Genomic DNA, 57,671 nt, shown 5'->3' with positions numbered 1-57,671 from the left:
CTTCATGGCCGGCGGCGAGATCGTCGAAGAGGCCGCGCCCGACGAGTTCTTCGACAGTCCCCGCACCGACCGGGCCAGAGACTTCCTTTCCAAGATCCTCACGCACTGATCACGGGATCCTCCCCCGAGCCGCGACCCGGCTCAGCGCACGGAAGAAGAGGTGGCAGTTATGCGAGCACGTCGAGTCTGGGCGGCTCTCGCCGTCGCCGCCACAGCCGCGAGCCTGACGGCCTGCGGCGGGGGCGACGAGAGCTACTCCAGCGTCGCCGAGAAGCTGGAGAAAGCACACAAGGTGGTCGTCGGCACCAAGTGGGACCAGCCCGGTCTGGGCCTGAAGAAGGGCTCCGAGCCCGAGGGCTTCGACGTCGACGTCGCCAAGTACGTCGTCAAGGAGCTCGCCGGCGGCAAGGACGTGGACATCACGTGGAAGGAGTCCGCGTCGTCCAACCGCGAGGCGTTCCTCGCCAACGGCACCGTGGACATCATCTTCGCCTCCTACTCCATCACCGAGAGCCGCAAGGAGAAGGTGACCTTCGGCGGGCCGTACGTCCTGGCCCACCAGGACGTCATGGTCCGCAGCGACGACAGCGCGATCTCCAAGCCGACCGACCTGGCCGGAAAGCGCATCTGCCAGGCGGCGGGCTCCAACTCCTACAAGCGGATCACCGACCCGCCGCCGGACGGCGAGCTCAACCTCGACGCCCAGCTCGTCGGCGCGGCGACCTACTCCGAGTGCGTGAGCAAGCTCGGCGGCAACAACCTCGACGCCGTCACGACCGACGACCTGATCCTCGCCGGGTTCGCCGGCCAGGCCCCGGGCAAGTTCAAGATCCTCGGCCAGCCGTTCACCGACGAGAAGTACGGCGTCGGCCTGAAGAAGGGCGACACCAAGACCTGCGAGGCCGTCAACGCCGCCATCGGGAAGATGTACCAGGACGGCACCATGCAGCAGATTTTCACCAAGTGGTTCGGCCAGGCGCAGGGGCTCAAGGCCCCCACCGGTGTGCCGACGTTCGAGGGTTGCTCCTGACCTGCCCTGAGAACACCTGACACGGCCGCCGCCGCGCCGGTCACCCGTCCGGCGGCGGCCTTCCCCACCGGTGGAGCACGATGGACGATCTGATCAAATACGCGCCGGCCCTGCTGGCCGGCTTCCTGGAGAACGTCAAGCTCTCCCTGATCTGCGGGGCCCTGGCCCTGGTGCTGGGCACGATCCTGGTGTCGGCCCGGGTCGCCCCGACGCCGGTGCTGCGCGCCGCCGGAACGCTGTACGTCAACATCGTGCGCAACACGCCGCTGACGCTGGTGCTGGCCTTCTCCTCGCTCGGCCTCAGCGACACCATCGGACTGATCTTCTCCGACACCCCGAGCACCAACAGCTTCTGGCTGGTCGTGCTCGGCCTGTCCGCGTACACCGGGGCGTTCGTCTGCGAGACGCTGCGCGCGGGCATCAACACCGTCCCGCTCGGGCAGGCGGAGGCGGCGCGCGCCATCGGGCTCACGTTCCTGCAGTCGCTGCGGCTGATCATCCTGCCGCAGGCGTTCCGGACGGTCATCGCGCCGCTGGGCAGCGTGATGATCGCGATGATCAAGAACAGCACCGTGGCGATCGCCGGAGGCTACCTGATGGAATCGGCCTTCGTCATGAAGGACACGTTCGACGACACGGGCGTGTCGATCCCCATCTTCATCGGGCTGGTCATCGCGTTCATGGTGGTGACGATGCCGGTCGGCTTCCTCACCAACCGCCTGGCGTCGCGGCTGGCGGTGGTCCGATGAGCACGAACGTCCTCTTCGACGCCCCGGGCCCGCGCGGGAAGCTCCGCAACGCCGTACTCACCGTGCTGTCGGTGGTCGTCCTGGCCGCCGCCGTGTACTATGTCTACGCCAGGTTCGACGCCAAGGGGCAGTGGGACGGGGAGATCTGGAAGCCCTTCCTCGACGCCTCGACCTGGACCGAATACATCATCCCGGGGCTCCTCGGCACGCTGAAGGCGGCGGGTCTCGGCGCGATCTGCGCGCTGATCTTCGGCGCGGTCTTCGGCCTGGCCCGGCTCTCCGACCACCGCTGGCTCCGCGTCGTCGCGGGCGCGATCGTCGAGACGTTCCGCGCCATCCCGCTGCTGCTGCTGATCTTCTTCCTGTTCTACCTCGCGCCGAGTGTGTTCGGCGGCGGCGACTACTCTCTGGTCGCGCTGGTGGCCGGGCTCACGCTGTACAACGGGTCCGTGCTGGCCGAGGTCGTCCGGGCCGGGATCCGCGCGGTGCCCCCCGGCCAGGCCGAGGCCGCGCAGGCGATCGGGCTGCGCAAGAGCCAGGTGATGCGGCTGGTCCTGCTCCCCCAGGGGGTCACCGCGATGATGCCGGCCATCGTGAGCCAGCTCGTCGTGCTGCTCAAGGACACGGCGCTCGGCTACATCATCGCCTACGTGGACCTGCTCAACATGGGGTTCAAGCTCATCCCGGCGGTGTACTTCGGGTCGCTCATCCCGGCCGCGATCGTCATCGGCGTCATCTACGTCGGGCTCAACATGTCGCTCAGCGCGCTCGCGAACTGGCTGGAGCGGCGTACGAGGCGCAGCCACCGGACGGCGGTGCAGCCGATCATCCCGCCCGGAGGCGTCGGCGAGCCCGAGGCGACCGGAGCCGGCGTCGTCTGATCGGTCGGGCACGCCGGAAAGCTCGGCGGCCGCGATCGAACGGGAGTGGAACCGCGCTTCATCTCGCAGGCGCATGCCGAATGAAACGCGTTGGAACAGCGAGCCGGCTTCTTTCCGGTTCCTTGTCGTGTCGCTGCTTGGCCTTGAGCCGGACCCGCCCGGATCCTTGGGCTCGTGCGGCACGTCGCGGCCCTGTTCCTGGGCCTTTCGCTGACGGTCGCCTCCCTCACCTCGTGCGGCAGGGGCGGCGTCCTCGTCGTCGGCGTGCGCGTCGGATACCCCGGGCTGGTCGTCCGGCTCCCTGACGGGGGCTACACCGGCTTCGACATCGCGATCGCCCAGTACGTGGCGCGCGAACTCGGCTACAGCGACGGGCGGATCGTGTACACCGGCGACCCGGACGAGGCCGACATCGTCGTCGGCGCGACCGACGCGGCCGACTCCGCCGGGCCGTACCTCGTGACCGGCTCCGACCTCCTCGTACGCGCGCGGGACCTGACCATCGCGGGCCCGAAGGACCTGCGGGACCGGCGTGTGTGCGGCACCCGCGCGGACGCGGCTCCGCTGGTCCGCAAGCTGGGGGCCGCGTGGACGGCCGCGTTCCTCGCCGTGGCGAACGTGCCCGCCGCGTGCGCTCCGCTGCTGGCGAAGGGGACGGTCGACGCCATCGTGGCCGACGCGCCGGTCCTGGTGGGGCTCGACGCGCAGTACCCCGGGAGGTTCCGGCTCTGCGGCCGTTCGCTCGCCGTCCACCGGTACGGCATCCGCGCGAACACAGAGGGGACGCGGGAGGAGATCGACGCCGCGCTGCGGCGGATGTTCGACGACGGCGCCTGGAAGCGGGCGGTGATCAGTCATCTCGGCGTGCTCGCCACCCGCTACACCACCCCTCCCGCTCTCGATCCGAGATAGCGCCCCCGTTGCGGGACGCGGCGGACGTCTCGTCTGCTCCCGTCTCCGGAGGGGGTGAGCGGACACGGCGACCTTCCGTCCGTCAGGATGGGAGGCATGTCCCCCGAGCCCATGCCGCACGGAGCCTGGCCATCGCCGATCTCGACCACCGACGTCGCCCGGTCGGGGCTGTCACTCGGCTTCCCCACCGTTATGGGCGACCACCTGTGGTGGGAGGAGGACCGGCCGGCGGAGGGCGGGCGACGCACGGTCGTCCACCGCCACGCCGACGGGATGCTGCACGAGTTACTCCCCGCCCCCTGGGACGCGCGCACCCGCGTCCACGAGTACGGCGGGCGTTCCTACGCCGTCGTGCCGGGGCGGGGCATCGTCTTCGCGAACCACGCCGACCAGCGGCTCTATCTCGCCGCCGCAGGGGCCGACCCGTGGCCGCTCACGCCCGAGCCGGACCGTCCCGGCGGGCTGCGCTACGCCGACCTGCTCGTCCACGAGAGCCCCGACGGCCCCGAGCTGTGGTGCGTACGCGAACGCCACCACGACGACGGGGTGGTCAGCCGCTCCATCGTCTCCCTGTCCCTCCCGACGGCGTCGCTCGCGGCGGCGCAGGAGGGCCGCACGGACGGGATCGTGGAGCGGGTGAGCGGAAGCGACTTCTACGCCTTCCCCACGCTCTCCCCCGACGGGCGGCACCTCGCCTACGTCTGCTGGGACCACCCGGCCATGCCGTGGACCGGCACCGAGCTGCGGGTGACCCGGATCTCCGACGGGCACACCGTGGCGATCGCGGGCGGCGCCGACGAGTCCGTGCTCGCCCCGTGCTGGCGCGACGACCGCACCCTCTACTTCGTCTCGGACCGTTCGGGCTGGTGGAACCTCTACCAGTCCGACCTCCTCGGCGGCGCCCGCCGGGCGCTCCACCCGGCCGAGGAGGAGTTCGCCGGGCCGCTCTGGCAGCTCGGCGGCCGGCCGTACCAGCCGTTGGGGGACGGCCGGCTCGCGGTGCTGCACGGGCGCGGCGACCTGCGGCTCGGCATCCTCGACCCCGCCACGGGGACGCTTTCCGACGTCGAGGTCCCCTACACCGGTTGGGTCCCCGCGCTGGCCTGCGACGGGCGCAGCGTCGCCGGCATCGCGTACGGCCCGCGCCTGCCCAGGGCGATCGTCCGGATCGCCGCCAGCGGCCGGGTCGAATTGCTGTGCGGCGACCTCGCCGAACTGCCCGAAGCCGCCTATCTCCCGACCCCGCGCGCCGTCGAGATCGAGAGCGGCGACGGCCGCTCCGTCCACGCGTTCCTGTACCCGCCCTCCGGTCCCGACGCGACCGCGGCGACCGCCGCGCCGTACGTCGTGTTCGTGCACGGCGGACCGACCGGGCACGCGACGACCGAGCTCAGCCTGGAGAAGGCGTTCTTCACCAGCCGCGGCATCGGCGTGCTCGACCTCAACTACGGCGGCTCAACCGGGTACGGCCGCGCCTACCGGGAGCGGCTGCGCGGGCAGTGGGGGATCATCGACGTCGAGGACGCCGTCGCGGCGGCGCGGTGGCTCGCGGCGGCGAACCTGGCCGACCCGGCGCGCATCGCGATCAGGGGCGGCAGCGCGGGCGGCTGGACCGTGATGGCCGCCTGCTGCGCCTCCGACGTCTTCGCCGGAGGCGTGTCGATCGCCGGGGTCAGCGCCCTCGCCCCGCTCGTCGCCGCCACGCACGACTTCGAGTCCCGCTACATCGACTGGCTGGTCGGCCCCGAGGCGCTGTACGGCTCCCGCGAGCCGCTGGCCAGGGCGGGCGAGATCGGCTGCCCGATGCTGCTCATGCAGGGACTGGCCGACCCGGTGGTGCCACCGGCCCAGTCGGAGGCGTTCGCCGACACGATGACGGCGCACGGCGTACCCTGCACCTATCTCGCTTTCGAAGGCGAGTCGCACGGCTTCCGCCGCCAGGAGACCAAGGCCACCGCGCTGGCCGCGGAGCTCTCCTTCTATCTACAGATCTTCATCGCGATGGACTGATGAGGTTCACGACCCCGTGGGGGACGGTCGGCCGCCGCCCCCGCCTCGACCGTACGGCGACCGCGCTGACCGTGATCACGGCGGCGGCCGCGGCGCTCTACTCGGCGGCGGGCCTGATCCGCCTGCACGCGTTCCGCCTGGGCACGTACGACCTGGTCATCTTCGACCAGGCGGTCAGGTCCTACTCGCGTTTCGGGCTGCCGGTGTCGATCGCGAAGGGCGTCCACAACGACTTCGGCCCGGACTTCTCGGTCCTCGGTGACCACTGGTCGCCCATCCTGGCCTCGCTCGCGCCGTTCTACTGGCTGCACGACGGGCCGGAAACCCTGCTCGTCCTCCAAGGGGTGCTGCTGGCCGCGGCGATCCCGCCGCTGTGGCTGTTCGCACGGCGACGGCTCGGCGCGGCGGCCGCCCATCTGATCGCGGGCGCGTACGCACTGTCCTGGCCGATCGCCGAGGCGGTCGTCTTCGACTTCCACGAGGTGGCCTTCGCGCCGGCGCTGACCGCGTGGATGATCGAACGCCACGACGCGGGCCGGCCGCGACAGGCGGTGCTGGCCGGGGCGCTCCTCCTGTGCGTCAAGGAGGACATGGGACTGGTCATCGCCGGATACGGCCTGTTCCTGATCGCCGTCCGCCGCTTCCGCGTGGGGCTGCCGCTGGTGGTGGCCGGCCTCGCCGCGGTCATGATCACCACCCACGTGCTCATCCCGGCCTTCGGCGGCCGGGCCGACTACTACTGGGCCTACGGAACGCTCGGCCCCGACCTGCCTTCCGCCGCCGTGCGGGCTCTCACCCATCCGCTGGACGCGCTGGCGCTGCTGGTCACCCCGTCCGAGAAGGCCGCCACGGTCGCCCTGCTGGGCGCGATGGTGCTCTTCCTGTGTCTGCTCTCGCCGCTGACACTTATCGCGGTTCCGCCGCTCGCCGCCCGGATGCTGGCCGGCTCGTTCCCGAACTGGTGGGGGACGGAGTACCACTACAACGCCTTCATCGTCGTGGTGCTCTTCTGCGCGGCGGCGGACGGCATCGCCCGGACCCGGCTCGTCGTGCGTAAGACGCCGTTGGCCGCGTCGCTCCTGTCGGTCGCCGTCGCCCTCGTCCCGTTCTTCGCGTACGGACGGCTGCTCACCCCCGCGCCCCGCGTCCAGGCCGCCTCCGGGGCGGCGGCCGCCGTACCGGACGGGGTGCTGGTGGAGGCGGCCAACTACGTCGGCCCGGCGCTCACCTCGCGTACGCGCGTGCTGCTGTGGGACCGGCGTCCGCGCTGGGCGCCCTGGGTGGTGGCCGACACGGGCAGGATGACGTTCCCGTTCACGGGTGTCGACGAGCAGCGCGCACGCGTTGCCCTGCTGCGTCGCAACGGCTACCAGGTCGTGTACGAGCGCGACGGCTACGTGGTGCTGCGCGCGGCGCCGGGCACGCGGCCACCGGACCTCGGCCACCCGTGACGCCTCCCCGCGGCCGGGCTGAGCGAGAACGGACCCCGGGCCGCTGAGAACACGACCCGCTCCAGGGCGCGGTCACGCATTCCAATGCCGACAACCGCGAGTTCGACCCGCGGAGTCGATGAACCGGATGATCGGTGGTCCGGCCGCCGCGGCGCGGCGCTGTCCGCGAACGTTCACCGGGATCGAGGGAGCGGAGCGGAAGGGAGCGAAGGCCCGGCGAAGCGGGCTTCGCGAGGACCGCAGCTTCCTTCCGGCGAAGTGACCGACCCAGCCAAGACTCGCGGACACACCACTAGCGGGCGAACTCGGTGGCGCGGGACTCGCGGACGACGGTGATGCGGATCTGGCCGGGGTAGATCAGCTCCTCCTCCACCTGCTTGGCGACGTCGCGGGCGATGACCTGGGCCTGGATGTCGTCCACGGCGTCGGGGCGGACCATGACCCGGATCTCCCGTCCGGCCTGCATCGCGAACACCTTCTCCACGCCGTCGTACGACTGGGCGATCTCCTCCAGCCGCTCCAACCGCTTCACGTACGCCTCGAGGGACTCGCGCCGGGCCCCGGGACGGCTGCCGCTGATCGCGTCGGCCGCCTGGGTGAGCACCGCCTCGACGGTGCGCACCTCCACCTCGTTGTGGTGCGCCTCGATGGCGTGGACGACGTCCTCGTGCTCGCCGTACCGGCGGGCGATCTCCGCGCCGATCAGGGCGTGGCTGCCCTCGACCTCGTGGGTCAGCGCCTTGCCGATGTCGTGCAGCAGGGCGCAGCGCTTCACCAGGTCGCGGTCGAGCCGCAGCTCGGAGGCCATGATCCCGGCGATGTGCGCGGACTCGATCAGGTGCTTGAGCACGTTCTGCCCGTAGGACGTCCGGTAGCGCAGCTGGCCGAGCAGCGTGATCAGCTCGGGATGCATGTCGGTGATGCCGAGCTCCACCAGGGCGTCCTCACCCGCTCGCACGCACAGGTCACGCACCTCGGCCTTGCTGCGCTCGTACGCCTCCTCGATGCGCTGCGGGTGGATGCGGCCGTCGAGGACGAGCCGCTCCAGCGTCAGCCGGGCGGTTTCCCGCCGGACCGGGTCGAAACAGGAGAGAAGCACCGCCTCGGGCGTATCGTCTATGATCAGATTGACCCCGGTCGTGGACTCGAACGCCCTGATGTTGCGGCCCTCGCGCCCGATGATGCGGCCCTTCATGTCGTCGCCGGGCAGGTGCAGCACGCTGACCACGGACTCCGCGGTCTGCTCGGTGGCGACCCGCTGAACCGCCAGTGTCACGATCTTGCAGGCGCGCTTCTCCCCCTCTTTGCGCGCCTCGCTCTCGATCTCGCGGACGATCAGGGCGGCCTCGCGCTTGGCCTGGTTCTCGATCTCTTTGACCAGCTCGTTCTTGGCCTGGTCGGCGGTGAGCCCCGCGACCCGCTCCAGGATCTTTCGCCGGTTGTCGGCGACCTGGTCGAGCTCGACCCGTCGATCGGCCAGCTCGGTCTCGGTCTCGGCCAGCTTGCGCGCCCGCTCGGCCTGCCTGCGCGCCTCCTCGTCGAGCCGCTGCTCCCGTTCGACCAGGCGGCTCTCCCTGCGCTCGAGATCGGTGCGCAGCTCTTTGATCTCGCCTTTGAGGAGCCGCGCCTCCTCTTCGACTTCCTTGCGCATCAGCGCGGCGCTCTCGGCGGCAGACTCGGACTTCTTGACGATCTCGCCCGCGTCTCTCTCCGCCTGTCCCCGGATCTCCGCCGCCTGACGCCTCGCCTGCTCAAGCTCCTCGTTCACCTCGGCCTCGGCCGCGGCGACTTGCTCAGGGGAAGGGCCTTTACGCCGGGAGCCTCCGGTGTGGCGCACCACCATGACGAGCGCGGCGATCGCTACGAGCGTCAGCAGCACCACCGCCAGCGCCAGAACGATCACGATCGTATTCATGCGCGCTCACCCCTCCTCGCGTCGCAACTTCGAGCTAGCGAGGGGGTAACGCACGCAGCACGGCAGAACCCGGCGACGTCAACGGAACGTCGTGAAATCCGGCAGCCCGGAGGGCTGCCGTCATGCCCGGCAAGCCGGTCGATATCTCTCGTTCTGTTATCCACCGATATGGCAATCCGCACTGCGGAGTAACTCCTCACTGCGGTCGAGATTAAGCGTCAGCGAGGTAACGGGCAAGCAAAGGAGTGGCGTCAAATCGCTTCCCCGGTCAGATCCGGCGCCAGAAACGGTCCGAGCTCCTGTCCGGCGCGCGGCGAGGGCCCGGTCAGCCCTCTCGACACGCCCTCTCCGCGAGTCGCCACTCATCGCCGAACCCGCGCGGCGCGGGAGGCACCCCATGGCACCGGGCGCACCCCACATGGTGCCGAGACGACGAGATCACGGTGCCGATGCACTCGCCCTCCACCTCGGTCAGCCCACCCGACAGACCCTCGGCGTAGGGCACCCTCATCACCGGGACGACGAGATCGCGGCGCCGACACAGGCGCCCCCCATCTCGGCCAGCCCGCCCGGCACACCCTCGGCGCAGGTCACCCTCATCGCCGGAAAGGTCGCCACCCGGGACAGCCGTCCACAGCCGACCGCATTTGACCAGGTTCGCCGGGGAGCACCCGAACACGCCTACCGCACCGTCACCGCAGGTCGCCATCGAAGAAGTCGTCGACCTCGCCGCCCTCGCCTTCGAGCGCCTCGCGGACGACACGGAAGGCGAGCCCGGGACCGTACCCCTTGCGGGCGAGCATCCCGACAAGCCGCCGCGTACGGGTCTGGGGGTCGAGGCCGCGCGTGCCCGAAAGCTTGCGGGCGACCAGTCTGCGCGCCGTCTCCACCTCCTGCTCGGGGTCGAGCTGATCGACGGCCTCGTTGACGGTGTCCTCGTCCACCCCTCGGTGCCGCAACTCCTGTGCGAGCGCCCGCCGTGCGAGACCGCGCCCGGCATGCCGGGAACTGACCCACGCCGCGGCGAACGCCTGGTCGTCGATGAGCCCCACCTCGGAGAAGCGCTCCAGCACGGCCTGCGCGGCCTCCTCGGGCACTTCCCGCTTCCGCAGGGCTTCGGCGAGCTGGGCCCTGGTCTTCGGCGCCATGGTGAGCAGCCGAAGGCAGATCGCCCTGGCCACGGCCTCCGGGTCGGCGGACGGCCCGTGCTCCGCGGAGAACTCCTCATCACGGGCAGAACCACGCCCACGCCGAGAGCGACGCTCACGCTCGGGCTCATGCTCCGTGGAGAAGTCCTCACCGTCGAAAGCACCGCGCCTGCGGCGAGAACGACGCGAACCCTCCTGCCCGGACTCCCCGAAGAGGTCCCCACCACCGAAAGCACCACCCCCACGGCGGGAGCGACGCTTCCGCTCGGGGCCTCGTGACTCCGGGAAGTCGCCGTCGGCGGAAACGCTCCCGCTGTGAGGAGCTCCGGCCTGGTCGTCCGGGTTCCGGCGGTCGCGGGCTCCCGCGCCGTCGAAGGCGTCCGAATCCCCGAAGGCGCCGGCGCGACCGGCACCACTCGAGGAACGACGAGGTCGCTCCCCGGGGGCCGCCCGCTCCGAGCGGAACCCGCGCTCGCGCGCCCGGATCTCCTCCCGAAGCGCCTCCAGCGAGGGGACACCCGACGCCGGAAGCCCGAACTCGGCGTCTCCCGGCCACGGCTCGTCAGCGGGGCCGGGAGAATCGTCACGCCTCACGGCCGCGCTCAGACATCACCCGGCTTGGGCGTGGCCGCCGCCTTGGATCCGCGTCCGCCGGAGGGAGCCGCTGCCGCCGGAGCGGGGGCGGGAGGCTCGGCGGCAGCGTCCAGACGCGGCCCGACCCCGAGCTTTTCCTTGATCTTCTTTTCGATCTCGTCCGCGATGTCCGGGTTGTTCTTCAGGAAGTTGCGGGCGTTCTCCTTGCCCTGGCCGAGCTGATCGCCCTCGTAGGTGTACCAGGCACCGGCCTTGCGCACGAACCCGTGCTCGACGCCCATGTCGATGAGGCCGCCCTCGCGGGAGATGCCGATGCCGTACAGGATGTCGAAGTCGGCCTGGCGGAAGGGCGGAGCCATCTTGTTCTTGACGATCTTCACGCGGGTGCGGTTGCCGACCGGCTCGGTGCCGTCCTTGAGCGTCTCGATGCGCCGGACGTCCAGCCGGACCGAGGCGTAGAACTTCAGCGCCTTACCACCCGTGGTGGTCTCGGGCGAGCCGAACATGACGCCGATCTTCTCGCGGAGCTGGTTGATGAAGATGGCGGTGGTGCGGGTCTGGTTGAGCGCGCCGGCGACCTTGCGGAGAGCCTGGGACATCAGACGCGCCTGCAGACCCACGTGGCTGTCGCCCATCTCGCCCTCGATCTCGGCCTTGGGCACCAGAGCGGCCACCGAGTCGATGACGATGATGTCGACCGCGCCGGAGCGGATCAGCATGTCGGCGATCTCAAGGGCCTGCTCACCGGTGTCGGGCTGGGAGACGAGCAACGCGTCGACGTCGACGCCGAGCTTCTTCGCGTACTCCGGGTCGAGGGCGTGCTCGGCGTCGATGAACGCCGCGATGCCGCCGGCCCGCTGGGCGTTGGCCACGGCGTGCAGCGCGACGGTGGTCTTACCGCTGGACTCCGGCCCGTAGACCTCGACGATGCGACCGCGCGGGAAGCCGCCGATGCCGAGAGCCACGTCGAGGGCGATCGCACCGGTGGGGATCACCTCGACCGGGGCGCGTGCGTCGTCGCCGAGACGCATCACGGAGCCCTTGCCGAACTGCCGCTCGATCTGCGCGAGGGCGGTCTCAAGGGCCTTCTCGCGGTCGTTGATTGCCATTGGGTGCCCCCTGGGGGTCGTGGTCTGTTGGTCACCGGAAAGCTACGGGGTGCCACCGACATTTTCCGGAGATCCGGAGGCCGGCACCCGGAAACCGATGCCGAACGCCCCGGGAAGCACCGAGGAGTCCCGGAAAGCGGCTGCGGCTGCCGGGCGGACGCGGCACACCCTGCGGCGGCGGGTTCAAATATAGCCGAACGACTGTTCGATCACATCGGGAGCGTACGGCGAGTCGGCGTGCCGTCCGCCGATGCCGTACTGCACGGCCCCGCCCGGCCGCGGCGCGGCCGCTGATGTGCGGGATCAGGGCACGGAGACGGCCCGGTCCCCAGGGCTACACATCGGTCCGCCCGACACCTGGCAAGCCGCGCCGCCCCCCCACCCCAACCACAAAGTCACATTCACGGGCATTCCATCACCGCTGTTGCCTGGCCGGTGACCTGCGGCGATCCTGAGGGAAAGCCGGTTCTCCCCTCAAGGCGGCCATGTGACGAGCACCAGCACCTACGGACCGCAGCGACGTACGCATCTGGAGGCACTCGCCGGACGGCTCCCTGAGCGTGGGCTCGTCGGCCGCATGTTGGGCGGAGACGACCCCGTCCTCTGGGTGTGGCACCCCGAGACCGGGAACCAGACGATCATCTTCGCCGCGCCGACGATCGACGGCTGGATGTTCCTGTGGTCTCCCGACGGTCAGGAGAACGCCGAGGACCCGGGAAAGACGGCCGACGCGGTGACGAAGCTGCTCTCCCACACCGGCTGAGGCGGACCGGGGTCGGATGGTTCAGATGGTGATGACGACCTTGCCGAACGCCTCCCCTGAGGCGTAGTACCGGTAGGCGGCGAGGGCGTCGTCGAAGGCGAACGCCCGGTCGATGACCGGACGCAGCCCGTTGACCTCGATGACGCGGTTCATCTCGAGGAACTGCGCACGGCTGCCGACCGCGACGGGGCGCAGGGTCGCGCCGGAGGCGAACAGCACCCGAGGGTCGATCGGCGGCGCCGTGTCGGAGACGAAGCCCACGCAGGCGACATGGCCCGCCATCGCGACCGCTTTCAGCGACTGTTCCAGCAGACCGGCGACCTCGACGACGCGGTCGGCGCCGCGTCCTCCGGTCAGCTCACGGATCTCGCGGGGCCAGTCGGGCGTGGCCCGGTAGTCGACGACCTCGTCGGCGCCGAGCTCGGCCAGGCGCGACGCCTTCGCCGGGCCGCTCGTCGTGGCGATCACGCGGGCTCCGAGAGCCTTGGCGAAACGCAGCGCGAACAGCGACACCCCGCCGGATCCCTGCAGCACGACGGTCTGGCCGGCGCGCAGCCCGGCACCGTCGCCGGTCAGGGCGTTCCAGGCTGTGACCGCGGCGCAGGGAAGCGTCGCGGCCTCCTGGTAGGAGAGGTGCGCGGGAACCGGCACAAGGGCCTTCTCGTCGAGCAGCGCGAGTTCGGTCAGCATGCCGTCCAGGGAACCGCCCAGTTGCGCGAGGTGCTCGACCGCGAACGGGCCGTCCTGCCAGCTGGGGAAGAGCGTGGCCGTCACTCGGTCGCCGGCACTCACTGAGCTCACACCGGGTCCGAGCGCCACGACCTCGCCGGCTCCGTCCGACACCGGCACCACATCCGGCTTCACCGGCAGCACGTAATCGCCGCGCAACACCATCAGCTCGCGGAAACTCAGCGATGCGGCCCGTACGGCGACCAGCACCTGTCCCGGGCCGGGGACGGGGTCCTCGTGCTTCCTGATCGACAGGCCGTCCAGCCCGGCGCCGCTGTCGAGGTGATAGCTCCGCATGAATGGGTTCCTTCCGCTCTCGGCGCCCGGCGCTCAGTCGTCCAGGCCGGTCTCGGCGGCCGGCGGGATCTCGCCGGCGGTCTTGCTGTAGCCGAGGGCCTCGACGATCAGCCCGTCGCGCAGGCGCATGAGGTTCACCCCGCGCACCGAGTCGGCGGGACCGTCGCCGAAGCGGTAGCGCCAGCGGATCGTCGCCCGGTCGCCCGCGACCACCACCTCCTCGGGCTCGAACTGCGTGGTGCGGTCCTCGGCGAGCGCCTGCCAGAACGCCAGGCAGGATTCGCGGCCTTCGTGCCGGTCGCCGTCGGGTGCCGGCTGGACGGACTCCATCACGCAGTCGTCACCGATCAGGTCGGCGAGCACGGACGGGTCGTGGTGGACGAAAGCCTGGTTGAACCGGTCGATCACGTCGGCGGTGGTGCGCTCGGGCACACGGTCTCCTAGGAGATAGAACGTTCGGTATACGAGCAATGTATATCGACCAGTCGTTCTATTCGTCAACCGATGGCGGACTGAGGCACATGCGCACCCGCAACCACACCCGGCCTTCGGGAACCCTGGCGGAGCGGGGATGCCCGGGTCTGCCGTCACGTGCCCGGCGGTCGCCCGGTCAGGACGCGTCGGACCGGCAGTCACCTGCCGTGAACCGTCAGTCGGGCATCGCGGTGAAACACGAAGACCTCCGTGTATGGCATGGATCTCGGGCATCTCCACCACACCGGAGGTCTTCGTGTCGATCAAGCGGAGCCGTCGACGACTCTCATGGTCGATGCGCTAGAGCCCCGCGTCCGGGCTGAAGACCTCGTAGTGGATGTGGTCGGCGGGGACGCCCAGGTCGAGGAGGCGTTCCTGCATCGAGCGCATGAACGGCACAGGCCCGCAGAGGTAGGCGCGGGTGCCGTCGAGGATCTCGACGCCGCCCAGGTCGACCAGGCCCGTACGCTCGGCGGGCCACCCCTCCTCCGGCTCCTCGTACCAGACGTGCGTGACGGCCTGGGGGATCTTCTCGGTGAGCAGTTCCAGCTCGCCGCGGAAGGGGTGGGTGAGCGGGGAGCGGTCGCCGTGCACCACGGTCACCGGTCGGGTGGTCGCGGTGGCGGCGAGGTGGGCCATCATGCTGATGATCGGGGTGGCGCCGACGCCCGCGGAGGCGAGCAGCAGGGGGCAGTCCCCCTCGTCGAGGGCGACGTCGCCGAAAGGAGCGCTCACACGGAGGATGTCCCCCTCGTGGGCGTTCGCGTGCAGCCAGTTCGAGACCTCGCCTTCGGGGTCGCCCGCCACCCGCTTGACCGAGATCCAGTGGTCGGAGCCGCCCGGCGCGCAGGACAGGCTGTACTGCCGGATCTGGCGCGCCCCGTCCGCGAGCTCGACCTGGACCGAGACGTACTGGCCGGGCCGGAAGGGCGGCGTCGGGCCGCGGTCGGCGGGCCGCAGCATGAAGGTGGCGACGTCAGGGGTCTCCTCGACCCGCCCGACCACGCGCCACGGCCGCCACACATCGCCGTCGGCGACGCCGGACTCGGCGTACAGGCGCGCCTCCAGGGCGATCAGCGAGCCGGCCATCAGCCAGTAGACCTCGTCCCACGCCGCCGCCACCTCCGGGGTGACCGCGTCCCCGAGCACCTCGGCGATCGCGGCGAACAGGTGGCGGTGCACGATGCCGTACTGCTCCGCGGTGATGCCGAGCGAGGCGTGCTTGTGCGCGATGCGCTCGAGCAGCTGCTCGGGACGGGTGTCCGGGTGCTCCAGCAGCGCCACCGCGAAGGTGGCGATGGAGCCGGCCAGCGCCCGGCCCTGTGTGCCGTTGGCCTGGTTGCCCCTGTTGAAGAGGTCACGCAGCAGTTCCGGATGGGCGGTGAACATCTTGCGATAGAAGATCGGGGTGATGTCGTTGATCGCCCCTCCGACGGCGGGCAGAGTCGCGCGGACGACGGCGGCCGATTCCGCTGAGAGCATGACGAACTCCTTAACATGATTTTCAGATACCAATTACGACTGAGCCGTTCACCGCAGCCGGAAGGGACTATGGGCGAGGTCAGGCAGGCGGGGAGGTGAGCAGCTGGAGGAGCACCGGCCTGGAGGAGTCTCCGACCAGATCACGTACGGTCAGCGGATCGAGAGAGGAGTAGAACGCCTCCTGAGCGTCACGCAGCGCGGCGCGCAGGCGGCACGCTCCTCGCAACGGGCAGGGCAGCGGCTCGTCGTCGCACCCGACCACGTCATCCGCGCCTTCCAGTTGGCGCACGAGCCAGCCGACGGAGGCGTCGCGGCCGGCTCCGGTGATCTCGAGACCGCCTCCCCTCCCCCGCCGGGTTTCCAGGACGCCGAGGTGCTGCAGCCGGCTGACCACCTTGGCGACGTGCGTGTACGGCGCGGCCACGGAAGCGGCCACCTCTTTGGAAGTGGGCAGCTCCTCCGCTCCGTCCGTCACCGCCAAGCGCATGGTCACCCGGAGCGCGAGGTCGGTGAACTTCGTCATCCGCACGTCACGAAAGGTATCAAATCGGTATCTAGGGGTCGCATTTGGGGCTCCGGGCGCGTACGACCAGGGTGGGACCGGGCCTCCGAGTGCGTATGACCAGGGTGGGATGCCACGGACGCGCGTCCAGGCGCGAGGTGGGCGCGAAGCGCTTGATCAGCGAAGCTTGGGGTCCACGTCGACGACCGTGCAGACGGCTCGCCAGACCTGCTTGGCGCCCACGCCGTCGGCGAGGGCCTGCTCGACGGTCCTGCCGTCGAGAGCGGCGATGACATAGTCCTTCGCCCACGATTCGGCGTACGCCTCGCCGAAGTGGCGGTGCATACGGCTCCAGAAATCGGTCAGGCGCATCCCCCAAGTATGCTGCCGCGCCGGAGCGGCCTCAAATGACGGGAGAGCCGTACATCTCGCCGAGCCGGTCGGCGAGCAGCTCGAGGCGGGCGCCGTCCGGGTCGCGGAAGTAGATCGACGCTCCGCTCTCGATCTGGTACGGCACGCCGGCCGCCTCCAGCTTGCCCCGTAACCGCTCCCAGGTCGCGGGTTCGACGGAGATCGCGATGTGATGAACCCCACCGAGAACCTCCTGGTACGGCCCGAGATCGAGGCCGGGCAGGTCGAAGAACGCGAGCAGGTTGCCGTTGCCGATGTCGAAGAAGAAGTGGTTGGACCCCTTGTAGTCACGGTTCTCGAAGATTTCGGTGAGGGGGAACTCCAGGAGTTCCTGGTAGAACCGGATCGTGCGCTCCGGGTCGGACGAGAGCAGCGCGAAGTGGTGGAGTCCCCTTGCGCTGCTCGGCGGTCGGTTCTCGCGCAGGTAGCGTTCGCGGATTCGGGACCGCTCCCGCTCGATGGCCTCGTAGTCGATGTCCATAGCGGTATGCATGTCCTCTTTTCCGAATAATCAACGCATCTGGGAAGTCGGGCCGCACAAAACGCCGTGTACGACGCCGGATGCGGCTCCGCGCGCCCGCCGGCTGGGGAAGCCGGAGAAGATCGCATCCGTTTTTGTCGGAGGCTGGATGCATGATGGCCACCTGACATCCCTCGCCCGCGGCGACGCCCCGCCGCCCCCTGATGTGGAGGACGACGTTGAGTGCTCCCCGGCCCCTTCGTGCCGTCCCCGGCAGCGCAGGCTCGACGATCACGACGCTGTGCTGGAGATCGAGGCGGCGGCGTGACGGCCGCCGCACATGCGCGGATCCGGGCAGTTGTGGGCCGTTACGCGAGAGATGGCCATAGCCTGAGAGAGGCCCCTGGGAAACCCGCCGACGGCCCGCCGTCGGCCCGGTGCGTGACCACGCGGTGGCTGCGCTCCAGCCGCGGGCGCCGCTCGGCGAACACCGGCGCGGACGGTCGGCCGCAGGTCGGCAATCGCTTGGGCATCCGACGGATGCCGCTCGACGGACACCGGCGGGAAGCCCGTCGAAGGCGCGCGTCGCGAACGTCGGTCCGGGACGCCCGTTCCGGTGCCGGCGGCGCGAGCGTGACGGATGACGGGCGAGGAGCGACGGACGACAGGCGACGGACGACGGACGACGGGCGACGGACGACGGGCGACGGACGACGGGCGACGGGCGACGGGCCACGACAACGCGCGAACGTCGCTCCGGCGGCCCGGCCGCGCGGGGCACGGATGGATGTGCCAGAGAGACGACCGGGACCCGACCTGACCGCCTTGACCTGACCGCCTTGACCTGACCGCCCGACCCGAGACCTGGAGAAACCGGAGAGCCGGGAGAACCTGGAGACCACCATGCGAGACCGTTCCGCGGTTCCTCTTCGCCCCGGCCGGCCGGGCCCGTACGCCGCCGTGGGTGTCCGATGAACGTGCTCGACCACTTCGGGCCGGTGACCAGGGAGTGGTTCACCGGCGCCTTCGCCGCGCCGACGGCCGCGCAGGAGGGCGCCTGGTCGTCGATCGCGCGCGGCGACAACACGCTGGTCGTCGCTCCGACCGGTTCGGGCAAGACGCTGGCGGCCTTCCTGTGGTCGCTCGACCGGCTCGCCGTCGAGCACGCCGGCGCGACCCCGGAGCCGGACAGAACGCCCGGACGGCTGTGCCGGGTGGTGTACGTCTCCCCGCTCAAGGCCCTGGCCGTCGACGTCGAACGGAACCTGCGCGCGCCGCTCACCGGGATCAGGCAGACCGCCCGTAGGCTCGGCCTCCCCGCGCCGGAGATCTCCGTGGCGATCCGATCGGGTGACACCTCGGCGGAGGACCGGCGCCGCTTCGCGGCCCGGCCCTCGGACATCCTGATCACCACACCCGAGTCGCTGTTCCTCATCCTCACCTCGCAGGCGCGCGAAGCCCTGCGGGGGGTGGAGACGGTCATCGTCGACGAGGTGCACGCGGTCGCGGCCACCAAGCGCGGGGCCCACCTCGCGCTGTCCCTGGAGCGGCTCGACGCGCTGCTGCCCCGTCCCGCGCAGCGCATCGGCCTCTCCGCGACCGTACGCCCGGTGTCCGAGGTGGCGACCTTCCTCGGCGGATCACGCCCCGCCACGGTGGTCCAGCCGCCCTCGGAGAAGGTCATCGAGGTCGATGTGGTCGTCCCGGTCGAGGACATGACGGAGCTGGCGCCTCCTCCTCCCGGCATGGACGGCGAGCCGGCCGAGCACCGGCGGAGCATCTGGCCGCATGTGGAGGAGCACCTGCTCGACCTCATCGAGGCGCACCGGTCCACGATCGTCTTCGCGAACTCCCGCCGCCTCTCGGAGCGGCTCTGCACCCGCCTCAACGAACTGGCGGACGAACGCGCGTCCGCCGAGCCGGCGGCGGGGCCGGGCCGTCCCGGCGGTCCGGGGTCTCCGTGGGGAGAGGGGGCGTCCGCGCCGCCACCGGGTCACGGCGGAGCCATCGACGACGGGACCGCCGGGTCACGGCCCCGTGGCTCTCTCGGCACCCCGGCCGAGATGATGGCGCAGGCCGGGGCGTCCCGCGGCGCGCCCGTCGAGATCGTGCGCGCGCACCACGGCTCGGTGTCGAAGGAGGAGCGGTCCCAGATCGAGGAGGCGCTGAAGTCGGGCCGGCTGCCCGCCGTCGTCGCGACCTCCAGCCTGGAGCTGGGCATCGACATGGGGTCGGTCGATCTCGTCGCGTGCGTGGAGTCGCCTCCGAGCGTGGCCAGCGGCCTGCAGCGCATCGGCCGCGCCGGGCACCAGGTCGGGGCCGTCTCCCGAGGGGTGATCTTCCCGAAGTACCGCGGCGACCTCGTCCAGACGGCGGTCGTCGCCGAACGTATGAGGAGCGGCCAGATCGAGGAGCTGCGCTACCCGCGCAACCCTCTCGACGTGCTGGCCCAGCACATCGTCGCGATGACCGCGCTCGACGAGTGGACGGTGGACTCGCTGGAGGCCCTCGTCAAGAAGGCCGCGCCGTACGCGACGCTGCCCCGGAGCGCGCTTGAGGCGACGCTCGACATGCTCGCGGGGCGCTACCCCAGCGAGGAGTTCGCCGAGCTGCGGCCGCGCATCGTGTGGGACCGGGTGACCGGGACCCTGCGCGGCCGGCCCGGCGCGCAGCGGCTGGCCGTGACCAACGGCGGCACGATCCCCGACCGCGGGCTCTTCGGCGTCTTCCTCGTCGGCGAGCGGGCCTCCCGGGTCGGCGAGCTGGACGAGGAGATGGTCTACGAGTCCCGCGTGGGCGACGTCTTCGTGCTCGGCGCGACGTCCTGGCGCATCGAGGACATCACCGCCGACCGCGTGCTCGTCTCCCCCGCCCCCGGCCAGCCGGGCAAGCTGCCGTTCTGGCACGGTGACGCCCCCGGGCGCCCCGCCGAGCTGGGCCGGGCCATCGGCGCGTTCATCCGGGAGCTGTCCGGCGCGGGGCTCCCGGCCGACGGCGGCCGCAAGCCCAATGAAAAGGACCGGCCGGCGTCGCGTACGGCGGACCGGGACCTGCCGCCGCGACGGCAGGCCGCTGGGAAGGACCGGCCGGCGGTGCCCGCGTCCGGCGCGGGCGGGCAGCCGGAGGCGTCCGCCGCGGCCCGGGTCAGACAGGCCGGGCTGGACGAGTTCGCCACCGGCAACCTGCTGTCCTACCTGGGCGAACAGCGCGAGGCCACCGGATACGTGCCGGACGACCGCACCCTGCTCGTCGAGCGCTTCCACGACGAGCTGGGGGACTGGCGGGTGGTGATCCACTCGCCGTACGGGGCGCGCGTGCACGCGCCGTGGGCGCTCGCCATCGGGCGGCGGCTGCGCGAGCGGTACGGCCTCGACGTGCAGGCGATCCACTCCGACGACGGCATCGTGCTGCGCATCCCGGACACGCTCGACGAGCCGCCCTCGGACGTCGCGGCGTTCGACGCCGACGAGATCGAGCAGATCGTCACCGAGGAGCTCGGCGGCTCGGCCCTGTTCGCCGCCCGCTTCCGTGAGTGCGCCGGGCGCTCCCTGTTGCTGCCCCGCCGTACGCCGGGGCGGCGGACGCCCCTGTGGCAGCAACGCCAGCGCGCCGCGCACCTGCTGGCCGTGGCGAGCAAGTACGCCGGTTTCCCGGTCGTGCTCGAAACCATGCGCGAATGCCTTCAGGACGTCTTCGACGTGCCCGGCCTGGTCCGGCTGATGCGCGACATCGCGGCCCGGCGGGTCCGGCTGGTCGAGGTCGAGACCGCCCAGGCGTCGCCGTTCGCCGCGTCGCTGTTGTTCAACTACGTCGGCGCGTTCATGTACGAGGGCGACGCGCCGCTCGCCGAGCGCCGGGCGCAGGCCCTGGCCCTCGACACCGCGCTGCTCGCCGAGCTGCTCGGCCAGGCGGATCTGCGTGAGCTGCTCGACCCCGACGTGATCGCCGAGGTCGAGCGCGAGCTGGCCCGGCTGGACCGGCCGCTCCGCGATCCCGAGGATCTGGCCGACCTGCTCCGCACCCACGGTCCGCTGCTCGCGCAGGACGTGTCGATCCGCGAGGGCGACCCCGCGTGGCTGACCGAGCTGGAGCGGGCCCGCAGAGCCATCCGGGTGCGCGTGGCGGGCGAGGAGCAGTGGGCCGCGGTCGAGGACGCCTGGCGGCTGCGCGACGCCCTCGGCACCCCACTTCCCGTCGGGATCCCGCAGGAGTTCCTCGACGCTCCGGCCGCCGCCTCGGGTCCCGGCTCCACCGCACGGCCTGATCCGCTGGCCGACCTGATCGCCCGGCACGCCCGAACGCGTGGTCCCTTCCCCGCCGACACGGCCGCCGCCCGGTTCGGGATCGGCGTGGCCGTGGTCGGCGACGCGCTGAGACGCCTGGCCGCGACCGGACGGGTCGTCTCGGGCGAATTCCGCCCCGGCGGGCGCGGCGAGGAGTGGTGCGACGCCGAGGTGCTGCGGATGCTGCGCCGCAGGTCGCTGGCCCGGCTCCGCAAAGAGGTGGAGCCGGTCCCGCCCGAGACGCTGGCCACGTTCCTGCCCACCTGGCACGGCATCGCGCCCGCCCGCCCGTCCCACGAGCACGGCGCCGACGGAGGGCGTCGCGGCGGCCCCGCGCGGGCCATGGACGACCTGGTCAACGCGATCGAGCGGCTCCAGGGGGCGACGGTGCCCGCTTCGGCGCTGGAGACGCTGATCCTGCCCGGCCGGGTGCCGGGCTACTCGCCCGCGCTGCTGGACGAGCTGACCGCGTCCGGCGACGTCATCTGGTCGGGTCAGGGATCGCTGCCGGGCGGCGACGGCTGGGTGTCGCTCTACTTCGCCGACACGGCTCCACTGCTGCTCCCCGAGCCCGCCCAGATCACGATGACGCCGCTGCACGAGGGCATCCTGAGCGTGCTGGGCGGCGGCGGCGCGCTCTTCTTCCGTGAGCTGTCCAACCGGGTCGCGTCCCTGGCGATCGGCGCGGCCGGGCCGGGCGAGGCCGTTCCGGACGACCCGGCCCTGGCCGCGGCGCTGTGGGACCTGGTCTGGTCCGGGCGGGTCACCGGCGACACGCTGGCTCCGCTGCGGGCGGCGCTCGGCTCCGGGCGGCCCGCGCACCGGCCACCGGCGAGCCGTTCGCTCCGCCGCCGGCGCGCGGTGCTGCCGACGCGCAGCGGGCCGCCGACGGTCAGCGGCCGGTGGTGGCCGCTGCCCGCTCCCGCCGACGACGGCACCCAGCGGGCGCACGCGCAGGCCGAGGTCCTGCTCGAACGGCACGGCGTGCTGACGCGGGGCGCGGTGGGCGCGGAACGGCTACCGGGCGGGTTCTCCGCGGTCTACCAGGTACTGCGGGCGTTCGAGGAGAGCGGCCGCTGCCGCCGGGGCTACTTCGTCGAGGGGCTCGGCGGCGCGCAGTTCGCGCTGCCCGGCGCGGTGGACCGGATGCGCGCCATGTCCCCGAGCGGATCCGCCGCGCCGCCCGCCGCCGGAGCCCCCGCGTTGGAGGACCTGTGGACGACCCCGCCGCCGCGCGCGCCCCGGCGCGTGGTCGTGCTGGCCGCCGCCGATCCGGCCAACCCGTACGGCGCGGCGCTGCCCTGGCCCGAGCGGCCCGGCGAGATCACGCACAAGCCGGGCCGCAAGGCGGGCGCGCTGGTGATCCTGGTCGAGGGGCGGCTCGTGCTCTATGTGGAGCGCGGCGGCAAAACGCTGCTCTCCTTCGGCACTGGAGAAGGCGCCGAAGGCGGCCTCGACGGCGACGACCTCCAGTCGGCGGTCGACGCGCTGGCCCAGGCGGTGCGAGACGGGGCGCTGGGCAAGCTCACCGTCGAACGGGCCGACGGGGCGGCGATCATCGACTCGCCTCTGGCGACGGCCCTGGAGGCGGCGGGCTTCCATCCGACGCCCAAGGGCCTGCGCATCCGCGGCTGACGCTCGTCTCGTCCGGAACGCCCCCGATGGGTCCGGACGAGACGAGCCGGTCATGAGACGGCCTTCTCCGGTGCTTCGAGCAGCTCCTTCAAGGCGCGGAGGAACAGCGCCGCGTCCCTGCCGTTGATCAGGCGGTGGTCGTAGGCGAGGCCGATGTTGGCGACGGTGCGGCTCACCACCGCTCCCGCTTCGAGCCGGAGCTCGTCCTGCGGTGCCGTCACGGCGAGGGCGCACGCGTTCCCCGGGAAGATCAGCGGGATCGCGAGCGTGACGTCGCCGTCATGGTGCAGGGTGACCACGATGTCGGCCCCGGCCAGGTCGCTCTCCCGGAAATCTCCGGTGAGGGCGGCCAGGCGATACTTCATGAGCAGGTGCGCGACCTCCCGTACCGGCCGGCGGGCTGCGTCGTGGACGACCGGCACGTACAGGCCCTCGCCGGCGTCGAAGGTGACGCCCACGTTCGGCACCTCCGCCGGCATGGCGTGGCCGTCGTCGACGAGCGTGGCGAAGAACAGCGGGAACGTCGCGTGGAGCCTGGCCACCGCGCACGTCACGAGTTCGGGCAGGCCGACGGGTCGCCTGACCTCCTTCGTCAGCCTGGCCGACAGTTCGAGCGCCGCTCCGACGTCCACCCTCACGACCGCGTACGCCGCCGGAACGGTCTCGTGCGACGTACGGACCGCCCGCGCCACCGCCCGTTGCACCCGCGAGAGCAGGTACGGCACGCCACCGGGGGCCGACCCGGACCCGTCACCGGACGAGGGACCGGACGGCCCTCCGGGCGCGTGGGCGGACGCCCCATGGGGCGGCATATCGGAGGCGTGATCAGCCGCGGGACCGGGCGGCATATCGGAGGCGTGACCAGGCGCGGAACCGGGCGGCCCACCGGAGGCGTGACCCGGCGCGGAACCGGGCGGCCCACCGGAGGCGTGACCCGGCGCGGAACCGGGCGGCCCACCGGAAACGGGCCCGGGAGTGGAACCGGATCTCGGAACGGATGCGGGACCGGGGTGTGCCGGGCGATCGGCCACGAGCCGTTCGATGTCCGCGCGGCGGACGACGGAGACGCCGAGGCGGCGCACCTCCTCCGGATCGATGTCCAGCTCGTCGATCAGCTCCTGCGCGGGCCCGGTGACCAGCGGCCGGTGGGCACTCTGGTCGCCGCGCACGGGCCCCGAGCCCGCCTCCGAGGCGGCGACCACACCGGCCTCCGGCCGCACGGCCGCGGCGAGGCCGAGTGCGTCCGGGCGTCCGTCACGAGGACCCGCGGCGAGGCCGAGTGCGTCCGGGCCTCCGTCACGAGGACCCGCGGCGAGGCCGACGGCATCCGGGCCTCCGCCGCGGGGATTCACGGCGAGGCCGCTCCCGTCAGCCGGGGCATTCGACGCGGGCGAGGGGCGCGTGTTCTCGCGGGTGAGGCGGGCGATCACGGTCCCCGGAGGGCAGTCGGCGTTCACGGGGACGGCCTGCCAGACGAACCCGTCCTCCTCGGCGACCAGTTCCTCCGTGGCCTTCGACGTCTCCAGAACCGCGATCAGGTCGCCTGTCCTGGCCCGCTGCCCGTCCTCGACGAGCCACTCGATTAGAACGTAGGAGCTGTCGTTGCTGTTGAACTTGGGCACCCGGATGTCAGTCACGCAGGGCCTCCAGCACGGCGTCGTAGATGGTGGACTCCCCTACGAGCACGGCGCTCTCCAGGTGGGCGGCGGCGGGGATGACGCTGCCGAGGGAGTTGACCTGCGCCACCGGCCGCCGGAGATCCCGCCACATCAGGCGGTGGATCCGGTGCGCCACCTCGCTCCCCCAGGTGCCGCCCGCGGTCCCCTCTTCCACGACGAGTACGGCTCTCGCCCGGCGCAGCGCGGGCACGAGCCGTCCCGCGCCGACGTCCTGGGCGCCGGAGTCGAAGAGGTCGAAGGGATACAGCCGCGAGGGCACGTACAGGCAGCAGGTGATCTCGTGATCCAGCAGCAGGGCGCGCATCGCGCGGGTCACCCGGTCGACCATGCCGCCGGGCGCGATGATGACGCAGTCGGCCTCCTCGGGGTCGTCCAGGAAGACGCGCGCCACGCCCGGCCCGGTGTCCCCCGCCGGGATCAGGTCGGAGTGGAACGGATCGGGGACGTCGTACATCCTGCGCGTGTAGAGCACCTTGTCCTCGAAGAACACGGACGGCTCGCCCGAGGCCAGCATGGCGCTCATGACCGCCCGGTTGTCGTGGAGCGGCGACATCTCGTAGACGGACAGCCCCGGCACGCCGATGAAGTGCTTCTGCAGGCTCTGACTGTGGGTCGGGCCGTACCCGCGGCCTCCACCCGTCGGGCAGCGGACGACCATCCGCATCGGGACGCGGGAGCCGTACATCGTGCACGACTTGGCGGCGAAGTTGACGATCTGGTCGAAGGCGAGGGCGACGAAGTCGCCGAACATGATCTCCACGATGGCCGCGTCACCGCACAGCGCGAGACCGGCGGCCAGCCCGGTGATGCCCGCCTCGCTGATCGGCGTGCCGAGCACGCGCCCCGGAAACCGGCTGGAGAGGCCCTTTGTGATCTTGAATGCCCCGCCGTACGGGTCGAGGATGTCCTCACCGATGACGTACGCGGTCGGGTCGGCCTCCAGGACGCCGTGGAGGGCCGCGTTGAGATTCTCCGCTACCCGCATGGCTCCCACCTCGACAGCGGGCGCGCGGAGACCTCGCGGACGATCGCGGCCATGCGGTCCCGCTGGATCTCGTCGGCCCGCGCGAACCTGTCGGCGTCGGACTGGGCGTACCGGCGGTACCAGTCGTGCGCCTCGGCCTCCCGTACGGCGTCGTGGGGGCGGGTGTCGTCGCCCTTGCTGTGCGGGCCGAGCCGGTGGGTGGCGAACTCGACGACCAGCGGCCGATTCTCCAACCGCACCTCCGACACAAGAGGCGCCAGCTCGTCCCTGATCACTCCGATGTCGGTGGTGCCGACGCGGTGGTGACGCGCCCCGAACGCCTCGGCGCGGGCGGCGACGGTCCCGGCCATCTGACAGGCCGTCGGGGTGGACTGCGCGATCCCGTTGTTCTCGACGACCACGAGCAACGGGAGCCGCCAGAGCGAGGCGATGTTGAGCGCCTCGTAGACGGCCCCCTCACCCCAGGTGCCGTCGCCGATGAAAGCGCAGGCCAGGGCGCCCGGAGAGGTGTGCTTCAGGTGCAGGGCGACCCCGGTGGCCACCGGCAGGCTCTCCCCTTGGACGCCGGTGGACATGTAGCGATCGCGGTAGACATGCTGGCTGCCGCCCACACCCCGGCAGACGGCCCCTTCCCTGCCCATGATCTCGGCGAGCAGCCCGGCCGGGTCCTCGAACCGGGCGAGGTAATGGCCGTGTCCGCGATGGTTGCTGAAGACGAAGTCGTCCGCCCCGAGCAGCGGCCGGAGGGAGACGGGCACGTACTCCTGGCCGAGGCAGGTGTGCGTGGTGCCGGCGAGCAGGCCCTGGCCGAAGAGGTCGAGCAGCGCCAGTTCGAAGTGCCTGATCAGAAGCAGCAGGTCGAGATCGCCGTCGTCCGGGAGCGGCGGGCGGGCGAGTACGGCGGACTGCTCGGTCACCGGCCGCCGTCCACGCCGACCGGCTCCTCGCTCGCGGCGTCCTCGATGCTCCGCAGCACGCCCGCGATGGTGGGCGTGTCGAAGAAGACGTCGAGCGACACCTCGATGCCCAGGCGCTTGCGCATGCGGGCGATGATCTGGGTGATCGTCAACGAGTGGCCGCCCAGGTCGAAGAGGTCCTCGTCGTCGCCGATCTCGTCGAGGCCGAGCACCTCCCGCCAGATGGCTCTGATCTCGTCGGCCGGGCCGGACGCTCCGGTGTGGACCGCGCTCGAGGGTACGCGGCTGTCACCCGAGAAGGTCGGTCGGTCGCCCGTCAGGATGTCTCCGATGACGGAGTCCGGATTATTCATGATCGCAGTCAGGTCCTTCGCTATCTGGGTGACTCCCGCGACCGCGCGCGGGTCGTACTGCATGATCACGTCGAGCCCCTCGGGGCCGTCGACGGCCTGAATGTGCAGGACACTGCGGACGGAACCGTTGAAGACCGCCCAGTCGACCGCCGTCCGCAGCCCGGCGAACCGGGGCTCCGGTCCCCGCCTTCGGTAGCTCAGGGAGATCGGCGCCAGCGCCGTACGGGGCCGGAGCCCGCGTACGGCCCGGGCCAGGGGCACCGGCCGGAACCGGTACATCAGCCGCAGCTCCGCGTGGAGCAGTGCGGCGAGTTCGGCGACGGTGGCGCGCGGCGACGGCGCCGACGCCACCGGCAGCTCGTTGACGAAGAGGCCGATGTGGTCGCGCGCCTCCGGCGTCCGTGTGGACATGTCCACCGCGCACACCGGCTCCTCGTTCCCGTACGCGTACAGCAGCGCGTGGACGGAAGCGAGGAGGAGCTCGAAACGCGAGACCTTCGCCGCCCCGGCCGGGCCGTCGGCGAGGGGGCCGGGCACGCGGAAAGTGTGGACCGCCCCCTGCGCCGCGCCCCGCGACCGCGCCGTCCCGTCCGGCGGACACGACAGGCCGGGCAGGAGCACCTCTCCGGGTTCGCGCCAGCGTTCCCGCCAGAACTCGCGGGCGTCCACGAGCAGTCTCTCCATCCGCGCGCGCTCCGTCGCCGCGTGGTCGGCGTACGTCCCGCTCGGTGGGGAGATCGGGTCTCCGTTGTAGAGCGCGGCCAGGTCGCGGAGCAGGACGTCCTTGGACTCGCCGTCGAAGACCAGATGATGCGCCACGATGATCAGAACGTGCCGGGCGGGCGCGACCCGGACGAGCCGGAACCGGACCAGCGGCCCCGCCTCGACGTCGAACGGCCGCCGGATCTCCTCGCGGACGAGCTCGTCGAGGTCTCCGGAGAGGCTCACATCGATGCTCGGGGGCAGGCCGGGCACCTCCACCGGCACGCCGTCGTGCTCGCGGATCGCGGTGGCCAGGACGGGATGGCGGTCGGCCAGCGCCTCACACGCCTCGATCAACCGGGGGGCGTCCAGATGCCCCTCGAAGGTCACCAGCAGCGGCATCCGGTACGCCGTACCCGCCCGGCCCATGCGCTCGGTGATCCATATGCCGACCTGGGCGGGCGACGCCGATACCGGGACGTTCATGTGCGCGCCCGCAGGGCCCGCTTGTCCACCTTGCCGCCGGCGTTCCTGGGCAGGGCGTCCATGGTGGCGATCTGGGACGGGATCTCGTGCCGGGCCAGCCGTTCCGCCAGGAAGGCGCGCAGCGCCGCGAGGGACACTTCGCCGTCGTCCGGCGCGCCCTCGTGCCGCCCGTCGGCCTCGTCCGTGCCGAGGCCCCCTCCGATCGCCTGGTCCGGCCCGGGAGAGCGCAGAACGACGGCCGCCGCCACGGCCATGCCGAGCACGGGGTGCGGGACTCCGTACGCGGCGGCCTCCGCCACGGCCGGGTGGGCGTGCAGCGCCTCCTCGACCTTGAGCGTGGAGACCTTGAACGCCCCCGACTTGATCACGTCGCTCTCCCTGTCGACCAGGTAGAGGTAACCGTCCTCGTCGATGTAGCCGAGGTCGCCCATCCGGATCCAGCCGCCCCGGAAGACGTCGGAGGCCGCGTCGGTGTCGTTGTAGTACGAGCGGGGCGCGGCCGGCGAGCGCATCCACACCTCGCCGGTCTCTCCCGCGCGAACCGCCTCTCCCTCCGGCGAGGCGATCCGTACGGCGCCGCCCGCCGCCGCCCTGCCGACGGACCCCGGCCGCTCCGGGTCGACGATCATGATGGTCTGGGCGGGCGCGGCCTCGGTCGAGGTGTAGTAGTTCGCGATCGTCGCGTTGGGGAACATCCCCGCCAGCCTGGTGGCGACCGCCGCCGGCAGCGGCGCCGCGGCGGACCCGAGCAGCTGGACACTCGACAGGTCGTGGTCCTCGCGACGGCCCAGCAGCTCCACGGCCATCGCCGGGACCAGGAACACCGTGCCCGCACGGTGGTCCGCGATGAGCCGGGCGAAACGATCGGGTGTGAACCGGGGCAGGGTGACCACGGCCGGATGCGCGTTGAGCGCGTTGACGAGCATCATCTGCCCCGCGTTCGTCCCGATCGGGAAGGCGTGGACCAGGTGCCGCGAATGGGCGAACATCCGCATCCCGGGGCGGCGTGGATTGAGCACGGCGCCGAAGGCGAGGTTGGCGTGCGTGGCGGCGACGCCCTTGGCCGTGCCCGTGGTGCCCGAGGTGTAGAGGATCTGCGCGACGGCATCCGGGTCGTTCGGCAGACCGGGAGGCTCGGCCGAGGCCCGGGGCAGGTCGGCGAGTTCACCGATCGTCATGGAGATCGAGCAGTGCGCCGCGATCCGCGCGACCTCCGCCGCCGGTGTGCGGTCCGCGAGGGGCACGGCCACCGCCCCGGCCTTGAGCACTCCCAAGAACGCGATCGCGTAGTCGATCCAGCGCCCGGCGGGGAAGATCAGGCCGATCCGCTCTCCGCGTCCGATCCCCATGGAGAGCAGCGCGTTGGCGACCTCGTTCGAGCGCCGCTCCCACTCCTCGAAGGTCAACTCGCCGGCTCCGTGAACGATCATGGCGACCTTCCCGGGCTCCGCGGCGGCCCGGGCCGCGAGCAGAGCGGGAAGCACCGGCGTTTCGAGCGCGGTCTTCACAGAACGACTCCGAAAGATCGATGAATGGTTCTCAGCCCCCGACCGGTCCGGCGCGTTACTGGAAAGATTCTTTCCAGTTATCTCGGGACCGGATTCTGACACGGCGACGCGACGGCCGACAAGGGGGGCGATCAGATCGCCTGACCACCGGCCGCACCGCAGCCCAAGGGGTTGTGGCCGACCGGATCTGATGCCACACTTGACCACCCGATAACTGCAAAGAAACTTTCCTATTCTCTGTCAGCCGACATCCGCCTCGGCCGTTTCGGGCTGCGGTCATCCGATCCGTTGGAGGCGTACGCCTTGACGCTTGCCATCTCCGACATCCCGCTGTCCCTCGGGCAGGAGCGGCTCTGGTTCCTGCACGAGCTGAACCCGGGCGACGCCTCCTACAACATCTGCGTCACCGAACGACTGCGCGGGCCGCTCGACCCTGCCGCGCTGGAGCACGCCCTCGGCGCGGTCGTACGGCGCCACGACGTGCTGCGGACCCGCTACCCCGCGGTGGACGGGCGCCCCGTACAGGTGGTCGAGGACAGCGTCCCCGCGCTGGAGCACGTCACCGCCCCGGACGAGGAGCGGGCGGCGGAGCTGGTCGCCGAGCTGACCAACCGGCCGTTCGACCTCGCACGCGGCCCGGTGATCCGGGCGCGCCTGATCACGCTCGGCGACACGGGCGTGGCGGCCGGGGCCGAGCACATCCTCGTCATCGTCCTCCACCACATCGCGGGCGACGGATGGTCGCTCGGGGTGCTGTTCCGCGAGCTGGCGGCCCATTACGCGGCCTTCCTGGACGGCACGCCGCCCGCCGTCCCCGACCTGCCGATCCGGTACGCCGACCACGCGATCCGCCAGCGCGCCGCGGACGACGTCCGGCAGCGCGACCGCTCCCTGGAGTACTGGAAGGGACGGCTGGCCGGGGTGCCGGTCCTCGCCCTGCCCGCCGACCGGCCGCGCCCCCGGGTGAGGAGCTCGCGGGGCGAGTGCGTCACCCTCCGGCTGCCCGCCTCCCTGGCCGAGGGGCTCACGCGGCTCGCGCGAGCCCAGCGGGTCACGCCGTTCATGTTGCTGCTCGCCGCCTTCCAGACGCAGCTCTCGCGGTACTCGGGCCAGACGGATTTCTGCGTCGGCTCCCCGGTGGCCGCGCGCGAGGACGAGGAGACCGAGCACCTGATCGGCTTCTTCCTCAACACCCTCGCCATCAGGGCCGACCTCTCCGGCGACCCCACCTTCCGTGAGCTGCTCCGCCGTACCCGCTCGACCGTGGTGGAGGCGCTGGTCCACCAGGACACGCCGTTCGATCGGCTGGTCAGCGAGCTCGGCGTCGAGCGCGACCTGAGCCGGACCCCGGTCTTCCAGACGCAGTTCAGCCTGCGCAACGAGACGAACGACCGCCTGAACCTCGCGGGGGTCGTCGCCGAGCGGTACGACCCCGGTTTCCGGCAGGCGAAGTTCGACCTATCGCTGGAGATCGTCCCGTCCGGGGACGCTTTCGACGCGTTCTTCGTCTACAGCGCCGACCTCTTCCACCGCGAGACCGTGGAGCGGTTCGCCGCCAACTTCGCGACCCTGCTGCGGTCCGTGACCGCCGATCCCGACACGCGGGTCTCCGAGCTGGAGTTGCTCGCGCCCGCCGAGCACACGCTTCTTGAGGGATGGAGCCGCTGCCCCGGCGTCCCCGAACCGCCCGCGCCGACGCTTCCCGAGATGGTCGCCGCGACGGCTCGCCGCTCTCCCACCGCCGTGGCGGTGCGGTACGGCGCGGACGAGCTGACCTACGCCGAGCTGGAGGAGCGGGCCGGAGGGCTGGCGGGCCGGCTCAGGGATCTCGGCGTCGGCCCCGACGTCCTCGTCGGGATCCGCCTGGAGCAGTCCCTCGACCAGGCCGTGGCCATCCTCGCCGTGCTGAAGGCGGGCGGCGCGTACGTGCCGCTCGACCCGGAACAGCCCGGAGAACGCCTGCGGCACATGCTCGACGGCGTGGCCGTGCTGATCTCCAGGACCGGCGGCGTCCAGGAGGGCCTCGAGACCCCGCCCGAATTCGCCGGCCCCGTGGTCGACCCGGGTGAGACCGGCGCGGGTGACGCCGGCGCGCCTCCCTCCCCCGACGATCTCGCCTATGTGATCTACACGTCCGGATCGACCGGACGGCCGAAGGGCGTGGCCGTACAGCACCGGCAGGTCATGAACTACCTGGCCGACGTACGGGACCGGTTCGGCGTCGCCGAGGGCGGCAGCTTCGCCCTGCTCCAGTCGCTCACCTTCGACTTCGGCATGACCGTGTTCTACCTGGCGCTCATGACCGGGGGCACGCTGCACCTGCTGCCGTCGCGGATCTCCGCCCCGGAGCTGGCCGCGCGCATGCCGGAGATCGACGTTCTCAAGATGACGCCCTCGCACCTCGGCGCGCTGGCGGCCGACGTCTCCGCGCGGGACCTCCTTCCCCGGCGCCTGCTGATCCTGGGCGGCGAGGGGTCGAGCTGGGAATGGGCGCGCGATCTGGCCGCGCTCGGCGCCTGCCGGGTGGTCAACCACTACGGCCCGACCGAGGCGACCATCGGCGTCACCACGTACGACGTCGAGGCGGACGCCGAGCCGGCCGGGCCGATCACCCCGATCGGACGGCCCCTCGGCCACGCGCGCGCCTTCGTCCTCGACACGCACCTGCGACCGGTTCCGGTCGGCGTGCCCGGCGAACTTTGCGTCGGCGGCGACCGGCTGGCCCGCGGATACCTCGGCCGGCCCGATCTCACCGCCGAGGCGTTCGTCGAGTCGGAACGGCATGGGCGGATCTACCGGACCGGCGACCTGGCCCGGTGGCTGCCGGACGGCACCCTCGAATTCCTCGGCCGCCGCGACCTGCAGGTGAAGATCCGCGGTTACCGGGTCGAGCTCGGCGAGGTGGACGAGGCGCTGCGGCGGTGCCGGGGCGTCGGCCACGCGGTGACCGACACCCGGCACGGCGAGCTGGTCGCGTACCTGGTGGCCGAGGACGGCGCCGCGGCGGCGGACCTGCCGGGCGTCGCCGAGCTGCGCCGCGACCTCGGCGCGCGGCTGCCCGACTACATGGTGCCGACCCGCTACACCTGGCTCGACACGCTTCCGCTGAAGGGACACGGCAAGGTCGATCGGGCCGCGCTGCCCGATCCGGAGGGCGACCGTCCGGACCAGGAGGTCCCGTTCGAACCCCCGGCCGACCCGATCGAGGAGATCATCGCTGCAGCGTGGTGTGAGGTGCTCGGCCTGCGGCGGGTGGGCGTGCTCGACGACTTCTTCGATCTCGGCGGCCATTCGCTGCTGGCCACCCGTGTCGTGGCCCGGCTGCGTCGCGAGCTGCCGCCGGGAAGTCATCCGATCGCCCTCATGGACCTCTTCCAGCGGACCACCGTCCGCGAGCTGGCCGAGCTCGCGAGGAGCGGCGGCGGCCCGCGCGGCCTGCTGTACGAGCTGACCCCGCCGCGCGCGGGGCGCGTCGCCTCGACCCTGGTCTGCGTGCCGTACGGCGGGGGGAGCGCGGTCGTCTACCAGCCGCTCGCCGACGCGCTGCCGGAGACGTGGGCCCTGTTCTCGGTCGCCGTCCCGGGGCACGATCTCGGGCTGGCCGAGGACCCGCGTCCGCTGGAGGAGGTCGCGGAGCGATGCGTCGCGGAGATCGCGGAGAAGGTGACCGGTCCGCTCGTGCTGTACGGCCACTGCGGGGTCGGCGGCGCGCTGACCGTCGAGATCGCCCGGCGGCTGGAAGCGGCGGGGCGGGCGGTGGAGGCGATCTACCTGGGCGGCGTCTTCCCGTTCGCCCGTCCGGTGAAGGGGCTGCTGGGGCGGTGGGCCGCGCTGACCCGGCTGGAGCGGCTGCGCAGCGACCGCGCGGACGTCAACTGGCTGACCGCGCTCGGCGCCGACCTGTCGGACCTGAACGACGAGCAGAAGGCGTTCGTTGTCCGGAACATGCGGCGCGACGCCCGCGCGGCCGAGGACTACTTCACCCGGCTGATCGACGAGGGCACGGACCGGCTGTCCGCGCCGATCATCTCGGTGGTCGGCGAGTACGACCCGGCGACGGACTACTACGAGGAGCGCTATCGGGAATGGGGCTTCCTCACTGACACGACCGCCCTGGTCGTCCTGGACGAAGGCGGCCACTATTTCCTGAAATATCGGGCGAGTGAGCTGGCGGCCGCCGTCACCTCCACCCATGCGCGGCTCTCAGAGAGCGACACCCCAAGCAGCACAGAGCGGGACGCTCAGACCAAAACGAACACCAGCGGGCAAACCGCCGGACCCGACCCCTCGGTGCGCCGGTTCCTCGCGGTCGCCCTCGGCCAGATGGCCTGCCTGATCGGCTCCACGCTGACCGAGTTCGCCATCCCGGTGTGGGCGTACCTCAAGACCGGCTCCATGTCGCAGTACGCCGTGCTCCAGATCCTCGCCGTGATCCCGGGCATCCTGGCCGCACCCCTCGCGGGCGCGATCGTGGACCGGTCGAGCCGCCGCACGGTGATGATCATCGGGAACGCGGCCGCGCTCACGATCCAGACGACCGCCGCGCTGCTCCTGTGGGCCGGCCAACTCGGCACCTGGCCCCTGTACGCCCTGCTCACCGCGTTGTCGGTCGCGTTGACCTTCCAGCGGCTGGCGTTCACGTCGGCCGTGCCGCAGATCGTGCCGAAGCGGTATCTCGGGCACGCGAACGGCGTCGCGCAGACCACCCTCGGCGTCGCGCAGTTCATCGCGCCGCTCGCCGCCGTGGGCCTGCTGTCGGCCGCGGGGCTGGAGGGCATCCTCGTCCTCGACGTGGCGGGACACGTGTTCACGCTGGTCGTCCTCGCGCTCGTGGCCTTCCCCGCGACGATGGCGCACCGCCGCAGGGAGAGCGTCGGCCGGGAGATCGCGGAGGGGTTCCGGCTGTCGATGGGCAACCGGAGCTTCCGCGCCATGGTGATCTTCTTCGCCCTGCTGTCGCTCGGCCTCTCGCCGGTGTTCATGATGTACTCGCCCCTCGTGTTGTCCTTCGGCACGCTGGCCGACGCGGGCGTGATCGCGGTCGTCGCGGGCGCGGGAGCGGTGGCCGGCGGCCTGACGATGGCCCTCTGGGGCGGCCCCGCCCACGGGCGGATGCGCGCGATGCTGCTGACCACGGCGTTGATCGCCGCGTCCTGCCTGGTCGTGGGGCTCGACACCTCGCTGGTCCTGATCGGCGTGGGCGCCTTCGGGGTGTCGTACGGCCTGGCCCTGGTCAACGGCGTCTACGCGACGATCATCCAGGTGAAGGTGCCGCAGCGGTTCCACGGCCGGGTGTTCGCTCTCAACCAGATGGTCGCCTGGTCCACGATCCCGCTGGGGGTCGGCGTGATCGCCCCGCTCGGCACCCGGCTGCTCGGCGACATCGGCGCGATGTACCTGGTGTTCGCCGTGTACATCGCCGCCATCACACTCGGCGCGCTCCGCACCCGCGTCCTGGCCCGCTTCGATGCCGATGTGCCGGACGCCACCCCCGACGACCTCGTCGGACTCGAACGGCGATCGCGCACGGCATGAGAAGCACCGGGATCCCCGCACGGAAAGGGACGAAATGCTGAAGGAACGACTGGCAGAGCTGGTGGCGGAATCGTGCGACGGCGAGATCAGCAAAGCCGAGGCACTGGAGGCGACCGTGCCGCTGTCCTACCTCGGCGTCACCTCGCTGGCCCAGATGCGCCTGATCGACGCGATCGAACGGGAGTACGGCGTGGAGGTCGACCTCGGCGGTGACATCTCCTTCCTCGACAGCGTCGACGCGCTGGCCGCGTGGCTCTCGGCGGCACGGTGATCTCCTTCGCGGGCAGGCGCTCGGGCACGGCGCCGCTCACGTGGGGCCAGCGCGCGATCTGGCAGGCCATCCTGCGCACGGCGCCCGACGACCACTACTTCAACTTCGGCCGGGTGGTCGAGGTGCCGAGGGGCGCCCGGCCCGCCTCGGTCGCGCACGTGTCGCGCGGGATCGGCCTGCTCGTGGAGCGGCACGAGGCGCTCCGCACGCTCGTCGGGCCGGAGCCGTGCCAGGACCTCCGCGACCGGGGCGAGCTGCCGATCCGGGTCGCGGCGGACGCCGACCCGGCCTCGCTCCTGGCCGAGCTGTCCGCCACCGCCTTCGACTACGCCGAGGAATGGCCGCTCCGGGTGGCGCTCGTGACCACGGGCGGGCCCCTCCGCGAGGAGGAGGTCACGCACGTGGTGCTCGTCTTCTGCCACATGGCCGCGGACGGGCTCGGCACCGAGCAGGTCGTCCGCGACCTGCGGCTGTTCCTCCTGCGCGGCGCGATCCCCGGCGACCCGCCGCGGCAGCCCCTCGACCTGGCGCGGTGGCAGGAGTCCCCGGACGGGAGGAGGCAGGCGGCCGGCGCCTCCGCCCTCTGGGAACGCGAGTACGGCAGGATCCCGCCCACCATGTTCGACCGGCCGTCCGGCGTCGCCGAGCAGCCGCCCATCCGGCGGGCCGTCCTCACGTCGCCGGCCGTCCACATGGCCACCCAGCGGCTCGCCCTGCGGTACGGCACCAGCACCTCGACGGTTCTCCTCACGGCGGTGACCGCGCTCGTCGGCGAGGTGACCGGACACGAGAGCGTCGCCGTCCTGCCGATCGTGAGCAACCGCTTCGGCCGGGACACGCGGACCGCGGTGACCACCCTCTCCCAGGAAGGGCTGTTCGTCCTCGGCTCCGCCCCCCGCGCCGGACTCGGGAGCGCCTTCCCCGACCTGCTCGCCGCGGCCCGCCCGGCCGTGCTGCGGGCCTACCGGAGCGGGTACCACGATCCGGACGACCGGGAGCGGATCGTCGCCGAGGCCGGACGGGAACGCGGCGTCCCCGTCCACCCGTACTGCTGCTTCAACGACATGCGGTTCGCCGAGCGGGTGGCGGAGCACGACGACGAGCTGATCCGGCGGGCCCGCGCGGAGACGTCGCTGTCCTGGCCCCTCAGCCAGAACGAGCTCAACTGCCGGTTCTGCGTCCACGTGAGCGACGCGACCCGGATCTCGGTCACGGCCGACACCCGATGGCTCTCGGCGGCGGACGTCGAGCGATACCTGCTCGACCTGGAGCGGCTGCTCGTCGAGGAGGCCCTGCGGTGACCGCGAGCGTCCGCGCGTACGCGACCGCCACCTCGTGCGGGCAGGGCGAGTCGCTGGAGTTCCGCCTGGACGGCCCGCCCGAGATGGGCGTCACCGTCCATGACGCGACCAGCGACCGGCTCATGCTGGCGACGTCCGTACGCGGGCCGTCGTGGCGGCTCGACGTGCCGCCGGACTGGCCCAGCTCGCTCTACCGGGCCAGGTTCGTCGCCGGCCCTCCCCAGCCGGACGTGCCCGTGACCCGTGCCTCCGGCGAGCTTCCCGGCACGGCGACGCCCTCGGACGACGAGGTCTACTTCGTCGTACGGCAGGCCGTCCCGGGCACGACGTCGCCGATCCTCGTCTCGATCCCGTTCGCCACGTGGCAGGCGTACAACCGGGCGGGCGTCCCCGGGGAGAGCGTGTACTGGACCGAGCAGCCGGATCGCGCCGCCCGCGTGTCGTTCGACCGCCCCGGCGGCGGGCCGCCGCCCGAGCGCTGGGAGGACGGCCTGCTGCGGTGGCTCGGCCCGGCGGGGTACACCGTGGAGTACTGCTCGGGTCTGGACCTCGGCCTCGACCTGCTGTCCCGCTACCGGCTGCTCGTCGTCAACGGGCACGACGAGTACTGGACGGCCGGGATGCGCGACGCCTGCGAGGAGTTCGCCCGGCGCGGCGGGAACATCGCCTTCCTCTCCGGGAACACCTGCTGGTGGCAGATCCGCATGGAGGGCCGGACCATGGTCTGCCACCGCGACCCGGTGAGCGATCCGGTCGAGGACCCCCGCCTGACCACCGTGGAGTGGTCGAGCGCGCCGGTCTCCCGCCCGGAGAACGCGCTGACCGGGGTGAGCTTCCGAAACGGGGCGGGCACGTGGGGGCCGTCCATGCCGCTCATGCGGGAGGAGTCGTACACCGCGAGGTTCGCCGCGCACTGGGTCTTCGAGGGCACCGGGCTGACCGACGGCGACAAGTTCGGCCAGGGGGCGCTCGGCTACGAGACCGACGCGGCCGAGTTCACCGAGGTCATGGGGGTGCCCCGGGTCACCTGCCGCGACGGCACCCCGCCGTCGTTCGTCGTGCTCGCGACGGCCGACCTGCGGCACTGGAGCACCTGCGGGCAGGGCGGCTGGGCCACGATGGGCGTCTTCTCCCTGGGCCGCGGCACCGTCTTCAACGCCGCCACGGTCAACTGGGGCAACACCCTGCACGACCCGGTCGTCGACCGGATCACGCGCAACGTCCTGGACCGGCTCTCACGGCCGGCGCGGCCACGCTGGGAGATGATCGGCCCGGCCGCCGACATCCGCGCGCTCGCCGCCTGGCGCTCCACCCTGTACGCGGTGGGCGCCGACGGCGTCCTCCTGACCCGCGAGCTGTGCGGGCAGAACCTGCCCTGGCGGCCGATCGGCTCCGGCGGCGGGGTGATCTGCCTGGACACGCCGCGGGAGGCCGCCGCCGGCCTCGGCACCGGCCTGTACGGCGTGACCGCGGACGGGATGCTGCGCTATCGCGAGGCCGAGGCGGGTCCCGCGGAATGGACGGACGTGGGGCCGGCTCCTCGGGGCACGATCGCCCTCGCGGTGCACGACGGCGCGTTCTTCGCCGCCACGTCGGGCGGCCGTCTGCGCACGGCGTCCTTCGGCGAGGTGGCCGCCGCCGACGCGCCCGTCTGGCGCGACATCGGCGACTCGGGCGGCGCGATCTGTCTGAGCGGGAGCAACGGCCGCCTCTACGCCCTGGGCGCGGACGGGCGGGTCCGCACCCGCCTCCCGGTGACCGGGCCGGAGCCCTGGTCGGACCTCTGCGGGGCGCCGGGGGCGGCGGTGCTCGCCGCCCACGCGGGCCTGATGGTGTCGGCCGGTGGAGGCCGGGAACTGATGTGGCGGGTCGCTCAGAAGTCGACCGGACCGTAGACGGCGGCGGAGGCGCCCGTCGTCATGGCCCAGTAGCGGTCGCCGTAGGACCAGTGCCACCACTCGGTCGGATAGTTGACCAGCCCGACGGCCTCCAGGGCGGCCCCGAGGATCTTGCGGTTCTGCCGGGCGTCGTCGCCGATCCCGGGCGCGGCGGTGTAGCAGTTGCCGCCGCTCTGCTCGGGGTTGTCGTTCACCGCGGTGCCCATGTCGAGTTCGACGCCGTCGTCGCCGCACAGCGTGAGATCGACCGCCGCGCCGGCGGTGTGCGGCGCGACCTCGATCGGCGAGACGTACCGGCTGGCGGCGCTGTGCAGTTCCTCGGGCGACATTCCGGGAAAGGCCGCCCGGAGCTCGTCCTTGTAGTCCTCGAAGTACGTCCGCTGCAGCGCGGGCGGGCGATATCCCTCCACGACCACGATGTGGTAGCCGACCGGCAGCAGGGCCTGCGCGTCCTCAAGCCGGGCCAGCACCCCTTCCCGCAGGTGCGCGTACGCCCCGGCGTCGTCGGCGAGACGGCCGTCCACGCGGAGCCTGCCCCGGACGTCGCGGAGCGGCTCACCGCACTCCTCGACGGGAAGGGAGGTCACGCGGGGGTCGGAGATGAGGACGATGTCAGACATGGTCAAAAACCTACCTGCTCTTGACGGCGTCCGGGCTGACCGGACCCGGGGGCTCACGTGGGAGCGGGCGATCAGACCGTGGAGGAGAAGACCTGCTCCCGCGCCTGGTCCAGCGCGGCGACCAGCGCGCCGCGCAGGATGGGGTCGCCCTCGACCTGGGTGACCGCGACCTTGGGACGGCTCGGGCAGATCCGGGCCACCGCCTCCTCCACGCGGCGGGCCAGTTCCCAGCCTCCGGCCCGCCCGATGTCGCCGCTGAGGACGACCAGCCCGGGGTCGAGCACCACCGCGACCGCCGCCACCCCCACGGCCAGCCGTCTGGCCAGATCCTCCAGGAAGGCGGAGTTGCCGGTGGCGACGGCCGTACGGACGAGGTCGGCGACGGGCGCGGCGGCGAGGCCGTACCCGGCCGCGATTTCGGCCAGTGCCGTGTTCCCGACCAGCCGCTGGAAGGAGCCGGACTGGGGGTCCGTGACGTCCGCCGGCAGCGGCTCGCCGGGGACGGGAAGCCAGCCGAGCTCACCCGCGCCGCCGGAGATGCCCCGATGGAGCCGCCCGCCCAGCATCACGCCGAGCCCCTGGCCGACGCCGGTCCACAGGATGACGAAGTCGTCCACACCCTTGGCGACGCCGTACGCCTGCTCGGCGAGGGCGACCAGGTTGACGTCGTTCTCGATGGCCACCGACCCGCCGAGCTCGGCCCGCAGCCCGGCGAGGACGCCGACGTGCCAGGCGGGCAGGTCGAAGGAGTAGCGCACGTCACCGGTCTCCGGATCGACCACGCCGCGCGTGCCTATCACGAAGGACCGCAGCCGGGCCATGTCGACGCTCGCCGTCGCGCAGGCGCGGAGCACGGCGTTGCGCACGATGCCCACCGGATCGGCGGCCTCGCTGGGGTCGACGGTCACCTCGGCCACCACCGTTCCGGTGATGTCCGCGACGACGGCGGTGACGCTGTCCGGCACCACCTCCAGGGCCGCCACGTACGCGCTGGTGGGGTCCACGGCGTACAGCGCCGCGTTGGGGCCGCGGCCACCCGGCCGCTCGCCCGCCATGGTCACCAGCCCCCGTTCCTCCAGCCGCGCCAGCAACTGGCCGGAGGTGACCCTGGAGAGCCCGGTCAGCTCTCCGAGCTCGCCCCTGGTCAGCGGGCCGTGCGCGACGAGGAGCTCCAGCGCGGCCCGGTCGTTCATCTGGCGCAGCAGCCGGGGTGTTCCCGGTCGTAGTGACACCGGCCGCGTCTCCTCTCGTCACGATCCGCTAACGGCATGTTTTTTTTAATAAAGTTTATTGTTAGTTTAGCCCCAGCCGCCCCGGAGGCAAGCGATCAGGCCACGGGACGCGCCGACCGAGCGCCACCCCGACGTGAAGCCGGGAAGGGAGAAACCCAACGTGAAGTTCGTGAAGTTCGCGGCCGCCACCACCGCGACCGCCGCTTTGGCCCTGGGTCTCGCCGCTTGCACGAGCAGCGAGGACAAGCCCGCGACGCAGGAGACCGCCGCCGCGTCCGGTGCCGCGTCCGGCCCCAAGTACGCGGGGCAGACCCTCACCGTGTGGCGCCTCGGCGCTCCCACGGAGGTCTTCGAGAAGTACATGAACGACCTGGGCGCCAAGTTCAAGGAGGTCACCGGCGCCGAGGCCAAGGTCCAGTGGGTCCCGTGGCCGGAGGCCCAGAAGAAGTGGACCGCCGCGCTCGCCGGCGGCGAGGGCCCGGACGTCACCGAGTTCGGCAACGACCAGGTCGCCGCGTGGGTGCAGCAGGAGGCGCTCGCCGACATCACCGATCTGACCAAGAACGACCCGGACCTGCAGCAGATCCCGCAGAACCTGTGGAGCTACGAGACGATCGACGGCAAGATCTACGCGGCTCCGTGGGGCGGCGGCACCCGCGCCGTGCTCTACCGCAAGGACTGGTTCGAGAAGCTCGGCATCTCCGTGCCGACGAACTGGGACGAGCTGGTCGCCGCGGCCAAGAAGATCGTCGAGAAGCAGGGCAAGGACGTGGACGGCTTCGCCTTCAACGGCGGGTCGGACGCCAACATGTCGCTCTCGCCGTTCGTCTGGTCGGCCGGCGGCGACTTCGCCGCCTTCGAGGGCGGCAAGTGGGTCGGCAAGCTGACCGAGCCCGCCTTCAAGGAGGGCTTCCAGTTCTACACGGACCTGGTCACCAAGAACGGCGTCTCCGGCAAGGGCCGCCTGACCCAGAACTCGGTCGACATCGCCCAGCGCTTCGCCGCCGGCAAGGTCGGCATGTACGTCACCGGCGGCTGGGACATCGCCCAGATCAAGGAGCAGAGCAAGGGCAAGGTCGACGAGTCGAAGATGGCCTTCTTCTCGCTCCCGGCCAAGGACGGCAGCGGCCCGGCCCCGGCCTTCCAGGGCGGCAACGACATCGCCATCTGGAAGGACGCCAAGAACCCCGAGCTGGCCGCCGAGTACCTGAAGCTCGCCGCGGGCAAGGAGTTCGGCGTGCGGTACGCCAAGGAGGGCGGCCTGCTCCCGCTCTACCCGGACGCGCTCGCCGAGCTGGGCAACGACCCGGCGCAGAAGGCGTTCACCGACACCTTCAAGGTCGCCAAGGGCTTCCCCGCCAGCCCGAACTGGGCCGAGGCCAACGACACCAAGGCGGTGCTGCAGAACGCGGCCCGCGCGGTGATCGACGGCAAGAAGAGCGTGGACCAGGCTCTGGCGGACGCCAACACCGAGCTCGAGACGATCCTCAACCAGTAACGCCATGACGACTCACACGTCGACAGCGTCCCGGGGCGGGGGCAACCCCCCCGCCCCGGCGCGGCGCCTGCGACAGCCGCCCCGCCGACCCAGCCGCCTCCCGGACTGGATCGTTCCGTACCTCCTGCTCCTGCCCGGACTCCTGGTCATCGGGGGGCTGCTGCTCTACCCGCTGTACCGGGTCATCGACATGTCCTTCCACAAGGTCGGGCTGGCGCAGCTCAAGGCGATCAATCCCCGCCCGGCCGAGTTCGTCGGGCTGGACAACTACGCCCACATCTTCGAGTCCGACCTCTTCTGGCCGTCGCTGCGCAACACCATCCTGTTCGCCGCCGCCGCGGTCACCCTGACGCTGGTGGTCGGAACGCTCGTCGGCCTGCTGCTCAACAAGCTCGGCAAGAAGATGTCGATGTTCGTCATCGTCGGCATCATGGCCGCCTGGGCGACCCCGCCCACGGCGCAGGCCATCGTGTGGAAGTGGCTGTTCGACTCGGACGCGGGCGTCGTCAACTGGGCGCTGAACCTGCTTCCCGACTGGCTGTCCACCCTGGTCTTCGGCCGCGCCGACTGGAGCGGCCAGCCCTGGTTCAACGACACGATCACGCTCTATCTCGTGCTGATCATCACGGTGGTGTGGGCATCGTTCCCGTTCATCGCGGTGTCGGTCCTCGCCGGACTGAAGAGCATCCCCTCGGAGATGTACGAGGCGGCGCAGATGGACGGCTCCAGCCCGTTCACCACCTTCAGGAAGATCACCTTCCCGCTGCTCAAGCCGGTGTTCTCGGTCCTCGTTGTGCTGTCCATCATCTGGGACTTCAAGGTCTTCACCCAGCTCTACCTGCTCAACGGCGGCACGGTGAACCGCGACGCGTTCAACCTGTCGCTGTGGAGCTACGCCGAGGCGTTCAGCAACCCGCCGAAGATGGGCCTCGGCGCCGCCATCGCGGTCGTGCTGACCGGAATCCTGCTGGTGATCACCTTCGTGTACGTCCGGCAGATCGTGAAGACGGAGGACGTGCGATGAACGACGCCCTGACCCGCAAGCGGCTCGGACGCGTCGCGCTCAACGCCGCCGGGGTCATCGTGTTCCTGTTCGCGATCTTCCCCGTCTACTGGATGGTCGCGACCGCGTTCAAACCGAACGACCAGATCTTCACCACCGAGTTCATCCCGTTCCCCAGCCCGCCGTCGTTCGAGCACATCACCCGTGTGTTCACCAAGGGCGTGGCCGGGCACTCGATCTGGCAGTACCTGCTGAACAGCGCGATCGTAGCGGTCAGCGTCGTCGTGATCGGCGCGCTCTTCGCGCTGTTCGCCGCGACCGCCGTAGCCAGGTTCAAGTTCAGGTTCCGCACCTCGTTCCTGATCCTGCTGTTGATCGTGCAGATGGTGCCGGCCGAGGCGCTGCTGATCTCGCTGTTCACCATGGTCAAGCGGTTCGGCATGTACGACCAGCTCATCGGCCTCGTGGTGGTCAACATCGGGCTCACCCTGCCGTTCTCGGTCTGGATGCTGCGCACGTTCGTCGCCGCGGTGCCCAGGGAGGTCGAGGAGGCGGCCTGGATCGACGGTGCCGGCCGGTTCGCGACCTTCTGGCGGGTGCTGTTCCCGCTGGTGGCCCCGGGCCTGGTCGCGACCAGCATCTTCTCGTTCATCACCACCTGGAACGAGTTCATCTACGCGCTGACCCTGATCAACACCCAGGGCAACTACACGATGCCGGTCGCCCTGCAGTTCTTCGTCGGCCAGCGGTCGACGGACTGGGGCGGCATCATGGCCGCCTCGACGTTGATGACCATCCCGGTCCTCATCTTCTTCCTCCTGGTGCAGCGGCGCATGGTCTCCGGACTCGTCGCGGGCGCCGTCAAGGGCTGAACCCGCCCTTCACACCGCGCGCTGAACCATCAGCGCCATCCACGCCATCTCGTACGGCTCCGGCACACCGCGGGAGCCGTACCACGACAATCATGGAGCCGAAGACAGCCATGTCCGACTTCTCCGCGAGCATCGGCAACCGGGGGCTATACCGTCTCGCGGCCGGCACGTTGCTCGTCGCCTTCCCCGGCACGACCGCCCCGGACTGGGTCCTCCGCGAACTGGAGAACGGTCTCGGCGGTGTCACCCTCTTCGGATTCAACGTGGAAAGTCCCGAGCAGCTCTCCCGGCTCACCGCGCAGCTCGGCGGAGCGGGCCGCCCGGTGATCTCGCTCGACGAGGAAGGGGGCGACGTCACCCGCATCGCGTACCACACCGGCAGCCCGTACCCGGGCAACGCGGCGCTGGGCGCGGTCGACGACGTCGAGCTCACCGAGCGGGTCTACCGCTCGATCGCGGCGGACCTGGCCAGGTCCGGCGTCAACCTCGACATGGGCCCGGTGGCCGACGTGAACACCGCGGACGACAACCCGGTGATCGGCACCAGGTCCTTCGGCTCGTCCACCGAGCTGGTCTCCCGGCACACCGTGGCCGCCGTACGCGGACTGCAGGCGCTCGGCATCGCCGCCTGCGTCAAGCACTTCCCGGGGCACGGCGCCACCCAGCAGGACTCCCACCTGGAGATCCCGCGGGTGGACGTCCCGCGCGACCTCCTCTGGGAGCGCGAGCTGGCGCCCTTCCGCGCCGCCATCGAGGCGGACACCAAGTCGATCATGACGGCGCACGTGGCGGTCCCGCACCTCACCGGTACGACTCCCGCCACGCTCTCCCCCGCCGCGCTGACCACGCTGCTGCGCGGGGAGATGGGCTACGACGGCGTCGTGATCTCCGACGCCCTGGACATGCACGCGATCTCCAGGAGCGTCGGACTCGGCGGAGGCGCCGTGCTCTCCCTCGCCGCGGGCGCCGACCTGCTCTGCCTCGGGCCGCTCCCGACGCAGCAGGAGATCCACGGCCTCCTGGACGAGATCATCCGGGCCGTGGACGACGGCCGGCTGCCGCTCGCGCGCCTTGAGGAGGCCGCCGACCGCGTCGCGCGGCTGCGCGAGTGGTTCGCGCTCGCGCGCGACGAGGCGGCGGAGAGCGACATCGTCGGCCTGGACGCCGCCCGCCGCGCCGTCACCCTCTCCGGATCGCCGGCCCCCCTGGTGGATCCGTTCGTGATCGAGGTGGACACCCCGCCGACGATCGCGGTCGGCGACGTCCCGTGGGGCGTCGCGCCGTGGCTGCCCGAGGCCGAGATCGTCCGGATCAAGCCGGACACGGCCCGGCCCGCCGAGTTGCTCGGCCGCGCCGAGGGCCGCTCGCTGGTCATCGTGGTCAAGGACGCGCACCGGTACCCCGGCAGCCGCGACCTCGTGTCCACCCTCCTCGCCGAACGCCCCGACGGGGTGGTGGTCGAGATGGGGCTGCCCGTCTGGCGACCCCGGGCGGCGGCGTACATCGCGACCTACGGAGCCGCGCGGGCCAACGCCCAGGCGGCAGTGGAGCTGCTCACGGTGTAGCCCCTCGAACGGCATGGACGCCCGGCCTGCGCTCGCCCGCGCGGGCCGGGCGTTCGCCGTTATGAAGCGCTAGGTGTGACATCTCATGACATTGGTTCCTCGCTGTCAGGCTTGGGGGGCGTAGGACGCGAGGCGATCGGCGAGCGCGGTGACGAGGTCGCGCAGTTCATCGGGGCGCTCGATGACGAACGGCCGGTCGAGTGAGGCGAGTACCGGAGGCAGCCAGTCGAGCCGTGCCGCCCGTAGCTCGACGCGCAGCCAGCGTTCGGCCGCCCGGTCCTGGCCTGTCGCGGGCTCGTGCTCCGCCAGGCTCGCGATGCCGGCGGGAAGGTGGGCGCGGATCTGCTCAACTGTCCCGTGAATCCGCAAGGTCACCTCATGCCGGTACTCAGCCGTGGCGAACCCTGACAACACGCGCTGTGCCGGATCGGGACCCACGGGCGCTTCGAATGAGCCGGGCAGGGTCCTCGCGTCCGCGATGCGCTCGAGCCGGAAGGTTCGATCCTCGCTGACCCGGGCGTCCTTGCCCGTGACGTACCACCGGCCCGAATGGGCGACGATCCCGTACGCGTGCAGTGTGCGTTCACTGCGCCGTCCGTACGCGGGAGCCCTGAGATCCCAGGGCTCCCGATGAACGCGACCACCGTGTCACCTTCCACCAGCCGCCGGAACCGCTCGACACCTTCCCCCAGCAGCTGACCACAGAGGACATCGTGGAACCAACGTCCTGAGACATCACAGCTAGGAGGCGAAGATCTCCTCGCGGGCCTGTTCGAGCGCGGCCAGGACGGCGCCGCGGAGCACCGGGTTGCCCTCGACATCGGTGGTGACCACCTTGGGACGGATCAGGCAGATCCGTGCCACCGCCTCCTCCACCCGCGCGGTCAGCTCCGTGCCTCCCGCCCGGCCGACCTCTCCGGCGAGGACCACCAGCCCCGGGTCGAGCACCACACACACCGACGCGACGCCGAGGGCCAGGCGGTAGGCGATCTCGTCCAGCAGCGGCGCGCCGGGCTCCCCGGCCTCCACCGCCACCGTCACGCACTCGGCCGCGCTGCCGCCGACGAAGCCGTACTCGCGGGCCAGCTCGGTCACCGCCTCGGAGCTGACCAGGGACTGCAGGCCGCCGGCGAGCGAGGGCAGCCGCCCGGGCGTCGCCTTCACGGTCTCGGCCAGCGGCACGCCGGGCACGGGGAGGTAGCCGATCTCGCCCGCGCTCCCGGTCCTGCCGCGGTGCAACCGGCCGCCGAGGACGACGGCGAGGCCGATGCCGCGGCCCACCCAGACGAGCACGAAGTCCTCGACGTCCCGGGCCGCCCCGTTGGCACGTTCCGCGACCGCCACGAGGTTGACGTCGTTCTCTATGGTGACCTCGCGCCGCAGGTCCCGGGCCAGCGCCGCGTGGATGCCCTCGTGCCAGTGCGGCAGGTCGAAGGAGAACCGCACGTCACCGGTACGCGGATCCACCACGCCGGGGGTGCCGATCACAACGCCGCGCAGCCGCGACAGCGCCACCTTGGCCGACCGGCACGCCTTGACGACGGCGCTGTGGACCGCGGTGACGGGGTCCTCGTGCTCGCCCGGCTCCACGGTGACCTGGGCGACCACCTTGCCGTTGATGTCGGCGATCGCCGCCGCGACCCGCCGGGGGCCCACGTCCAGCCCCGCGACGTACCCGCACGAGGGGACCACGCCGTACAGCGCGGCGTTGGGACCCCGGTTGCCCGCCTGCTCGCCGACGACCTCGACGAGGCCGCGCTCCTCCAGCCGGGCGAGCGTCTGCGACGCGGTGACCTTGGACAGCCCGGTCAGCTCGCCGATCTGGCCCCGAGTGAGTGGTCCCGAGGCAAGGAGCAGTTCGAGCGCGGCCCGATCGTTGATCTCCCGTAGCAACCTCGGGACGCCGGGACGCCGCTCCGCCGTCCTACTTTCCATGATCGCCCCCGAAAATCCGTTAGGTGCGCCGCGACCGGTCAGCAAAGTTTCCTGCCAGCTTAGCGATCGGGCAATCCCCCCGCATCGGACGGAAACCCCGAGACCTCGCTATTGATCTCCCAACCAAGAAGTACGAGGATCGCTCATGTCTTCGGCAGAGGAGAGCACATGGCCGGACAGGTCACCGAAAACCGCGACATCGGCATCGTGCGTCGGCTCACTCCCCGGTGCGCGGCTCCGGCCGCCATCGCCCTGGGCGTCCTGCTGCTCACCGACGCGCTGCGGGTCTTCCTGCCCTCCCTGATCACCCTGTACGGCAGGGCCGGCGAGACGCCACCGGAACAGATGGGACTCTTCGCCGCGCTGTGGTTCGTGCTGCCCTTCGCCGCGATGCCGATCGCGCGTCTCACGGGCGTCCGCCCGATCCTGCTCTTCGGCGCCGTCGCCCTGGTCGCGGCCCGGATCGGCCTCCAGGCGGCCGACGGCGGCGACCCGCAGGTCTACCTCTCCGCGATCGGCGTGTGCGCCGGCCTGCTCTTCCTGTACGGCGCCGCCCGCACGGCCACGCGCGACGCCGCACCCATGGGCATCGCGGCCGGGCTCGCGGCCTCCACCGGCGTCCACCTGCTGCTCGACCGGATGGACCTGGTCTGGCGGGACGGCCCGCTCCCCTGGATCGCCGTACTCGCCGTCTGCGCCGCCTTCCTGGCCGCCGTCGTCGCGTCCGTACGGCTCCCGCACCGACCGCACGACCTCGCCCCCGCCGCCGTGTGGCTCCTCGCCGGCCCTGTCCTCCTGGTCGGGGGCATGACCATGGGTCCGGTCCTCTTCCCCGGCGGAGTGTCGGAGCAGCATTCCGCGGTGTTCACGTCCCTCGGTGTGGCGCTCCAGGTGGTCGCCCTGTGTTGGGGGGTCGTCATCGCGCGCACGACCCGCTGGGGCTGGTGGTCGGCGATCTCGGTGCTCGTGACCGTCGCCTGGATCGCGATGCCGGCCTCTCCGCTCACCCTTCTCGTCCCCCTGGCCCTGGGCGGCTGCCTGCGCCTCTCCGCGTTGGGCGGCCTTCCCGCCGCCCGGCCTCCCAGGAGCGGCGCGGCCGCGCTCGCGGGCATGGTCGTGTTCCTCGTCGGCACGTTCCTCTACTACGCGGCGTACGACGCGGACCTCGGGTTCCCGAATGTCGTGATCCCGATCGGGGTGGTCCTGCTGGTCGGGGCAGTGAGCGCGAAGGTCTCCTGGCGCCGTCCCGTCGAACCCGCCCGGTGGCCCTTCAGGAGATGGCTTCCGGCCGCGCTGCCCTTGGCGCTGCTCGCGGGCGTCGTGACGTGGCACCCAGTCCCCGACGAGCGTGTTGCGAACGGCCCCGAGTTCACCCTGATCACGTACAACATCCGCATGGGGTTCGGCCTGAAGGGACGGCTCGACCTGGACCGGATCGCCGACTGGGCCCGCGCGCAACGTCCGGACGTGGTGCTGCTCAGCGAGGTGGACCGGGGCTGGATGCTCAACGGCGGGCACGACGACCTGGCCAGAATCGCCGCGCGCCTCGGCATGCGCTACTACTTCGCCCCCGCGGCCGACCCGCTCTGGGGAGACGCGCTGCTGACGAACCTACCGGTCCGGCAGATCGTCTCGCACCCCCTCGGCCGGCACGACTACCCGACCGGGGCCCAGGCACAGGCGATCGTGCTCACCGTCGGGGGCACGGAGGTCGGCATCGTCAACACCCACCTGCAGGCCCCGCCCGGGCAGGCGCCGGAGGCGGCGGCGATCGTCCGCGCCCTCGCGCAGCCGAGAGGCGGTACGGCACGGCCGGTGCTCCTCGCCGGCGATCTCAACACCACGCCGGACGACCCGGCGATGCGGGTCCTCACGGCCGCCGGGCTGTCCGACCCGCTGCTGGCGCTCGGCGACCCGCCCACGTCCCCCGCCGACGCGCCCACCCAGCGCATCGACCACGTGCTCCTCTCCCCCGGGCTGCGGGCGGTCGAGGCCCGCGTGCCGCGGGTCCCGTTCTCCGACCATCTCCCGATCGTCGTACGGCTCCGCCTGGAGTAGGGCGTACGGCCCGAGGGCGGCGTCGAACCATTGCCAACCAGGCGGGATAATCGACTACATGCGACTTTCTGCCCGTGTCGACTACGCCCTCCGTGCCGCCGCCGAGCTCGCCGCCGCGGGTGAGGGACCCACAACCGTGGGCGAGCTCGCCAAGGGTCAGGAGATGCCCCCGAAATATCTGGAGAACATCCTGCTCCAGATGCGCCGCGCGGGACTGGTCCGCGGTCAGCGCGGCCCGGAAGGCGGCTACGTCCTGGCCCGGCCGGCAGACCAGATCTCCCTCGCCGACGTGATCAGGGCGGTGGACGGCCCGCTGGCCAACGTTCGCGGCGAGCGCCCGGAGCACGTGGGCTACACCGGCGCCGCCGAGGCGCTTCAGCGTGTGTGGATCGCGTTGCGGGCCAGCGAGCGCGCCATCCTGGAAGAGGTCACGCTGGAGCAGATCGCCAAGGGCGAGCTGCCCGAGAGGGTCGTCGACCTCGCCTCCGACCCGTCCGCGTGGAACTCGCACACGCCGGTCTGACATGCCCGAGGGCGACGCGGTCTATCGGGCCGCCAAGCGGCTGCGCGGGGCGCTCGACGGCCGGACGCTCACCCGATCGGACTTCCGGGTGCCCCGGCACGCCACCGCCGACCTGCGCGGCCGCGCCGTCCTCGAAACCGTCTCCCGAGGCAAACACCTGCTCACCCGTGTGGAGGGCGGCCTCACGATCCACACGCACCTGCGCATGGACGGCGCCTGGCGGATCTCCCCCGCCGGGCGGCCGACACCTCGGGGCGACGTCGTACGGCTGATCCTCGCCAACGTCGAGTGGCAGGCCGTCGGCACCAAGCTGGGCGTGGTCGACCTGTTGCCCCGGGACAAGGAGGACCTGGTCGTCGGCCATCTGGGGCCCGATCTCCTCGGTCCCGACTGGGACGCGGCGACAGCCATGCGGAATCTAGGTGAAGCGCCGGAGACCACCATCGGGGAGGCGCTGCTCGACCAGCGGAACCTGGCGGGGATCGGCACGATCTGGCGGGCCGAGACGCTCTTCCTCGCGCGTCTGTCGCCATGGCGGAGGGTCGGGTCGATGTCGGCGGACGAGCTCGAAAACGTGGTGACGCTCGCCCATCGGATCATGGACGCGAGCAAGGACGCTCCGGCCCCGGTCACCACCGGCGACTCCCGGCCAGGGCGGGCATTCTTCGTCTACGGCAGGGCACACCGCCCCTGCCGGCGTTGCGGCAACCCGGTCAGCAGTGGAGAACTCGGGCCGCGGTCCTACGAACGGTTGATCTTCTGGTGTCGCGCCTGTCAAGGAGACTAGGCGGCGACCATGTCCTTGACCTCGGGGAAGCCGTCGAACTCGGGGCCGGGCAGGCCACCGGGGACGGTCTCCGGAATCGGCAGCCGCTCGTGCTCGGGCATGTCGGCCAACACCGGCGCATGCTGCAGCTCGGCCAGCGCGAACTGGTCGGAAACCTCACGAAGCACCTGAGAGAGCGGGACACCGAGGGCGCCGCAGATCGAGGCGAGCAGCTCCGAGGACGCCTCCTTCTGACCGCGCTCCACCTCGGACAGGTATCCAAGTGAGACGCGCGCCAGGGTGGACACCTCGCGCAGGGTGCGGTTCTGCCGCACCCGCAGCCGCCGCAGCACATCACCGAGCAGCTGACGCAGCAGGACCATCTGTCGCTCCCTCCCGAGCGCAGGCGTCTTCACGGCGCTCCGCGCGGTCGCCTCGTATCGCCCGTTCTTCGAACGCCCTTCGTACATAGTCCTCGCCGTCATCATTGGTTCGTTCGGCCCTTTCCCCGGCCGCTTTCCGGACTTGCTCCTCGCCGATGGCTCACGGACCTCACTCACAGCTCCACCGTACCCGTATCGAGCGACACCGCGGCAGACCGTGGCGAGCATGTTCGCTGGTGACGTAACGCGGTAATCACCCCGATTGTTCCCCCAAATTTGCTTCTAGCACACCTCTCAGCAGTTCCAAGGCCTCCTGCGCGGTGGCTTCACGGATGCTCTCACGGGGCCCGCTCAGCATCATGTTCCGGTGCCAGATCCGGCCGTCCGGCCCGCAGAGCGCGGCGTAGACGGTGCCGACATCCTTGCCGTCCTGCATGTCCGGACCGGCCACCCCGGTTACGGCCAGGCCATAGTCGGACCCGGTGACGTCGCGGACCCCACTGGCCATCGCGGCGGCGACGTCGGGATGCACGGCCCCCTCCCGCTCGAGCAGGTCGGCCGGCACCCCCAGCAGCTTCGTTTTCAAATCGGTCGCGTACGCGATCACGCCGCCACGGAAGGCGGCCGAGGCGCCCATGGGATCGGTCAGCCCGGCCCCGAGCAGACCGCCCGTCAAGGACTCGGCCACCGCGACGGTGGACCCCTGCCTGACCAGCAGCGACAGGATGCGCGCTGCGGCTGAACCCCTCACTCGGCGCGTGCCCTCCTCGCCACCTGACGCAGCCGGACCGCCCGGACCACATAGTCGACGCCCGTACCGACCGTGACGGCCAACGCGAGCCCCATGGACAGCCACCGCAGCACGTCGGGCGCCTGCGGGAGGATGTAGAGCGCGATCGCCACGATCTGCAGTACGGTCTTCACCTTCCCGCCATAGCTGGCCGGTATCACGCCGTGCCGGATGACGATGAACCGGAGCAGGGTCACCCCCGCCTCCCTGCTGATGATCACAATGGTGACCCACCAGGGCATCTCGCCGAGCAGCGACAGGCTCACCAGCGCGGCCCCGATCAGCGCCTTGTCGGCGATGGGGTCCGCGATCTTCCCGAAGTCGGTGATCAGGCCGTACCGGCGGGCCAGCCAGCCGTCGAGCTGGTCGGTGAGCGAGGCGATGAGGAAGACCCCGAGGGCGGCGAACCGCCAGCCCTCCCCCTCCATGAAAAGGAACACCGTGAAGACCGGCACGATCACCAGCCGCACGATGGTCAGGGCGTTCGCGATGTTCCAGGTGCTGACCAGGCGAGCGGGAGCCTCCGCCGGCTCGGCGAGGCGCGGCGCCGGCGGTTCCGGGACGATCTCCGGCGAACTCACGGCGGTCACCGGAGGCTCACTGCGCTCGGTCATGGACCGGCCTTGATCCGGGCGATCAGGTCAACCCCCTCCGAATCGACGGCGACGGCGGGGACGATCTGCCCGGGCACCAGGCCGATGCCCTGGACGGTGACCGAACCGTCCACCTCCGGCCCCTGGTGGGCCGCCCGTCCCTCGTAACCTCCGTCGCCCAGATCCTCCTCGATGAGGACCTCGAGGTCGGTGCCGATGCGCTCCTCCGCCCGCTGAGCGACGAGCTCCTCGGCCAGCTCGGACAGGGCGGCGACCCGCTCGTCCACGACCTCCTGGTCGAGCTTGCCGTCGAAGGCCGCCGCCTCCGTGCCCTCCTCGTCGGAGTAGCCGAAGACGCCGATCACGTCGAGCCTGGCCTCCTGAAGGAAGGCCACCAGCTCGTCGAAGTGCTCCTGGGTCTCTCCGGGGAAGCCCACGATGAAGTTGGAGCGCACACCCGCCTCGGGGGCGCGCTCGCGGATCTGCTCCAGCAGGTCGAGGAAGCGCCGGGGGTCGCCGAACCGCCGCATCCGCCGCAGCACCGGCCCGCTCGCGTGCTGGAACGACAGGTCGAAGTACGGCGCCACGCCTTCGGTGGAGGCGATCACGTCCAGCAGGCCGGGCCGCAGCTCGGCCGGCTGCAGGTAGCTGACCCGGACCCGCTCGATGCCGTCGGTCGCCGCCAGCCGCGGCAGCAGCGCCTCCAGCGCCCGCAGGTCGCCCAGGTCCTTCCCGTAGGACGTGGAGTTCTCGCTGACCAGCACAAGTTCCTTGACGCCCTGCTCGGCCAGCCAGCGCGCCTCCGCCAGCAGGTCCTCAGGAGCCCTGGAGACGTACGCGCCACGGAAGGCCGGGATGGCGCAGAAGCTGCACCGCCGGTCGCAGCCGGAGGCGAGCTTCAGCGAGGCGACGGGACCGCCGTTCAGCCGCTTGCGCAGCGTGCGCGGGCCGCTGGCCGGGGCCAGGCCCTCCGGCAGGTCGCCGCCGTGGCCGGGGATCTGGGCCCGCGCGGCCTGCCGCTCGACCGGAGAGATCGGCAGCAGCAGCCGCCGGTCGCGCGGCGTGTGCGGCTTGAGCGCCCGGCCGGACACCACGTCGTCCAGCCGCTCCCCGATCGAGCCGTAGTCGTCGAAGGAGATCACCGCGGCCGCCTCGGGGAGCGCTTCGGCGAGTTGCTCGCCGTAACGCTCCGCCATGCAGCCGGCCGCCACGACCTTGGCACCGGAGTCGGCCGCCGCGAGCAGCGTGTCGATCGAGTCCTTCTTCGCCGAATCGATGAAGCCACAGGTGTTCACGACGATGACGTCCGGCGCGTCATCGCCCAACTGCCAGCCTGCGGCTTCGAGACGCGCGGCCAGCTCTTCCGAGTCCACCTCGTTGCGCGCGCAACCCAAGGTGACCAGCGATACGGTTCGGCGAGAAGACATGATGAAACTACGGTATCGGGAGTCTGGCCCTAGCGGGGACCCGGGACTCCCGGCCCGTAGGTGCGCCGCAGCATCTGCCCTCCCTTGCCCGGGGTTCCGAGGTCCTTTCCGTTCACCTCGAGGTGGAAGGCGCCGGCGTCGCCGAAGACGACTTTGACCTGGTCACGCGCCTTCCAGGTGGAGGTCTTGCCCTTCGGGACGGTGCCCTGGAAGAGCTGGCGACCCGCGCCGTCCCTGACATTGATCCAGGACGACCTCTTGGCGGTGACCTTGAGCACGACCGTGTCGCTCGCGGGCTTGGCCGGCTCGTGCTGCGTGTCGGGCGCCCGCCGGCTGTGCGACGCCGTCTCCTGGACCGCGTCCCCTGAGCCGCCGAGCAGCCGGACGATACCGAAGATCGCGGCGAGGACCACGGCGATCGCCAGCGCCATCGTCCATCCGGACGCCCTGCGCGCCCGGCCCCCGAGGGAGCGGCCGGCCTTGAACACGCTCGACGCGCGCACCGACATGACGGACCCGCCGCGCAGCTCGTCGTACTGCCTGACCGTCTCGTCCGGGTCCAGCCCGACCGCCTTGGAGATCGCGCGCAGGTGGCCCCGCGCGTAGAAGTCGCCTCCACAGAGCGAGAAGTCGTCCCGCTCGATGCCCTCGATCACGGTCTCGCGTATGCGCGTGCGCTGGCTGAGCTGACCGATCGTCAAGCCCATGCGCTCTCGCGCCTCCGCCAGAGCTTCGCCTATCGTCATAGCTTCCGCCCCCCGAAACGACTACGCCGGAACCATCACCCGTCATCGACGGTGCGTAGTTGATCCCATTCAACCAGTAGTCGATCCCAGGCGGCTCAGCGCGGGCACTCCAAATCGTAATATTCCGGCTACTCTCCGCGCAGATCGGCGAGCAGCCCCGGCAGGTCATCCGGCTTGACGAGGACCTCGCGCGCCTTGGACCCCTCGCTCGGACCGACGACGTTGCGGCTCTCCAGGAGGTCCATCAAGCGGCCCGCTTTGGCGAAGCCGACCCGCAGCTTGCGCTGCAGCATCGACGTGGAGCCGAACTGGGTCGAGACGATCAGCTCGGCCGCCTGGATCAGCAGGTCGAGGTCGTCGCCGATCTCCTCGTCGATCTCGCGCTTCGCCGAGGCCGGGGCGGCCACGTCCTCGCGGTACTCGACCTGCATCTGCGTCTTGCAGTGCCCGACGACCTCGGCGATCTCCTTCTCGGAGACGAAGGCGTTCTGCAGGCGCATGGGCTTGCTCGCGCCCATCGGCAGGAACAGCGCGTCGCCCTGTCCGACCAGCTTCTCCGCACCCGGCTGGTCGAGGATGACCCGGGAGTCGGCGAGCGAGGAGGTCGCGAACGCGAGCCGGGACGGCACGTTGGCCTTGATCAGGCCGGTGACGACGTCCACGGACGGCCGCTGCGTGGCGATCACCAGGTGGATGCCGGCGGCGCGGGCGAGCTGGGTGATGCGGACGATCGAGTCCTCCACATCACGCGGCGCGACCATCATCAGGTCGGCGAGCTCGTCGACGATCACCAGAAGATAGGGGTAGGGCTGGTAGACGCGCTCGCTGCCCGGCGGCGGGGTGAGCTTGCCCGCGCGTACGGCCTTGTTGAAGTCGTCCACGTGCCGGAAGCCGCTGGCCGCGAGGTCGTCGTAGCGCCGGTCCATCTCGCCGACGACCCATTCGAGGGCCTCGGCGGCCTTCTTCGGGTTCGTGATGATCGGCGTGATGAGGTGCGGGATGCCCTCATAGGCGGACAGCTCCACCCGCTTGGGGTCGACGAGCACCATCCGGACCTCGTCCGGGGTGGCCCGCATCAGGATCGAAGTGATCAGGCCGTTGATGCAGGTCGACTTGCCCGCGCCGGTGGCGCCCGCGATGAGGATGTGCGGCATCTTGGCGAGGTTCGCCACTATGGTGCGGCCCTCGACGTCCTTGCCGAGGCCCACGATCATCGGGTGGTGGTCCGCCTGGGCCACCTGGGAGCGCAGCACGTCGCCGAGTGAGACGAGGTCCTTGTCGGTGTTGGGGATCTCCACCCCGATCGCCGACTTGCCGGGGATCGGGGACAGGATCCTGACATCGGCGGACTTCACGGCGTAGGCGATGTTCTTGGTGAGCGCCGTGACCTTCTCGACCTTGACCGCCGGGCCCAGCTCGATCTCGTACCGGGTGACGGTGGGCCCCCGGGTGAACCCGATCACCTGGGCATCGATGCCGAACTGCTCCAGCACGCTGCTCAGCGCGTTGACCACGATCGTGTTGGCCTTCGTCTGCGGCTTGGGCGCCGTGCCCGTCCGCAGCATCTGCGCGTCCGGCAGCGTGTACGGCCCGGCCTGCGGCGAGAGCACGAGCTGCTCGACCTTGCGCGGCGCCGGGGTCGGCTCCGGCGGCGGAGAGGGCGTCTTGGCCGAAGCCGCGGCGGTCTCCGCCTCGTCGTCGACCAGCCCGGGGACGATCTCCGGCGCGTGATCCGCGCGCCGTCCCTCTTCCTCTGACAGCACCGGGGTGTCGTACGGCTTGACGTTGTCGCCGATCTCGGCCTCGCCGTCGGGCGTCCCCGGCTTCTTCCGTGCGCGCTTGGGACGCTGCGGCTTGGTCCGGTCGCCGGAGGAGCCCCGCCCTGCCGACTCCGGTCGCTGGAAGAGCATGTGCCGGATCTCGGTGAGCCGCTCAGGAACCCGGTGGACCGGGGTGGCCGTGATGACCAGGACGCCGAAGCCCGACAGCATCAGCAGCAACGGGATCGTGATGAACGCGGGCAGGATGCTCGACGGCGGGGCCGAGACGAGGAAGCCCAGCATCCCCCCGGCCTCGGAGATCTTGTCCATGCCGTCGTTCGGCCCGCCCGAGGGGTACGGCGTGCCGTGCGCCACGTGGACGATCCCGAGGATCCCGGCCAGGAGCGCCGCCCAGCCGATGCCCATCCGGCCGGTCTCCGCGTTCTGGTCGGGGTGACGCAGGAAGCGCCAGGCGAGCAGCCCGAGCAGGAACGGCACCGACCAGGTGAGCGCGCCGACGGTGCCGTGGACGACGGCGTCGACCACCGCGGCGACGCCGGTCTTGGTCTCCCGCCAGGTCATCGCGGCCAGCACGATCGCGCCGGCGAGCACCGAGAGGCCGAGGCCGTCGCGGCGGTGCGCCGGATCGAGGTCGCGGGCGCCCTGCCCGAGAGCGCGTACGGCGCTGCCCATGCCATGGGCGATCATCGACCAGACACCGATGACCAGTCTGCCGATCATCAGGAAGACCCAGCTCACCGGGTCCTGCCCGGTCGCGACCTGTCGAGTGCGGGCCGGGCGGGATCCGGAACCGGACGGGCGGGAACCCGATCGGGACCGGCCGCGGGACCCCGACGGCGTCCGCTTGGCGGCGGCCGGGCGGGACCCGGTCCGCGGCGTGGGACGTTTCCCTGAACCGTTGCCGGACGTACGGGTGGCCATGATGCCAAAGTTACATTCGAGACCCGGCCGAGATCTCGGAGGCACGCCGAAAGGAGCTCCAGGCCGGTCAGCTCTCCACGGTGCGACCGCCGAGCCAGGCGTAGTCGGGGTCGGCGACATCGAGCTCGGGCAGCTCGGCCGCGTAGGCCTCCGCGTCGTCGCGCGGGTCGTAGCCGAGGGCCCGTCCCGGCTCCAGGTCGAGCCACCCCCTGGTGTTGGCCGACACGCCCCACACCAGCGCGTAGGTCAGATCCGGTGCCGTCAGGCAGGCGTGGGCCAGCCGCACCATGTCGCCCGGGCTGAGCCACGTGGAGAGGGCGCGGGCGTCGGGCGGGCGGGGTTCGAAGGAGCCGATGCGCAGGCAGGCCACGCGCATGCCGTACCGGTCGGCGTAGTACCGCCCCAGGGCCTCGCCGTACGCCTTGGAGACGCCGTAGAGCGAGTCTGGCCGGACGGGGGTGTCGGCGGGGGCGCATTCCTGGCGGGGG

General features: G+C 71.4%; 46 protein-coding genes and 1 pseudogene (1 of these 47 only partly in view). 21 read left to right on the top strand and 26 right to left on the bottom strand.

Going from position 1 to position 57,671, the window contains the following annotated elements; all coding sequences use genetic code 11:
- The 7 genes from AWQ68_RS31460 to AWQ68_RS31430 form a co-directional block, all read left to right on the top strand.
- A protein-coding gene (locus tag AWQ68_RS31460) for an amino acid ABC transporter ATP-binding protein (RefSeq protein ID WP_066947413.1) crosses the window boundary here: on the top strand, positions 1 to 109 show its final stretch. 641 nt of this gene lie to the left of the window's left edge; 109 of the gene's 750 nt are visible here — the last part of the coding sequence; its start codon lies beyond the left edge, outside the window; the stop codon is at positions 107 to 109.
- 60 nt (positions 110 to 169) lie between these two features.
- Positions 170 to 1,030 (top strand): glutamate ABC transporter substrate-binding protein, encoded by an 861-nt coding sequence (locus AWQ68_RS31455; RefSeq protein ID WP_066947410.1) that lies wholly within the window; start codon positions 170 to 172, stop codon positions 1,028 to 1,030.
- Between the two features lie 80 nt (positions 1,031 to 1,110).
- Positions 1,111 to 1,779, top strand: coding sequence for an amino acid ABC transporter permease (locus tag AWQ68_RS31450; RefSeq protein WP_066947408.1), 669 nt, complete (start codon positions 1,111 to 1,113; stop codon positions 1,777 to 1,779).
- Positions 1,776 to 2,660 (top strand): amino acid ABC transporter permease, encoded by an 885-nt coding sequence (locus tag AWQ68_RS31445; RefSeq protein WP_066947405.1) that lies wholly within the window; start codon positions 1,776 to 1,778, stop codon positions 2,658 to 2,660. Before AWQ68_RS31450 ends, AWQ68_RS31445 begins: the two co-directional genes overlap by 4 nt.
- A 174-nt stretch (positions 2,661 to 2,834) precedes the next feature.
- Entirely contained in the window at positions 2,835 to 3,572 is a 738-nt protein-coding gene (locus AWQ68_RS31440; RefSeq protein ID WP_066947402.1) for a type 2 periplasmic-binding domain-containing protein, read from the top strand.
- Positions 3,573 to 3,668: 96 nt separating this feature from the next.
- Entirely contained in the window at positions 3,669 to 5,582 is a 1,914-nt protein-coding gene (locus AWQ68_RS31435) for a S9 family peptidase (RefSeq protein ID WP_066947400.1), read from the top strand.
- Positions 5,582 to 7,033, top strand: coding sequence for a DUF2079 domain-containing protein (locus tag AWQ68_RS31430; RefSeq protein ID WP_245656266.1), 1,452 nt, complete (start codon positions 5,582 to 5,584; stop codon positions 7,031 to 7,033). The genes AWQ68_RS31435 and AWQ68_RS31430 overlap by 1 nt, the downstream gene beginning before the upstream one ends.
- A 292-nt stretch (positions 7,034 to 7,325) precedes the next feature.
- Here AWQ68_RS31430 and rny read toward each other — a convergent pair whose 3' ends face one another.
- The 3 genes from rny to recA form a co-directional block, all read right to left on the bottom strand.
- Positions 7,326 to 8,948 carry a ribonuclease Y gene (gene rny, locus AWQ68_RS31425; protein ID WP_066947396.1) on the bottom strand — a complete coding sequence of 541 codons (1,623 nt, stop codon included), beginning with the start codon at positions 8,946 to 8,948 and terminating at the stop codon, positions 7,326 to 7,328.
- A gap of 692 nt (positions 8,949 to 9,640) precedes the next feature.
- Positions 9,641 to 10,129 (bottom strand): recombination regulator RecX, encoded by a 489-nt coding sequence (recX, locus tag AWQ68_RS42950; protein WP_066947393.1) that lies wholly within the window; start codon positions 10,127 to 10,129, stop codon positions 9,641 to 9,643.
- Between the two features lie 569 nt (positions 10,130 to 10,698).
- Positions 10,699 to 11,799 carry a recombinase RecA gene (gene recA, locus AWQ68_RS31415; RefSeq protein WP_066947390.1) on the bottom strand — a complete coding sequence of 367 codons (1,101 nt, stop codon included), beginning with the start codon at positions 11,797 to 11,799 and terminating at the stop codon, positions 10,699 to 10,701.
- 487 nt (positions 11,800 to 12,286) lie between these two features.
- Here recA and AWQ68_RS31410 point away from each other — a divergent pair, with 487 nt between their 5' ends.
- A complete protein-coding gene (locus AWQ68_RS31410) occupies positions 12,287 to 12,562 on the top strand; it encodes a hypothetical protein (protein ID WP_066947388.1) in 276 nt (91 codons plus the stop codon).
- 21 nt (positions 12,563 to 12,583) lie between these two features.
- Here AWQ68_RS31410 and AWQ68_RS31405 read toward each other — a convergent pair whose 3' ends face one another.
- From AWQ68_RS31405 to AWQ68_RS31380, 6 genes are all read right to left on the bottom strand, one after another.
- Positions 12,584 to 13,588, bottom strand: a complete 1,005-nt coding sequence (locus tag AWQ68_RS31405; RefSeq protein WP_066947385.1) for a zinc-dependent alcohol dehydrogenase family protein — start codon at positions 13,586 to 13,588, stop codon at positions 12,584 to 12,586.
- Between the two features lie 33 nt (positions 13,589 to 13,621).
- On the bottom strand, positions 13,622 to 14,020 hold the full coding sequence (locus tag AWQ68_RS44420; RefSeq protein ID WP_066947383.1) for a nuclear transport factor 2 family protein: 399 nt from the start codon (positions 14,018 to 14,020) through the stop codon (positions 13,622 to 13,624).
- Positions 14,021 to 14,362: 342 nt separating this feature from the next.
- On the bottom strand, positions 14,363 to 15,544 hold the full coding sequence (locus AWQ68_RS31395; RefSeq protein WP_066947380.1) for a globin domain-containing protein: 1,182 nt from the start codon (positions 15,542 to 15,544) through the stop codon (positions 14,363 to 14,365).
- Between the two features lie 79 nt (positions 15,545 to 15,623).
- On the bottom strand, positions 15,624 to 16,073 hold the full coding sequence (locus AWQ68_RS31390) for an RrF2 family transcriptional regulator (RefSeq protein WP_066947377.1): 450 nt from the start codon (positions 16,071 to 16,073) through the stop codon (positions 15,624 to 15,626).
- A 150-nt stretch (positions 16,074 to 16,223) separates the two neighbouring features.
- Positions 16,224 to 16,418 (bottom strand): DUF3046 domain-containing protein, encoded by a 195-nt coding sequence (locus AWQ68_RS31385; RefSeq protein ID WP_066947374.1) that lies wholly within the window; start codon positions 16,416 to 16,418, stop codon positions 16,224 to 16,226.
- A 31-nt stretch (positions 16,419 to 16,449) separates the two neighbouring features.
- Positions 16,450 to 16,950 carry a VOC family protein gene (locus AWQ68_RS31380; RefSeq protein ID WP_245656264.1) on the bottom strand — a complete coding sequence of 167 codons (501 nt, stop codon included), beginning with the start codon at positions 16,948 to 16,950 and terminating at the stop codon, positions 16,450 to 16,452.
- A gap of 136 nt (positions 16,951 to 17,086) precedes the next feature.
- Here AWQ68_RS31380 and AWQ68_RS42945 point away from each other — a divergent pair, with 136 nt between their 5' ends.
- Both AWQ68_RS42945 and AWQ68_RS31375 read left to right on the top strand, forming a co-directional pair.
- Entirely contained in the window at positions 17,087 to 17,245 is a 159-nt protein-coding gene (locus AWQ68_RS42945) for a hypothetical protein (RefSeq protein ID WP_157545981.1), read from the top strand.
- Between the two features lie 643 nt (positions 17,246 to 17,888).
- Positions 17,889 to 22,835 carry an Lhr family helicase gene (locus AWQ68_RS31375; RefSeq protein WP_066947367.1) on the top strand — a complete coding sequence of 1,649 codons (4,947 nt, stop codon included), beginning with the start codon at positions 17,889 to 17,891 and terminating at the stop codon, positions 22,833 to 22,835.
- Between the two features lie 50 nt (positions 22,836 to 22,885).
- On the opposite strand, the gene AWQ68_RS31370 is transcribed toward AWQ68_RS31375, so the two are convergent.
- From AWQ68_RS31370 to AWQ68_RS31350, 5 genes are read right to left on the bottom strand one after another with little or no spacing between them, the layout of a single operon-like run.
- Positions 22,886 to 24,472, bottom strand: a complete 1,587-nt coding sequence (locus tag AWQ68_RS31370; RefSeq protein WP_066947364.1) for a 2-oxo acid dehydrogenase subunit E2 — start codon at positions 24,470 to 24,472, stop codon at positions 22,886 to 22,888.
- Positions 24,465 to 25,499 (bottom strand): alpha-ketoacid dehydrogenase subunit beta, encoded by a 1,035-nt coding sequence (locus tag AWQ68_RS31365; RefSeq protein WP_066947361.1) that lies wholly within the window; start codon positions 25,497 to 25,499, stop codon positions 24,465 to 24,467. Before AWQ68_RS31365 ends, AWQ68_RS31370 begins: the two co-directional genes overlap by 8 nt.
- On the bottom strand, positions 25,490 to 26,416 hold the full coding sequence (locus tag AWQ68_RS31360) for a thiamine pyrophosphate-dependent dehydrogenase E1 component subunit alpha (protein WP_066947358.1): 927 nt from the start codon (positions 26,414 to 26,416) through the stop codon (positions 25,490 to 25,492). The genes AWQ68_RS31365 and AWQ68_RS31360 overlap by 10 nt, the downstream gene beginning before the upstream one ends.
- Positions 26,413 to 27,957 carry a condensation domain-containing protein gene (locus AWQ68_RS31355; RefSeq protein WP_066947355.1) on the bottom strand — a complete coding sequence of 515 codons (1,545 nt, stop codon included), beginning with the start codon at positions 27,955 to 27,957 and terminating at the stop codon, positions 26,413 to 26,415. Before AWQ68_RS31355 ends, AWQ68_RS31360 begins: the two co-directional genes overlap by 4 nt.
- Positions 27,954 to 29,465, bottom strand: a complete 1,512-nt coding sequence (locus AWQ68_RS31350) for a class I adenylate-forming enzyme family protein (protein ID WP_066947352.1) — start codon at positions 29,463 to 29,465, stop codon at positions 27,954 to 27,956. The genes AWQ68_RS31355 and AWQ68_RS31350 overlap by 4 nt, the downstream gene beginning before the upstream one ends.
- Positions 29,466 to 29,768: 303 nt before the next feature.
- Between AWQ68_RS31350 and AWQ68_RS31345 the strand changes: the two genes are divergently transcribed.
- Genes AWQ68_RS31345 through AWQ68_RS31330 form a run of 4 tightly spaced genes read left to right on the top strand, consistent with a single transcriptional unit; the run spans position 29,769 to position 38,467 of the window.
- Positions 29,769 to 35,000, top strand: a complete 5,232-nt coding sequence (locus AWQ68_RS31345) for a non-ribosomal peptide synthetase/MFS transporter (protein WP_245656263.1) — start codon at positions 29,769 to 29,771, stop codon at positions 34,998 to 35,000.
- A gap of 34 nt (positions 35,001 to 35,034) precedes the next feature.
- A complete protein-coding gene (locus AWQ68_RS31340) occupies positions 35,035 to 35,271 on the top strand; it encodes an acyl carrier protein (protein WP_066947347.1) in 237 nt (78 codons plus the stop codon).
- Entirely contained in the window at positions 35,250 to 36,572 is a 1,323-nt protein-coding gene (locus tag AWQ68_RS31335) for a condensation domain-containing protein (RefSeq protein ID WP_066947344.1), read from the top strand. Before AWQ68_RS31340 ends, AWQ68_RS31335 begins: the two co-directional genes overlap by 22 nt.
- On the top strand, positions 36,569 to 38,467 hold the full coding sequence (locus AWQ68_RS31330; protein WP_066947341.1) for a N,N-dimethylformamidase beta subunit family domain-containing protein: 1,899 nt from the start codon (positions 36,569 to 36,571) through the stop codon (positions 38,465 to 38,467). The genes AWQ68_RS31335 and AWQ68_RS31330 overlap by 4 nt, the downstream gene beginning before the upstream one ends.
- Here AWQ68_RS31330 and AWQ68_RS31325 read toward each other — a convergent pair.
- Entirely contained in the window at positions 38,446 to 39,090 is a 645-nt protein-coding gene (locus AWQ68_RS31325) for a M15 family metallopeptidase (protein ID WP_066947338.1), read from the bottom strand. The genes AWQ68_RS31330 and AWQ68_RS31325 overlap by 22 nt on opposite strands.
- 71 nt (positions 39,091 to 39,161) lie before the next feature.
- Positions 39,162 to 40,322, bottom strand: a complete 1,161-nt coding sequence (locus AWQ68_RS31320; protein ID WP_066947335.1) for an ROK family protein — start codon at positions 40,320 to 40,322, stop codon at positions 39,162 to 39,164.
- A 160-nt stretch (positions 40,323 to 40,482) separates the two neighbouring features.
- On the opposite strand from AWQ68_RS31320, the gene AWQ68_RS31315 reads away from it, so the two are divergent.
- The 4 genes from AWQ68_RS31315 (at position 40,483) to AWQ68_RS31300 (ending at position 45,260) form a co-directional block, all read left to right on the top strand.
- Complete coding sequence (locus AWQ68_RS31315; protein ID WP_066947332.1) at positions 40,483 to 41,820, top strand: sugar ABC transporter substrate-binding protein; 1,338 nt, start codon at positions 40,483 to 40,485, stop codon at positions 41,818 to 41,820.
- A gap of 4 nt (positions 41,821 to 41,824) precedes the next feature.
- The gene (locus tag AWQ68_RS31310; protein WP_066947329.1) at positions 41,825 to 42,844 is read left to right on the top strand and encodes a carbohydrate ABC transporter permease; all 1,020 of its coding nucleotides are present in this window, start codon (positions 41,825 to 41,827) and stop codon (positions 42,842 to 42,844) included.
- The gene (locus AWQ68_RS31305; protein ID WP_066947326.1) at positions 42,841 to 43,695 is read left to right on the top strand and encodes a carbohydrate ABC transporter permease; all 855 of its coding nucleotides are present in this window, start codon (positions 42,841 to 42,843) and stop codon (positions 43,693 to 43,695) included. Before AWQ68_RS31310 ends, AWQ68_RS31305 begins: the two co-directional genes overlap by 4 nt.
- Positions 43,696 to 43,787: 92 nt before the next feature.
- Entirely contained in the window at positions 43,788 to 45,260 is a 1,473-nt protein-coding gene (locus AWQ68_RS31300; protein ID WP_245656261.1) for a glycoside hydrolase family 3 protein, read from the top strand.
- A 105-nt stretch (positions 45,261 to 45,365) separates the two neighbouring features.
- Here AWQ68_RS31300 and AWQ68_RS46395 read toward each other — a convergent pair whose 3' ends face one another.
- The 3 genes and pseudogenes from AWQ68_RS46395 to AWQ68_RS31290 all read right to left on the bottom strand — a co-directional run bounded on the left by AWQ68_RS46395 (position 45,366) and on the right by AWQ68_RS31290 (position 47,195).
- Positions 45,366 to 45,698 carry a WCX domain-containing protein gene (locus tag AWQ68_RS46395; RefSeq protein ID WP_505782252.1) on the bottom strand — a complete coding sequence of 111 codons (333 nt, stop codon included), beginning with the start codon at positions 45,696 to 45,698 and terminating at the stop codon, positions 45,366 to 45,368.
- Between the two features lie 39 nt (positions 45,699 to 45,737).
- Positions 45,738 to 45,848, bottom strand: a pseudogene (locus AWQ68_RS46390) (WYL domain-containing protein); the annotation flags it as partial.
- Positions 45,849 to 46,001: 153 nt separating this feature from the next.
- A complete protein-coding gene (locus AWQ68_RS31290; RefSeq protein ID WP_066947323.1) occupies positions 46,002 to 47,195 on the bottom strand; it encodes an ROK family transcriptional regulator in 1,194 nt (397 codons plus the stop codon).
- A 168-nt stretch (positions 47,196 to 47,363) separates the two neighbouring features.
- Here AWQ68_RS31290 and AWQ68_RS31285 point away from each other — a divergent pair, with 168 nt between their 5' ends.
- Genes AWQ68_RS31285 through AWQ68_RS31275 form a run of 3 tightly spaced genes read left to right on the top strand, consistent with a single transcriptional unit; the run spans position 47,364 to position 50,563 of the window.
- On the top strand, positions 47,364 to 49,253 hold the full coding sequence (locus tag AWQ68_RS31285) for an endonuclease/exonuclease/phosphatase family protein (protein ID WP_084464600.1): 1,890 nt from the start codon (positions 47,364 to 47,366) through the stop codon (positions 49,251 to 49,253).
- 58 nt (positions 49,254 to 49,311) lie between these two features.
- Positions 49,312 to 49,776, top strand: a complete 465-nt coding sequence (locus AWQ68_RS31280) for an RrF2 family transcriptional regulator (RefSeq protein WP_066947317.1) — start codon at positions 49,312 to 49,314, stop codon at positions 49,774 to 49,776.
- Between the two features lies 1 nt (position 49,777).
- Complete coding sequence (locus AWQ68_RS31275) at positions 49,778 to 50,563, top strand: DNA-formamidopyrimidine glycosylase family protein (RefSeq protein WP_066947314.1); 786 nt, start codon at positions 49,778 to 49,780, stop codon at positions 50,561 to 50,563.
- On the opposite strand, the gene AWQ68_RS31270 is transcribed toward AWQ68_RS31275, so the two are convergent.
- The 7 genes from AWQ68_RS31270 to AWQ68_RS45370 form a co-directional block, all read right to left on the bottom strand.
- A complete protein-coding gene (locus AWQ68_RS31270) occupies positions 50,560 to 50,925 on the bottom strand; it encodes a helix-turn-helix domain-containing protein (protein WP_066947508.1) in 366 nt (121 codons plus the stop codon). The genes AWQ68_RS31275 and AWQ68_RS31270 overlap by 4 nt on opposite strands.
- 253 nt (positions 50,926 to 51,178) lie before the next feature.
- Positions 51,179 to 51,676 carry a CinA family protein gene (locus AWQ68_RS31265; RefSeq protein ID WP_066947311.1) on the bottom strand — a complete coding sequence of 166 codons (498 nt, stop codon included), beginning with the start codon at positions 51,674 to 51,676 and terminating at the stop codon, positions 51,179 to 51,181.
- Positions 51,673 to 52,329, bottom strand: a complete 657-nt coding sequence (gene pgsA, locus AWQ68_RS31260) for a CDP-diacylglycerol--glycerol-3-phosphate 3-phosphatidyltransferase (protein WP_084464599.1) — start codon at positions 52,327 to 52,329, stop codon at positions 51,673 to 51,675. The genes AWQ68_RS31265 and pgsA overlap by 4 nt, the downstream gene beginning before the upstream one ends.
- Positions 52,326 to 53,735, bottom strand: coding sequence for a 30S ribosomal protein S12 methylthiotransferase RimO (gene rimO, locus AWQ68_RS31255; protein WP_066947309.1), 1,410 nt, complete (start codon positions 53,733 to 53,735; stop codon positions 52,326 to 52,328). Before rimO ends, pgsA begins: the two co-directional genes overlap by 4 nt.
- A 29-nt stretch (positions 53,736 to 53,764) precedes the next feature.
- Positions 53,765 to 54,481: a helix-turn-helix domain-containing protein gene (locus tag AWQ68_RS31250; RefSeq protein WP_066947307.1), complete on the bottom strand. Its 717-nt coding sequence runs from the start codon at positions 54,479 to 54,481 to the stop codon at positions 53,765 to 53,767.
- A 128-nt stretch (positions 54,482 to 54,609) separates the two neighbouring features.
- Complete coding sequence (locus AWQ68_RS31245) at positions 54,610 to 57,183, bottom strand: FtsK/SpoIIIE family DNA translocase (protein WP_066947305.1); 2,574 nt, start codon at positions 57,181 to 57,183, stop codon at positions 54,610 to 54,612.
- A 67-nt stretch (positions 57,184 to 57,250) separates the two neighbouring features.
- The coding region (locus AWQ68_RS45370) for an NAD-dependent epimerase/dehydratase family protein (protein ID WP_245656259.1) at positions 57,251 to 57,671 on the bottom strand (421 nt) is incomplete at its 5' end.

The sequence above is a fragment of the Microtetraspora fusca genome (assembly GCF_001570365.1).
In the GTDB taxonomy this organism is placed as follows: domain Bacteria; phylum Actinomycetota; class Actinomycetes; order Streptosporangiales; family Streptosporangiaceae; genus Microtetraspora; species Microtetraspora fusca.
Note: the sequence above shows the minus strand (reverse complement) of the source record. Positions and strands in the feature narration are given on the sequence as shown.

Excerpts from the sequence above, each read along its gene's own strand:
- AWQ68_RS31455 (WP_066947410.1), top strand. The coding sequence starts at position 170 with ATGCGAGCACGTCGAGTCTGGGCGGCTCTCGCCGTCGCCGCCACAGCC.
- AWQ68_RS31450 (WP_066947408.1), top strand. The coding sequence starts at position 1,111 with ATGGACGATCTGATCAAATACGCGCCGGCCCTGCTGGCCGGCTTCCTG.
- AWQ68_RS31445 (WP_066947405.1), top strand. The coding sequence starts at position 1,776 with ATGAGCACGAACGTCCTCTTCGACGCCCCGGGCCCGCGCGGGAAGCTC.
- AWQ68_RS31435 (WP_066947400.1), top strand. The coding sequence starts at position 3,669 with ATGTCCCCCGAGCCCATGCCGCACGGAGCCTGGCCATCGCCGATCTCG.
- AWQ68_RS31430 (WP_245656266.1), top strand. The coding sequence starts at position 5,582 with ATGAGGTTCACGACCCCGTGGGGGACGGTCGGCCGCCGCCCCCGCCTC.
- rny (WP_066947396.1), bottom strand. The coding sequence starts at position 8,948 with ATGAATACGATCGTGATCGTTCTGGCGCTGGCGGTGGTGCTGCTGACG.
- recA (WP_066947390.1), bottom strand. The coding sequence starts at position 11,799 with ATGGCAATCAACGACCGCGAGAAGGCCCTTGAGACCGCCCTCGCGCAG.
- AWQ68_RS31405 (WP_066947385.1), bottom strand. The coding sequence starts at position 13,588 with ATGCGGAGCTATCACCTCGACAGCGGCGCCGGGCTGGACGGCCTGTCG.
- AWQ68_RS31395 (WP_066947380.1), bottom strand. The coding sequence starts at position 15,544 with ATGCTCTCAGCGGAATCGGCCGCCGTCGTCCGCGCGACTCTGCCCGCC.
- AWQ68_RS31385 (WP_066947374.1), bottom strand. The coding sequence starts at position 16,418 with ATGCGCCTGACCGATTTCTGGAGCCGTATGCACCGCCACTTCGGCGAG.
- AWQ68_RS31380 (WP_245656264.1), bottom strand. The coding sequence starts at position 16,950 with ATGCATACCGCTATGGACATCGACTACGAGGCCATCGAGCGGGAGCGG.
- AWQ68_RS42945 (WP_157545981.1), top strand. The coding sequence starts at position 17,087 with ATGCATGATGGCCACCTGACATCCCTCGCCCGCGGCGACGCCCCGCCG.
- AWQ68_RS31375 (WP_066947367.1), top strand. The coding sequence starts at position 17,889 with ATGAACGTGCTCGACCACTTCGGGCCGGTGACCAGGGAGTGGTTCACC.
- AWQ68_RS31365 (WP_066947361.1), bottom strand. The coding sequence starts at position 25,499 with ATGCGGGTAGCGGAGAATCTCAACGCGGCCCTCCACGGCGTCCTGGAG.
- AWQ68_RS31355 (WP_066947355.1), bottom strand. The coding sequence starts at position 27,957 with ATGAACGTCCCGGTATCGGCGTCGCCCGCCCAGGTCGGCATATGGATC.
- AWQ68_RS31340 (WP_066947347.1), top strand. The coding sequence starts at position 35,035 with ATGCTGAAGGAACGACTGGCAGAGCTGGTGGCGGAATCGTGCGACGGC.
- AWQ68_RS31325 (WP_066947338.1), bottom strand. The coding sequence starts at position 39,090 with ATGTCTGACATCGTCCTCATCTCCGACCCCCGCGTGACCTCCCTTCCC.
- AWQ68_RS31310 (WP_066947329.1), top strand. The coding sequence starts at position 41,825 with ATGACGACTCACACGTCGACAGCGTCCCGGGGCGGGGGCAACCCCCCC.
- AWQ68_RS31305 (WP_066947326.1), top strand. The coding sequence starts at position 42,841 with ATGAACGACGCCCTGACCCGCAAGCGGCTCGGACGCGTCGCGCTCAAC.
- AWQ68_RS31300 (WP_245656261.1), top strand. The coding sequence starts at position 43,788 with ATGGAGCCGAAGACAGCCATGTCCGACTTCTCCGCGAGCATCGGCAAC.
- AWQ68_RS31290 (WP_066947323.1), bottom strand. The coding sequence starts at position 47,195 with ATGGAAAGTAGGACGGCGGAGCGGCGTCCCGGCGTCCCGAGGTTGCTA.
- AWQ68_RS31285 (WP_084464600.1), top strand. The coding sequence starts at position 47,364 with ATGGCCGGACAGGTCACCGAAAACCGCGACATCGGCATCGTGCGTCGG.
- AWQ68_RS31280 (WP_066947317.1), top strand. The coding sequence starts at position 49,312 with ATGCGACTTTCTGCCCGTGTCGACTACGCCCTCCGTGCCGCCGCCGAG.
- AWQ68_RS31275 (WP_066947314.1), top strand. The coding sequence starts at position 49,778 with ATGCCCGAGGGCGACGCGGTCTATCGGGCCGCCAAGCGGCTGCGCGGG.
- AWQ68_RS31270 (WP_066947508.1), bottom strand. The coding sequence starts at position 50,925 with ATGGTCCTGCTGCGTCAGCTGCTCGGTGATGTGCTGCGGCGGCTGCGG.
- pgsA (WP_084464599.1), bottom strand. The coding sequence starts at position 52,329 with ATGACCGAGCGCAGTGAGCCTCCGGTGACCGCCGTGAGTTCGCCGGAG.
- rimO (WP_066947309.1), bottom strand. The coding sequence starts at position 53,735 with ATGTCTTCTCGCCGAACCGTATCGCTGGTCACCTTGGGTTGCGCGCGC.
- AWQ68_RS31250 (WP_066947307.1), bottom strand. The coding sequence starts at position 54,481 with ATGACGATAGGCGAAGCTCTGGCGGAGGCGCGAGAGCGCATGGGCTTG.
- AWQ68_RS31245 (WP_066947305.1), bottom strand. The coding sequence starts at position 57,183 with ATGGCCACCCGTACGTCCGGCAACGGTTCAGGGAAACGTCCCACGCCG.